This window comes from Novosphingobium sp. FG137, from assembly GCF_057809735.1.
The window spans coordinates 57,672-115,342 of the sequence record NZ_JBMDKN010000004.1; the positions used below are offsets into that span (position 1 = coordinate 57,672).

The 57,671-nt window shown below is 57.4% G+C and carries 48 protein-coding genes and 2 pseudogenes (1 of these 50 only partly in view); 18 read left to right on the forward strand and 32 right to left on the reverse strand.

Features of this window, described 5'->3' with window-relative positions:
• The 4 genes in view from ACODS2_RS12280 to ACODS2_RS12295 are tightly spaced (at most 36 nt apart) and all read right to left on the reverse strand, a layout consistent with a single transcriptional unit that may run on beyond the window.
• On the reverse strand, positions 1 to 514 hold the 5' portion of the coding sequence (locus ACODS2_RS12280; protein ID WP_488999074.1) for a type-F conjugative transfer system secretin TraK. 242 nt of this gene lie to the left of the window's left edge; 514 of the gene's 756 nt are visible here — the first part of the coding sequence; it begins with the start codon at positions 512 to 514; its stop codon lies off the left edge, out of view.
• Entirely contained in the window at positions 514 to 1,122 is a 609-nt protein-coding gene (locus ACODS2_RS12285; protein ID WP_488999075.1) for a type IV conjugative transfer system protein TraE, read from the reverse strand. Before ACODS2_RS12285 ends, ACODS2_RS12280 begins: the two co-directional genes overlap by 1 nt.
• Positions 1,123 to 1,134: 12 nt before the next feature.
• The gene (gene traL / locus ACODS2_RS12290; protein ID WP_488999076.1) at positions 1,135 to 1,422 is read right to left on the reverse strand and encodes a type IV conjugative transfer system protein TraL; all 288 of its coding nucleotides are present in this window, start codon (positions 1,420 to 1,422) and stop codon (positions 1,135 to 1,137) included.
• A 36-nt stretch (positions 1,423 to 1,458) separates the two neighbouring features.
• Positions 1,459 to 1,791 carry a TrbC/VirB2 family protein gene (locus ACODS2_RS12295; protein ID WP_488999077.1) on the reverse strand — a complete coding sequence of 111 codons (333 nt, stop codon included), beginning with the start codon at positions 1,789 to 1,791 and terminating at the stop codon, positions 1,459 to 1,461.
• Positions 1,792 to 2,133: 342 nt separating this feature from the next.
• Between ACODS2_RS12295 and ACODS2_RS12300 the strand changes: the two genes are divergently transcribed.
• The 5 genes from ACODS2_RS12300 (at position 2,134) to ACODS2_RS12320 (ending at position 6,433) form a co-directional block, all read left to right on the forward strand.
• Positions 2,134 to 2,592 (forward strand): helix-turn-helix domain-containing protein, encoded by a 459-nt coding sequence (locus ACODS2_RS12300; protein ID WP_488999078.1) that lies wholly within the window; start codon positions 2,134 to 2,136, stop codon positions 2,590 to 2,592.
• Between the two features lie 103 nt (positions 2,593 to 2,695).
• Entirely contained in the window at positions 2,696 to 2,881 is a 186-nt protein-coding gene (locus tag ACODS2_RS12305) for a helix-turn-helix transcriptional regulator (protein ID WP_488999494.1), read from the forward strand.
• 639 nt (positions 2,882 to 3,520) lie between these two features.
• Positions 3,521 to 4,467 (forward strand): IS630 family transposase gene (locus tag ACODS2_RS12310; RefSeq protein ID WP_488999079.1). Its coding sequence is split into 2 segments (ribosomal slippage): positions 3,521 to 3,857 and positions 3,857 to 4,467, totalling 948 coding nucleotides; the frame shifts between segments, so codons are not numbered across the junction.
• A 241-nt stretch (positions 4,468 to 4,708) separates the two neighbouring features.
• Entirely contained in the window at positions 4,709 to 4,825 is a 117-nt protein-coding gene (locus ACODS2_RS12315) for a transposase domain-containing protein (protein WP_488999495.1), read from the forward strand.
• A 219-nt stretch (positions 4,826 to 5,044) separates the two neighbouring features.
• Positions 5,045 to 6,433, forward strand: coding sequence for an MFS transporter (locus ACODS2_RS12320; protein WP_488999080.1), 1,389 nt, complete (start codon positions 5,045 to 5,047; stop codon positions 6,431 to 6,433).
• A 155-nt stretch (positions 6,434 to 6,588) separates the two neighbouring features.
• Here ACODS2_RS12320 and ACODS2_RS12325 read toward each other — a convergent pair whose 3' ends face one another.
• From ACODS2_RS12325 to ACODS2_RS12365, 9 genes are all read right to left on the reverse strand, one after another.
• Positions 6,589 to 7,821: an NADH:flavin oxidoreductase gene (locus tag ACODS2_RS12325; protein WP_488999081.1), complete on the reverse strand. Its 1,233-nt coding sequence runs from the start codon at positions 7,819 to 7,821 to the stop codon at positions 6,589 to 6,591.
• 10 nt (positions 7,822 to 7,831) lie between these two features.
• On the reverse strand, positions 7,832 to 8,584 hold the full coding sequence (locus ACODS2_RS12330; RefSeq protein ID WP_488999082.1) for an SDR family NAD(P)-dependent oxidoreductase: 753 nt from the start codon (positions 8,582 to 8,584) through the stop codon (positions 7,832 to 7,834).
• A gap of 41 nt (positions 8,585 to 8,625) precedes the next feature.
• Positions 8,626 to 11,001 (reverse strand): pyrroloquinoline quinone-dependent dehydrogenase, encoded by a 2,376-nt coding sequence (locus ACODS2_RS12335; RefSeq protein WP_488999083.1) that lies wholly within the window; start codon positions 10,999 to 11,001, stop codon positions 8,626 to 8,628.
• 26 nt (positions 11,002 to 11,027) lie between these two features.
• On the reverse strand, positions 11,028 to 11,552 hold the full coding sequence (locus ACODS2_RS12340; RefSeq protein WP_488999084.1) for a nuclear transport factor 2 family protein: 525 nt from the start codon (positions 11,550 to 11,552) through the stop codon (positions 11,028 to 11,030).
• 53 nt (positions 11,553 to 11,605) lie between these two features.
• On the reverse strand, positions 11,606 to 12,052 hold the full coding sequence (locus ACODS2_RS12345) for a nuclear transport factor 2 family protein (RefSeq protein ID WP_488999496.1): 447 nt from the start codon (positions 12,050 to 12,052) through the stop codon (positions 11,606 to 11,608).
• A 32-nt stretch (positions 12,053 to 12,084) separates the two neighbouring features.
• Entirely contained in the window at positions 12,085 to 12,960 is an 876-nt protein-coding gene (locus tag ACODS2_RS12350; protein ID WP_488999085.1) for an alpha/beta fold hydrolase, read from the reverse strand.
• Between the two features lie 66 nt (positions 12,961 to 13,026).
• Complete coding sequence (locus tag ACODS2_RS12355) at positions 13,027 to 14,751, reverse strand: FAD-dependent oxidoreductase (protein ID WP_488999086.1); 1,725 nt, start codon at positions 14,749 to 14,751, stop codon at positions 13,027 to 13,029.
• 66 nt (positions 14,752 to 14,817) lie between these two features.
• Complete coding sequence (locus ACODS2_RS12360; RefSeq protein ID WP_488999087.1) at positions 14,818 to 15,798, reverse strand: cyclase family protein; 981 nt, start codon at positions 15,796 to 15,798, stop codon at positions 14,818 to 14,820.
• Positions 15,799 to 16,162: 364 nt separating this feature from the next.
• A complete protein-coding gene (locus ACODS2_RS12365; RefSeq protein ID WP_488999088.1) occupies positions 16,163 to 17,098 on the reverse strand; it encodes an IclR family transcriptional regulator in 936 nt (311 codons plus the stop codon).
• Between the two features lie 31 nt (positions 17,099 to 17,129).
• Between ACODS2_RS12365 and ACODS2_RS12370 the strand changes: the two genes are divergently transcribed.
• Positions 17,130 to 18,014, forward strand: a complete 885-nt coding sequence (locus ACODS2_RS12370) for an acetaldehyde dehydrogenase (acetylating) (protein WP_488999497.1) — start codon at positions 17,130 to 17,132, stop codon at positions 18,012 to 18,014.
• A complete protein-coding gene (gene dmpG / locus ACODS2_RS12375; protein WP_488999089.1) occupies positions 18,014 to 19,057 on the forward strand; it encodes a 4-hydroxy-2-oxovalerate aldolase in 1,044 nt (347 codons plus the stop codon). The genes ACODS2_RS12370 and dmpG overlap by 1 nt, the downstream gene beginning before the upstream one ends.
• 46 nt (positions 19,058 to 19,103) lie before the next feature.
• On the opposite strand, the gene ACODS2_RS12380 is transcribed toward dmpG, so the two are convergent.
• The 4 genes from ACODS2_RS12380 to ACODS2_RS12395 all read right to left on the reverse strand — a co-directional run bounded on the left by ACODS2_RS12380 (position 19,104) and on the right by ACODS2_RS12395 (position 23,654).
• A complete protein-coding gene (locus tag ACODS2_RS12380) occupies positions 19,104 to 19,889 on the reverse strand; it encodes a fumarylacetoacetate hydrolase family protein (protein ID WP_488999090.1) in 786 nt (261 codons plus the stop codon).
• 117 nt (positions 19,890 to 20,006) lie between these two features.
• Positions 20,007 to 21,668, reverse strand: coding sequence for a bifunctional 3-(3-hydroxy-phenyl)propionate/3-hydroxycinnamic acid hydroxylase (locus ACODS2_RS12385; RefSeq protein ID WP_488999091.1), 1,662 nt, complete (start codon positions 21,666 to 21,668; stop codon positions 20,007 to 20,009).
• 136 nt (positions 21,669 to 21,804) lie between these two features.
• Complete coding sequence (locus ACODS2_RS12390) at positions 21,805 to 22,674, reverse strand: alpha/beta fold hydrolase (RefSeq protein WP_488999092.1); 870 nt, start codon at positions 22,672 to 22,674, stop codon at positions 21,805 to 21,807.
• A 41-nt stretch (positions 22,675 to 22,715) separates the two neighbouring features.
• Positions 22,716 to 23,654 carry a 3-carboxyethylcatechol 2,3-dioxygenase gene (locus ACODS2_RS12395; protein ID WP_488999093.1) on the reverse strand — a complete coding sequence of 313 codons (939 nt, stop codon included), beginning with the start codon at positions 23,652 to 23,654 and terminating at the stop codon, positions 22,716 to 22,718.
• Between the two features lie 44 nt (positions 23,655 to 23,698).
• Between ACODS2_RS12395 and ACODS2_RS12400 the strand changes: the two genes are divergently transcribed.
• A complete protein-coding gene (locus ACODS2_RS12400; protein WP_488999094.1) occupies positions 23,699 to 24,610 on the forward strand; it encodes an IclR family transcriptional regulator domain-containing protein in 912 nt (303 codons plus the stop codon).
• 33 nt (positions 24,611 to 24,643) lie between these two features.
• Here ACODS2_RS12400 and ACODS2_RS12405 read toward each other — a convergent pair whose 3' ends face one another.
• The gene (locus ACODS2_RS12405) at positions 24,644 to 25,408 is read right to left on the reverse strand and encodes an SDR family NAD(P)-dependent oxidoreductase (RefSeq protein WP_488999095.1); all 765 of its coding nucleotides are present in this window, start codon (positions 25,406 to 25,408) and stop codon (positions 24,644 to 24,646) included.
• 385 nt (positions 25,409 to 25,793) lie between these two features.
• Between ACODS2_RS12405 and ACODS2_RS12410 the strand changes: the two genes are divergently transcribed.
• The 7 genes from ACODS2_RS12410 (at position 25,794) to ACODS2_RS12440 (ending at position 35,886) form a co-directional block, all read left to right on the forward strand.
• On the forward strand, positions 25,794 to 27,611 hold the full coding sequence (locus tag ACODS2_RS12410) for a flavin-containing monooxygenase (RefSeq protein ID WP_488999096.1): 1,818 nt from the start codon (positions 25,794 to 25,796) through the stop codon (positions 27,609 to 27,611).
• 118 nt (positions 27,612 to 27,729) lie between these two features.
• Entirely contained in the window at positions 27,730 to 29,013 is a 1,284-nt protein-coding gene (locus tag ACODS2_RS12415; protein ID WP_488999097.1) for a cytochrome P450, read from the forward strand.
• Positions 29,014 to 29,096: 83 nt separating this feature from the next.
• Positions 29,097 to 29,921: an acetoacetate decarboxylase family protein gene (locus ACODS2_RS12420; RefSeq protein ID WP_488999098.1), complete on the forward strand. Its 825-nt coding sequence runs from the start codon at positions 29,097 to 29,099 to the stop codon at positions 29,919 to 29,921.
• 174 nt (positions 29,922 to 30,095) lie between these two features.
• Complete coding sequence (locus tag ACODS2_RS12425; protein ID WP_488999099.1) at positions 30,096 to 32,075, forward strand: oxidoreductase; 1,980 nt, start codon at positions 30,096 to 30,098, stop codon at positions 32,073 to 32,075.
• Between the two features lie 76 nt (positions 32,076 to 32,151).
• Positions 32,152 to 33,816 carry an FAD-binding protein gene (locus tag ACODS2_RS12430; protein ID WP_488999100.1) on the forward strand — a complete coding sequence of 555 codons (1,665 nt, stop codon included), beginning with the start codon at positions 32,152 to 32,154 and terminating at the stop codon, positions 33,814 to 33,816.
• Between the two features lie 21 nt (positions 33,817 to 33,837).
• Positions 33,838 to 34,671 (forward strand): SDR family NAD(P)-dependent oxidoreductase, encoded by an 834-nt coding sequence (locus tag ACODS2_RS12435; protein ID WP_488999101.1) that lies wholly within the window; start codon positions 33,838 to 33,840, stop codon positions 34,669 to 34,671.
• 156 nt (positions 34,672 to 34,827) lie between these two features.
• Positions 34,828 to 35,886, forward strand: coding sequence for an NAD(P)-dependent alcohol dehydrogenase (locus tag ACODS2_RS12440; protein ID WP_488999102.1), 1,059 nt, complete (start codon positions 34,828 to 34,830; stop codon positions 35,884 to 35,886).
• 207 nt (positions 35,887 to 36,093) lie between these two features.
• On the opposite strand, the pseudogene ACODS2_RS12445 reads toward ACODS2_RS12440, so the two are convergent.
• From ACODS2_RS12445 to ACODS2_RS12480, 8 genes and pseudogenes are all read right to left on the reverse strand, one after another.
• Positions 36,094 to 36,891, reverse strand: a pseudogene (locus tag ACODS2_RS12445) (SDR family oxidoreductase).
• 116 nt (positions 36,892 to 37,007) lie between these two features.
• A complete protein-coding gene (locus tag ACODS2_RS12450; protein ID WP_488999103.1) occupies positions 37,008 to 38,057 on the reverse strand; it encodes a VOC family protein in 1,050 nt (349 codons plus the stop codon).
• Between the two features lie 178 nt (positions 38,058 to 38,235).
• Entirely contained in the window at positions 38,236 to 38,916 is a 681-nt protein-coding gene (locus tag ACODS2_RS12455) for a nitroreductase (protein WP_488999104.1), read from the reverse strand.
• The gene (locus ACODS2_RS12460; RefSeq protein WP_488999105.1) at positions 38,913 to 40,568 is read right to left on the reverse strand and encodes an AMP-binding protein; all 1,656 of its coding nucleotides are present in this window, start codon (positions 40,566 to 40,568) and stop codon (positions 38,913 to 38,915) included. Before ACODS2_RS12460 ends, ACODS2_RS12455 begins: the two co-directional genes overlap by 4 nt.
• A 39-nt stretch (positions 40,569 to 40,607) precedes the next feature.
• Positions 40,608 to 42,347, reverse strand: coding sequence for a CocE/NonD family hydrolase (locus ACODS2_RS12465; protein WP_488999106.1), 1,740 nt, complete (start codon positions 42,345 to 42,347; stop codon positions 40,608 to 40,610).
• A gap of 163 nt (positions 42,348 to 42,510) precedes the next feature.
• Positions 42,511 to 43,281, reverse strand: coding sequence for an SDR family NAD(P)-dependent oxidoreductase (locus tag ACODS2_RS12470; protein WP_488999107.1), 771 nt, complete (start codon positions 43,279 to 43,281; stop codon positions 42,511 to 42,513).
• Between the two features lie 113 nt (positions 43,282 to 43,394).
• A complete protein-coding gene (locus ACODS2_RS12475; RefSeq protein WP_488999108.1) occupies positions 43,395 to 43,790 on the reverse strand; it encodes an EthD domain-containing protein in 396 nt (131 codons plus the stop codon).
• A gap of 125 nt (positions 43,791 to 43,915) precedes the next feature.
• The gene (locus tag ACODS2_RS12480; protein ID WP_488999109.1) at positions 43,916 to 46,189 is read right to left on the reverse strand and encodes a TonB-dependent receptor; all 2,274 of its coding nucleotides are present in this window, start codon (positions 46,187 to 46,189) and stop codon (positions 43,916 to 43,918) included.
• Positions 46,190 to 46,979: 790 nt separating this feature from the next.
• Here ACODS2_RS12480 and ACODS2_RS12485 point away from each other — a divergent pair.
• Both ACODS2_RS12485 and ACODS2_RS12490 read left to right on the forward strand, forming a co-directional pair.
• A complete protein-coding gene (locus ACODS2_RS12485) occupies positions 46,980 to 47,912 on the forward strand; it encodes an SDR family NAD(P)-dependent oxidoreductase (RefSeq protein ID WP_488999498.1) in 933 nt (310 codons plus the stop codon).
• Between the two features lie 291 nt (positions 47,913 to 48,203).
• Positions 48,204 to 49,883, forward strand: a complete 1,680-nt coding sequence (locus ACODS2_RS12490; RefSeq protein ID WP_488999110.1) for an FAD-binding protein — start codon at positions 48,204 to 48,206, stop codon at positions 49,881 to 49,883.
• A 332-nt stretch (positions 49,884 to 50,215) separates the two neighbouring features.
• Here ACODS2_RS12490 and ACODS2_RS12495 read toward each other — a convergent pair whose 3' ends face one another.
• The 4 genes and pseudogenes from ACODS2_RS12495 to ACODS2_RS12510 all read right to left on the reverse strand — a co-directional run bounded on the left by ACODS2_RS12495 (position 50,216) and on the right by ACODS2_RS12510 (position 53,839).
• A complete protein-coding gene (locus tag ACODS2_RS12495) occupies positions 50,216 to 51,151 on the reverse strand; it encodes a helix-turn-helix transcriptional regulator (protein ID WP_488999111.1) in 936 nt (311 codons plus the stop codon).
• A gap of 196 nt (positions 51,152 to 51,347) precedes the next feature.
• Complete coding sequence (locus tag ACODS2_RS12500; RefSeq protein WP_488999112.1) at positions 51,348 to 52,292, reverse strand: alpha/beta hydrolase; 945 nt, start codon at positions 52,290 to 52,292, stop codon at positions 51,348 to 51,350.
• A gap of 167 nt (positions 52,293 to 52,459) precedes the next feature.
• Positions 52,460 to 52,564: pseudogene (locus ACODS2_RS12505) on the reverse strand (IS6 family transposase); the annotation flags it as partial.
• A gap of 123 nt (positions 52,565 to 52,687) precedes the next feature.
• Positions 52,688 to 53,839, reverse strand: coding sequence for an acyl-CoA dehydrogenase family protein (locus ACODS2_RS12510; protein WP_488999113.1), 1,152 nt, complete (start codon positions 53,837 to 53,839; stop codon positions 52,688 to 52,690).
• A 383-nt stretch (positions 53,840 to 54,222) separates the two neighbouring features.
• Between ACODS2_RS12510 and ACODS2_RS12515 the strand changes: the two genes are divergently transcribed.
• A complete protein-coding gene (locus ACODS2_RS12515) occupies positions 54,223 to 54,981 on the forward strand; it encodes an SDR family oxidoreductase (RefSeq protein ID WP_488999114.1) in 759 nt (252 codons plus the stop codon).
• Between the two features lie 155 nt (positions 54,982 to 55,136).
• Here the strand turns inward: ACODS2_RS12515 and ACODS2_RS12520 are convergent, their stop codons facing one another.
• Together ACODS2_RS12520 and ACODS2_RS12525 are read right to left on the reverse strand one after the other, a co-directional pair.
• Positions 55,137 to 55,610 carry a VOC family protein gene (locus ACODS2_RS12520; RefSeq protein ID WP_488999115.1) on the reverse strand — a complete coding sequence of 158 codons (474 nt, stop codon included), beginning with the start codon at positions 55,608 to 55,610 and terminating at the stop codon, positions 55,137 to 55,139.
• Positions 55,611 to 56,549: 939 nt separating this feature from the next.
• On the reverse strand, positions 56,550 to 57,626 hold the full coding sequence (locus ACODS2_RS12525) for an aldo/keto reductase (RefSeq protein WP_488999116.1): 1,077 nt from the start codon (positions 57,624 to 57,626) through the stop codon (positions 56,550 to 56,552).
• Between the last annotated feature and the right edge of the window lie 45 nt (positions 57,627 to 57,671).

Genomic DNA, 57,671 nt, shown 5'->3' on the forward strand with positions numbered 1-57,671 from the left:
TGGGCTGCCGCACGGTGAAGCCCGGGACCTGCGCGCTGCCGGCCATAGCCTGGACAAGGCGCACCGCACTCGTCTCGATCGGCGTGGCCTTCTCCCAATCGCTTGCCGCGTCCCTGGCGATGGCAGGATTGGTCACGAAGACCTGCTGCGCTTCGATGGGGCGGATCGGGCAGGCGAACTTGTAGACGTAGCCCTTCTTCGTGGTCGCAAAGAAGCTGATCCGCGAGGCCGCATAGACCTCGGGCACCGAGACATAGATGTCGCCGCGCACGGGCTCGTTGGTAACGGCAAAGTCGTTGTAGGGCGTGCCGGTGCCGATCTTGGAGACGCTGGCGAAAGCATCGCCGACCAGCGCAAACCGGGTCAGCTCGTGCGCCGAAACCTCGCAGTCGATCGTGCCGCCATCAGCGGTCTGCTTGAACTGGTCGGCGAAAGCGGGGCTGCTGGCGCATAGCGCAGTCAGAGCGGCAAGGGCCGGCAGCGATCCTGTCAGGCGGGGGATAGATCCACGCATCAGTTGGACTCCGAGGATGTGGGGGTGGGGGCCGTGCCCGCGGGGCGGTCATCGGCCTTGGCGGATGGGACGACGGCAAACCCGGACAGCGCGAGGCGCAGGCCGCGGTAGGTCCAGTTGAAGCGGAAGCGGCGCTCCTCGCTTGCGATGACCTGCTCGCCCACAAAGGTCTTGAGCGTGCCGCTGACCTCCGAGGTCAGAGCGCGTGGATCGACTTCGAGCTTGCTGATCACGAAAGCCTGTGAGACCTCAGAGCCGCGCTGCTCCTCGACGATCCGTATGAGCTCGGCCTTGAGATGCCCGCGCTGCGCAGGGTCGGCGAGCGACAGGATCTGGCCCATCCAGTAGTCGAGGCTTTCGGGGCTGCGGTTGAGCAGGACGAGCGCAACATCGCGGGTCACGAACTCGAGGTACTCGGCCGAGACACCCGCGCTCGAAATGACAAGCGGCGTGCGGGTGGTTGGAATGAGCAGCACTTCACGCTCGCGGGTGGCAATGAGGCTGGCTGAGCCTGCAAAGAGCAGACCGAGACAGGCGCTCGTCATCGCGAAGAGATTGCGCTGGTGCAGCAGCGACTGCGCACGCTCGTGGGCGACATCGGACAGCATGGGGCGCGCTCCTCAGCCTGCCAGCACGCGGCAATGGGAGGGCGGCGTTGCCACAAGACCGGTCAATCCCGGCGGCAGATACCAGTAAGCGGCATGGCGAACCCAAGAGGCGGAGCGCCCGGCCTTGGCTTTTCGCAGAGCGAACCAGGCTCCGACTGCAAGCCCGATGCCGATCAGGATATGCTGCGCGAGGATCCCCCAGGTGAAGGGGACGATGATTCCGGCAAACTCGTCGATGGTCCAGAAGCCGATCAGCTCGGGATCGTCGAGGTGGCGGGGGATCGCATGGCGGTCTGTCATGGTAACGTGCCCTCCCAAGGCGTCACGGATCGGTGATCAGATGACGGCGGTGATCACCGAAGTGACGATCGGAACGCCCGTGCCGACACCGACGCCGACGCCCACCGGCACTGCGATCTGGCCGAGCGTGAAACGGCCCGAAGCAAGGCTGATGAGGCCTGCGGCGAGACTGAGGACTGTGATGATCTTGCCGCCCGAACCCTGGAGGAAGCCTGTGAATTTCGTCAGCGCGGTGGTGAAGGTGGCGTCGGTGCCCGCGTAGGCCGTGCTGGCGACGAGCGTGAGCGCGACGGCCGGAACGATGAGGGCAGCGGACTTGGCAATGTGCGCCCTGGACAGGCGCGGCGAGGGGAGGGCAAGCAAGGTCATGGAGCGTTCTCCGAGCGGGGTTGATGCAGCGGTCATCGCCGCTGCCCCACCGTCTTGGCCGGAGAACTGGGTCTAGGAAAAGGGAAGGCTGATCGAGGAAGTGTTCTTGGACAAATCTGGACAATCGATGGGATAGCAGCTCGGCGAATCTGGCTAAAACCGGCCAGATATCTAGAAAAATATGCCGGAATTGCGAGCCAGAGCGAGCCATTTTGAGAGACGCCGCCCCGAATCGGTTCAATCTAGGATAACCAATATGTTCTAACTATGTTCTTTTTTGTTCCTAGCGAAGTGGACTCGCGCTACATGTCCGAGTCGAACCAACTGGGACCGATTGTGGACATGACCTGCAGCGCACAGACCTTGGGGATCAACGCAAGACTGGCACGGCTTCTGACCGCTACCGTCGACCGCTCGGGCAAATCGCGGCGCGAGGTTGCGCGCGCCGCAGGCATGAACAAGGACACCTTCTTGCGCGTACTTCGCGGGGAGAAAGCCATCACGCTTGATGATGCCGCGCGCGTGCTCGATGCGAGCGGGCTCGCCTCGAATGGCGCCCTGCTGCTTGCCATCCTTGGGCACGAGGATCTTGCGGTCGAATGGCTTGGCGAGGACGTGGGCGCTTTCCTTGATCAGTTCCTTACGGCTTTGCCGGTGACGATGAATGAAACGCTGGGGCCCCGCATTGCCGACCTGAGCCCGCGCTGGGCCATCGGCACATCGCGCCTCGTGGCACGGCTGCTGGCCAAGCATATCGATGATTTTGCCGAACGCGACATCTCTCTCGTGCTCGGAAGGTGAGGGGGCTCGGGGTGGCGTGACCAAGCAAGGAGACAATGAAATGACATCTTCCGTTGTAGCTGGTGCTGCCGAAGCCAATGCTGACTCTGCCTCGTCCGAGACTATGGCGCCAACCCAGATGCGGCTGATCCGCCTCCCGGAGGTCATCGCACGGGTCGGCATCAAGCGTTCCACGATCTACCAGCGCATGGCGGAAGGGCGCTTTCCGAAAGGCAGGTCGATCGGACCTAAGTCCACAGTTTGGGTTGAGTCAGAGATAAACGACTGGATCAAGGCCGTGATCAGCTAGGAACTTGGATTTTCGGACGGTCGTTACACCGGTCTTTGACTGGACCGCATCAGTTATGGGCTGATCCGAAGGCAGAAGTCGGCAGCGCTGCGCTGCGCCGTACAAAGGTGCCTGAAGCGTTCGCTTCCTAGGTCAGCCTGCCGGAAAATGTGACGCAGCATTCGTTGCTCAAAATGAGCAGCATGTAGTCCCGCCGTTCCGACTGGTCGCTTCCCGCATGATCGAGCGCGTCGATTGCGTAGTCATCGGCGCATGCGTGGTGGGCCTCGCTTGGGCGGCGGCGTTGGTGGCGGTGGGGCACCGAGCAAAGCGAAGCCAACAGGACGGAGTGCCGCGTACGGGGACTGGGACGGCCCCACCGCGCGCCCGCTCGCCAACCGCGCTGCGAGATTCTCGCTGGAAATCCGGCCAGCATTGGGAACGAGATATGGGCCGCAAGCTGGCCCCTGCTTCGAACGCTACGGAGCGATGCTGTGCAAGCTGCGGGGATAGAGGCCGTGTTCCTGGTGGCTCGCGTGCAGTAGCCAGCATAGTGGGTTAAAACCTAGAGCGGTTTCCACACGAAGTGACTCGGCAGGGATTCCCTTTGCGGTGGCGTTGTGATTCAGACTTCCTGCTGGTGGCAGGAGGCCAGCATGGATGGCACGAACGCTTTCACAGGATCTTCGGGGCCGAGTTGTCGCAGCGATCGATAGCGGGCTGAGTTGCCATGCGGCAGCGGCACGGTTCGGCGTCAGCGTATCGAGTGCGATCCGCTGGCGGCGACGTGCGCTGGAGCATGGTCAGGCTGTGGCCAAGCCCCGCGGTGGCGACCGGCATTCAGGCAAGATCGAAGCCCACGGCGGCTTCATCCGGGAACTGATCGCCGCGCAGGGAGACATGACCCTGGTCGAGGTTCAAGCCCGGCTGATTGAGCGCGGCGCCTCGGTCGGGATCGGCACAGTGCATCGCTTCTTCGTGCGTCACGGGATCACGCGCAAAAAAAGACCGGGCACGCGATCGAGCAAGACCGTCCCGACGTCCTGAGGCAACGCCAGCGCTGGTTCGATGGACAGATCGACCTCGAACCCGAACGCCTCGTCTTCATTGACGAGACCTGGACCGCCACCAACATGACCCGCAGTCACGGGCGCTGCCGGAGAGGTGAACGGCTGCGGATGGGCTTCCCCCATGGCCACCGCAAGACGACCACGCTGGTCGCGGGACTGCGCATGACTGGCATGGTTGCGCCAATGGTGCTGGACGGACCGATCAACGGCGACTGGTTCGAAGCCTATGTTGCACAAGTCCTGGTGCCCGAGCTGCGCCCCGGCGATGTGGTCATCATGGACAACCTCTCCAGCCACAAGCGGGCCGCCGTGAAGGAAAGGATCGAAGCAGCCGGTGCAACGCTGCGCTTCCTTCCGCCATACAGCCCGGACTTCAACCCGATCGAGAAGGCCTTCTCCCGGCTCAAGGCTATGCTCCGCAAAGTGGGTGAGCGAACCGTCAGCGGCTTGTGGGACCTGATCGGCAGGCTCGTCGACATCTTCCAGCCAGACGAATGCGCCAATTACTTCAAATCCTGCGGCTATGAACCAGAATGAACGGAAACCGCTCTAATGTGTCAGTCGGGAGGCCATTTCGTTCTCATAGAAGGCCAGAGCTTTGGCCACTGACCGCAATTCGGCATATGCGATAGGAACCCCATCTGGACAGGTTGCTTGCTCCCAAGCCCTGTCCGATAATTCCGGTTATGCATCCATTTCTATGGTCGCAAAAAGCGTTCTTCGCGGGACCGACCGAAGGCGGCGACAACTGGGCTATGTTCGCAACGCTCTCTGAAAACTGCAAACTCAACGGCATCACCCGCACACTTGGCTGACCGATACCTTCAAAAAACCTGCCAATGGCCATCCGGCCAACCGCCTGAGAGAACTCATGCCCTGGACCGCCGCGGCCTGACAACACCAGTTACGGAAGAAGACAATCGAAGTCCGATTGAAGGTTGACGAATTCCGCATTCCGTAACCTCGCTGTAGGTTCGCCACATGGGCAACGGCATGGCATCGATGCTGTGATTAAGTTCGCAAAGTGAACACAGCTGGGATCGTCGTTGTAGGGCATAATTCGCCGTGCGAACCACGGGCCGTGGGTCGTTATCGACAGTGAGGCAGCAAAGCGATGGCGACACGCGTGGATCAGCCTGAAGAGGGGGGAGGCGGGGCCCAATCGACTATCAGGAAGTGGCTGATAGTTCTCATCCTCCTCGTCCTGTTTCTGGTGGCCGTGACCGACCGCCAGATAATCGCAATCTTCGCCGTGGCGATCCAGCACGACCTTGGCCTGTCGGACGTTCAGCTCGGTCTGCTACAGGGCTTTGCGTTCTCGATTATCTACGGAACCGCTGGATTTGGAATGGCATGGCTGGCGGACCGCTACTCCCGTCGCCTCGTCCTGTTCTGGGGCATCGTCATTTGGTCGATCAGCTGCTCCCTCGCTGGTTTTGCAAACAGCTTCTCCAGCCTGTTCCTTGCCCGCCTGGGCGTGGGGTTTGGCGAGGGTGGGCTTACGCCAGGCGCGCACTCGGTCATCCGTAGCCTTTTCAAGCCGGAAAAACTAGCCGCGCCGATCGCGGTTTATTCGATGGGCGGAAATCTGGGGACGGGCTTGTCCTTTGCGATTGGCGCGGCATTGATCAACTACTTTCAGCAGGACGGCAATCTGTTCGCACCGCTCTTGGTCGATTATGAGCCATGGCAGGTGGCACTGATGGTGGTCGGACTGCCAGGTCTATTGGTGGCTGGGCTGACATTCATCATTCCACGCAATGCGCCCGAGGCGAACCGGGAAAAAAACGGGTCCGCTCCAAGGGGTATGACCCTTTCCGCGTTCGCGGCCAGTCACAGGCTTTTGCTGGGGTGTCATCTGGCTGGATTCACGCTGATGATCATGAACACCTATTCGCTGCTCGCGTGGACGCCAGCATATCTCGAACGGTCGATGTCGCTTGCACCCTCGGCACTTGGCGGTTGGTTTTTCGTCGGCTTCGGGCTGATGCCGGCCATTGGCGGCCTGTTCTTCGGCCTGTTGGTCGACTGGATGTTCGGTCGGGGGAATCGCAGCATCCATTTCTTATGCATGATAGCTGTCGCCTTGACGGAAGCCGCGCTGATGGTCGCCGCGTTCAACGTCCATGATCTCCAGCACTTCGTGTTACTGCTTTCAGCCCGCGGATTTGTCAGCGGTGCCACTCTAATCTGCGGTGGAGCATCGTTGCAGATGCTGTCGCCACCGAACCTAAGCGCCAGAATGAGCGCAATCTATCTGTTCGCCATCAGTGGCATCGGCGGCGGTTTGGGTCCGTTGATGGTCGGCTTTGTCACCGAGCATCTGCTTGGTGATCACGCGATGGTCGGCACATCCATCATGATGGTCGGGGCAAGCGCCGCGTTATCGGCAGCGGTTCTTTTCGGCATCGGACTGGGCCCTTTGCGTGCGACGTTGGAGGCCAGTTTGAAACTACAGATGCCTTCAAACCGGGTTGCGCAACAAAAATCAGGGCAGGATTGAGCTGGCGGATGCTACCTCTTCAAGATCCGCCCGCACCATGCAGATCTGTGTCATGGTCGCGCAGTAGAACGATAGCCCCGCGCGCGGTTGAGGCGACGACAAATCGATCGGTTGGGGCCGCAGAGGGAGACCAAACCACTCACGTCTTTCTTCGTTCAGACAAGCGTTTTCATAAGCTTCACTGAGTAGCCTGTCAGCTCCTCGAAGCGGCCTGCACGTACCTTGTTTGCCCATTCGGGATCGGCCAGCATGCCCCGGCCAATTGCCACCAGATCAAATTCCCCACGGTCTAATCGCTCGGCAGCCTCCAGAATTGTGGACGGGGTAGGGGCCGAAACCGCCCCGGTCTCGAAGTCTCGCATGAGGTCCGTCGCCAAACCGATAGATCCCACGGTCATTGTTGGATTGCCGGTCAGCTTCTTGACCCAGCCCGCAAGATTAAGCGTGCTACCGTTGAACTCGGGCTCCCAGAACCGACGTTGTGAACAGTCAAAAATATCAACTCCCGCCTCTGCTAACGGCTCGACCCATTCTGCCAGTTCCGTCGGTGTTTGGGCGATGCGCGCATCATAGAGGTTGGTCTTCCATTGCGACATTCGAAAAAATATGACGAGATCTTCCCCGACGGCCTTGCGTACGGCCTTGATCGTCTCGGCCGCGAAGCGGGTTCGATCGCCAATGGTGGTGCCACCGTAACTGTCTGTGCGCTTGTTCGTTGCGTCCCAGAAGAATTGGTCAAAAATATAGCCGTGTGCGCCGTGAAACTCTATCGCATCAAAACCGAGTACCTTTGCATCAACTGCTGACCGCGCAAATGAAGATATGGCGTCGGCAATATCCGCTTCCGTCATTTCACGACCACCGGGCATCCCCGGCCCGTATAAGCCGGAAGGGCTTTCCAGATCGTCTCCCAACGCGGAATCGGGGAAGTTGAAGTCGCGCGCACCTCCGACATGCCAGATCTGTGGGGCTATCGCAGCGCCGGCATGGTGGACGTCGTCGACAACCTTCTGCCAGGGATCGCGCCGGCTACCCTCGAACCAAGGGATGTTCTCCTGGTTTCGCGCGATCTCACGATCCGGAAACAGACCTTCCGAGATGATAAGGCCGACCCCGCCCTCTGCGCGTCTGGCATAATATTCTGCAACTTCAGCAGATGCTGTTCCGTCAGGCGAGAAATAGCGCGTCATTGGCGACATTGCCAGACGATTGCGCAACTTGAGCGACTTGTAATCAAATGGTCGGAATAATGCCTCAATAATGCCTGATGACATAGTCGATTCCATTCTTTTTATATATAATACAATAAATTTTGATTGTAAAAACTGAAATTGTAAATGAAATAAATATAAATTATTTTTACAGCATATGCGAAAAATAGCTTCCATAGCGGCGTAATCAAATTACGCCACCATCCACTGCAATACTTTGACTGCTGATCATGGAGCTCTCGTCACTTGCCAGGAACAGCGCAAGGTTCACAACATCAGCAGCCTCGACAAGACGACCCATGCGCGCCATGCCTGCCATCGCCGTGTACCACGCGTCCACATCGACACCGCCGGTGGCCTGTTGTGCTGAGCGTTCGAGCATCTTGCTCCTGACAGGACCGGGATGGATCGTGTTGCATCGGATCCGCCTTGGCGCCACATCAAGCGCGACAGATCGCATCAGGCCGATCAGCCCGGTCTTCGCTGCCGAATACGCAGAATAGGCTGGAATCGCCATCAGGCCCGCAATGGACGACGTGAAAATCACGGTGCCATGGTCAGCGACGATCGGCAGAAAGTGTTTCACGGTAAGGAAGGCACCCGTGAGGTTGACCGAAAGCACGCGTTCGAACGCGTCCTTGTCCATATCGGTAACAGGAGCGTGTGATTGTTCGATCCCGGCGTTGACGAAGAGGATGTCGATCTGGCCAAGCTGGTTTCGGACGGTCTCAGCAGCTATCCGCACTTCGTCCTCGTTGGTAACGTCGGTTTTTACGAACGGGGGAGGCGGCGTCAGCGAACCGGACAACTCCGCAAGGCCGTTCTCATCCCGGTCGATCATCGCGAGACGGGCGCCTTCGTTTGCAAAGCGACGTGCGGCCGCTTTACCAATGTCGCCGGCGGCGCCGGTGATCACGGCCTTCTTGTCTTGAAGTCTCATCGGAAAATCCTTGTGACTAAGTGTAGTAGCTACGAAGAGAGCTAGTTTTTAAGCCGGTAAGCAACGATGTAGTCGCCCAGTACCGAGCCGAGGATCGGGTTGCCCCCTGCCGCGACGACGACGAATTGTTTGCCACTCTGCGGTGAGATATAGGTCATTGGCGTGGACTGGCCGCCCGCTCGCAGGTCCGATTTCCAAAGAACCTTGCCGGTAGTAGCGTCAAATGCGCGGAACTCGCCATCCTGTGTCGCCCCACTGAAGAGAAGCCCGCTTGCTGTGGCAAGCGTCCCACCACCATTCGGCGTTCCGATCGTCAACGGCAGCATGGACCGGGTGCCGAGCGGGCCACTGGCGCGTGCGCTGCCGAATGGCTGGGACCACATAAGCTTGCCGCTGGGTAGATCGACCGCCGCCAGCATGCCGAACGGAGGCTGATTGCAGGGGATGCCCAGAGGCGACAGGAAGACCTTGATAATCGTGACATAGGGCGTGTTGATTTGCGGGGCGTTGAGTGCGCCGTGCTTCTTGCCGAACACCAGCTGTTCGCGTCGGGCTTCCGCCCGGGTGACAATGACATTGTAGTTGGGAACCCGGTTCGAATTTACGAACAGAATATGGCGGACGGGATCAACCGACGCGCTGCCCCAGTCGATGCCGCCGTTGAAGCCTGGATAGGCGATTGAGGGCTTGAAGCCGGGCGGGGTGGCAGTGCCCTCGTAGCGTGCCTCGCGGAACTTGATGCGACACCATAGCTGGTCAAGCGGGGTGGCCCCCCACATGCTCTTCTCGGTCAGATCGGGTCCACGGAAAGAAGGCATAGCGACGGAGAAGGGCTGGGTTGGCGAAAGACGCTCACCGGGAACAATACCGCCTTGTGGGACAGCGCGCTCCTCAACTGTCTTGATCGGCTTGCCCGTTTCGCGATCGAGCACAAATATCTCGCCTCGTTTGGTCGGCTGGATCAAGGCATGGCGCATCCCACCCGCTGTAGGTATATCAACCAACGTTGGCTGCGATGCAGTATCCCAGTCCCACAGATCGTGATGCACCGTTTGAAAGGTCCAACGAGTGCGGCCCGTTGCGGCGTCGATCGCGGTAACGGCAGACCCGTATTTTTCGTCGAAGGGACGGCGAAAGCCGCCGAAGTAGTCTACGGCTGGATTGCCGGATGGCACGTACACCAACCCGAGGGCCTCGTCGGCGCTCATGGGCGCCCACACATTTGGTGTTGACGGCGTATAGCTCTCTCCCGGGGGAGGCAGGGTCTGACGATCGGGCCGGCCAACGTCCCATGCCCAGGCAAGATTGCCGGTCACGGCATCGAACGCGCGGACGACACCGGCCGGTTCGCCCCATTTCATCCCGTCGCTGACCCAGCCACCCAAAACGATCTTGCCTGCAACGATTGTCGGAGCGGAGGTTACAGCATAGAAACTGGTATTTTGTGGCGCGAGGCCGGGCAGCAGCGACACCTGACCGTGCTCTCCGAAACCGTCACATGGACGGCCTGTCGCGGCATCGAGCGCAATCAGGCGCGAGTCGGTGGTGTTGGTGATGATGCGCTCGACACAGGGGCCCTGTGCGTTCGGAACTTTGTAGTAGGCGACGCCACGGCAAACTGTGTACGGTACTTTGTCGATATCGACATGGGCATTGAACCGCCAGCGTAGACGCCCGGTTTCGGCATCCAGCGCGACCACGTCGTTATAGGCGTTGCATGCATAGAGGCTGTCGCCAATCTTCAGCGGTGTCGCCTCCAACCCAAGCGTGGGGCCGATGTGAACGCGCCACGCCTCGGTCAGATTGCTCACGTTGGCCGGTGTGATCTCGTCGAGCGGGCTGAAGCGTTTCCCGCCGGCATCACGACCGTAATGCTGCCAGTCGCCGTCTCCATCGGCCCGGACATTCCGGCTGACGCCACTGACAGGACCCGCGAACATACCCGTTTGATAGACCGGATCGGCCGGATCGGATGGTCGCACGGCCAGGGTAAGCGCGCTGAGCGCAAGCGTGCCGATCAACGCGGCCGTCAGAAATTTTCTGCCAGACCGGGGCGCGGTGCTGTCGCCGCTACGGGACAATTGCCGCCGCAGTGCCGGTAGAAGTAGCGGCAGCCCCAGCACCATGGGTGCGAACAGTCGCGGCAGCAGCGCCCAACCGTTCAGTCCGGATTCCCAAAACGCCCAAGGCAGGGTGAGCAGCAAAAGCAGGGCATAGGCATAGGCACCCTCGATCCTGCGAGCCGCGATGCCGATCGCGCTGCCTAGCGTACAAAGGCCCGCCAGAACATAGTAGGGCGATCCCCCGATCGATAGCAGATAACCGCCACCGACAATAAGCGGCAAAGAAACCAGTAAAAGCACGGCGGCGTAAAATCGTGCCGCGATAGCGCGCGGTTGTCTGGTGTCGTTTGCCACCGATATTTTCCTTGTTGGTCTGGATGTCAGTGCGAAAACAAGGCGTAGGAGGGATCGTTGTGATCGCGCGTGCCCTGCTGCAGTTTCTTGACGAGATCGCCTTCCATCTGCGCCGTTACTTCGTCGATGCGATCCCAGTCACCAGTGGTCACACGATTCACAATCTTCCACGCGCCGTCGCGACATTCAAAGCGGTCGAGATATCGGCCGCAGCCCACCAGATCGAACAGCTTGCCATCTTGTTCGTAGCGCATGAGCACCTGCACGGCAGTTTCGACGTTTGCCTTGTCTCCGTCGAATTCGATCAATGTGTTAGTAATATAGTGCTGGCTCCACACGAAATTGGCGAGCATGGGCATGACCCACTCGATAAATCCGGCGACGGGGCCGGAATAGCTGCCGTGATCATCGCAACCATCGGGATGATAAGCAGACAGTATCAATGCTGCTTCACCACGGTCTACCCCCCGGCAAAAACGGACCAGTGCATCATTGATATCTGCTCGGGCCTTAAGTTCGCGTAGAAACGCGAGTTGTTCGTTGTCTGTCATATTATCATCCTCTTTTGTATTTTTGATGCTTCGCAATTTTTGCGCGAAGTCAGTCAAATTACCGCACGGGGCTGCAGTTCAACAGCGAGATGCAGCCGGGTGAGCCGGACACGATCAAACAACCAATACCCGTCAATTTTACGGTAGGTCTCGTGGTAATGTCCTGCACCGGCGATATGGCTGGCGTTGCCGATGCCAGTCACTCCCGGTGGGAAAAATAGCTGATCCTGCATCGCCCAGATGCCCGTGGCGTCCACATCGCTCTGAAAGCCGATTTCGGGTGAATGCACGTGGTGCACAGAGATGCCACCAGCGAGCGCGCTATCCACGCCAGGAAGAAACGTCGCAATCGGCACCCAGTCCGGATTGTTCTCCGGAAAGCACACCATAGCCTGATCCGCGAACAGACTGGCAAACGCGGACCAGTCCTTTGTATCGACGTATCGGCAATAGCGCGCCTTCAGGACCCGGATTTGCTCCAGAGCATTCAGCCGCCACACAATGTCCAAGTGGTCCGCCCCCGACATGACGCTCAGGCCTTCGCTGGGGGCGAAGGCAGCGGCTCGCCCTTCAAGAAGGCGAGAAGGACTGCATTGACCTGATCGGGCTGTTCGAGCTGAGCGCAATGTCCTGCATTCGCAATCGTGATAGCACGTGATTGCGGCATCGCGTCGGTGAGCTCTTCCCACCACCCGAAGGGTTTAATTTTGTCGTTTTCGCCTGCGATAATCAGGCTTTCAGTCGAAATACGCGCATAATCGATGCCGCCGGACGGGGCGCGTACATCCTGCACTTCCACTGGCCTGCGAAACCGGGCGGCGGCGACCGCTTCCCATGCACCAGGAGCGAGGCTGTTGTTGCGCCGACGATCGACATAGGCGCTGTCGGCAGCCCAACGCTCGTCATGAAACAGAGCTTCGACGATCTTGCGCATTGCACCGATTGAACCGTCATATGCGAACAGTGCCTCGACATGCTCGGAATCCATCAGCAAAGCACCGCCGCCCGCGATACTGACGATCTTGCTCGGCTGAAGAAGGGGCCTCTCGGAGGCGGCGTCGAACAGCAGGAACATGCCGCCCATCGAATTACCAATGCATGGCGCGCCAACCGCGCCCGTCATTTCGGCAAAGCGCGCGATATGGCGGATACGCCGCGTGCGGCCATCCACAAAATCTACTACTTTAGCTGATTGGCCGAAACCAAGGATGTCGGGTGCAAGGACACGGTAATGGCGTGCCAGCGAGGGTATGGTCGCTTCCCAGCATACCTCTGCCTCGCCACCAAATTCACCGCCGTGCAACAGCAATACCGGATCCCCGGTACCCGCTTCGAGATAGCTGGTTTCCAGGCCATCGACCAGAATTTGCTTGCGCGTGAAGCCCGGCGGCGATTGGTCATTTGTCATGGTCGTTGGACCTTTTCGAATTAAAATTCTGGAAACCGGATGTCTGGCCGGGGATCCTTGCTTGTCTCAAGCAGGCCCGTCTGCGGGCGTTTCGGTTGTGGATCCCAGTGCGTGCATTACCGCCAGATAGGCGAAAGTGATGGCAGGACCGACCGTGATCCCTCCGCTCGGATAATAGCCACCCATGATCGAGTTGCGGTCGTTACCGCACGCATAGAGCCCGTCTATCGCTGTTCCGTCTGCGTCGAGCACGCGCGAATATACGTCTGCAGCCAGACCATAGGTCGTTCCCAGATCCCCGGCGAAGACCCGGATCGCGTAAAATGGCCCAGTGACGATTGGCGCGAGGCACGGATTGGGTTTGTTCGCCGCATCGCCCAGATACATGTTGTAAGCGCTGTCGCCTTTGCCGAACTTCGTGTCTTTGCCTTGCTTTGCATCGCGATTGTATTCGGTGACTGTCTGGCTCAGGGCGTCCGGATCGAGGCCAAGCTTGATAGCCAGCTTTTCGATTGTCTCGGCCTGAATAAGATAGCCATCGCGAACGGCGCGGCGTCGATCGGCTGGAAGCGGGGGAATGGCGCCGAACGGATATTTGCGGATATATGTCGTGTCGCAAACCAGATGAACGGGTTGCTGGTCTTCGTTCTTCAATCGGCCGAGCATCGCGCGGACAAAATCGTGATAGTTTTCGGCTTCGTTGGTAAAGCGCTCACCGAACTTGTTCACCGCGATCAACCCTGGCTTCGCCCGGTCGGCCATCAAATGGGGAAACCGCGCCGTGCTGCCGTCGCTGCGTTTTGCTACCGAAACCGGCGTCCAAAAGGCTCCCTCAACATTGTCCGTATCGAATTTCGCTCCAACAGCCGTTGCCACGGCAATTCCGTCGCCGGTGCTGTTCTCACTCGTTGCCGAATAACCGAACTCCGCATCTTCCATGTGTTCTTCGCGCAAGGCCTTTGCCCATGGAAAACCACCCGTCGCCAATACCACGCCTCGGCTCGTCGTCAGCGTCTCCCGGCGCCCGTCACGTTCGACTATCGCGCCGGTGACCCGCCCCGACTTGCGCACAAGCTCAACGATCGGTGTGTTAAGATATACCGGAATCTGGCGTTCCAGCACTGACTTATAGAGGTTGGCGACCAGCGCATTGCCACCAGTCAGCCGTGTCCCGCGGCCATATTTACGATAGAACACCCGGTCGCCCAGATCGCGCAGAATTATTCGGCCAGCATGCAATGCTGACCTCAACGAGCGGCGCGCATTGAGCAAGTGATACACATCCATCACGTCGAGCATCTGCCGACCGAACAGGCACAGTTCGGGCAGTGGCGGACGGATATCGCCAAACCTGTCGCCAAGCATCCGACCGTCGCAGTTCAGCGGAGTCATGGCGCGTCCCAGCTTCGATGCGCCGGGCACGTCAGGGAAATAGTCGGGTGAGTTGATTTTACGAACGTAGAACAGCGGTCGCGTGACGCTTTCGAGGTAAGCGAAGGCTTCAGGGGCGCGTTCAAGATATTCGCGCCGGGCTGGTCGCTCATGCTTGTCGTCAATCGTGCTGTCGAGATATTGCTCGGCAAGATCGATAGTGTCGCTCGCTCCGTTATCGATGTTCTGGCGACTGTTCGGCACCCAGGAGACACCCCCTGAATACGAGGTCGTGCCACCTATCATCCCGGTCTTTTCGACAATCGCGACCCGTAGACCCTTGGCATGCGCAATGATTGCAGCGGAGAGCCCTGCGGCGCCTGAGCCAGCGACGATCAGATCATAGGATTCACTTGGCATAGATCACCCTATTTGCACGATTGGCCGTCATAGATCGGTTGCAACCTTCGGTCCGTCGGCGTGCCATCACTTGATCACCAGCACGTTGACAGGTGCACCGGTGCCCTCGCTCACCTTGAGCGGAGCAGCAGTATACAGGAAATCCCATTGGCCATCCGCGTGGCAGTCTGCATTCAGCTCTTCGAAATTGCATACCTCGTTGAAGGTAATGCCCAGGTTGCGCATCAAGGCGCAGTGCAGCGGAATCTGCACACCGATTGCTGGGTCCAGATTGGTTTCGTTCGATATGGTATCCGTCGAGAGGCAGGGAATTTCCATCTTGTGAAACCAGTCAACCAGTTCCGGAGAATAGGTTAGGCCGGGCTCCAGAAAATCCTTGTAGAAGACGTCTGGCCCCTGAATTCGAAGGAGTTGGAGAAAGCCGAGGCGAAGACAGAGGATATCGTGCTTCTCGATCGTAACGCCTTGCTCATCGGCGCAGCCCATCAGGTCCGCGAGGTTGAGCAGCTCCCCTTTGTCAAGATAAGGCTTGCCCTTGTACGCTGCCATGTCGAGCAGTACACCACGCCCAACCACACCGCGTTGCGCAATCGGCAACACCGACGCTCGCTTCATCCCTCCGTTGGAATTGGCAGCAGGATAGCCGTTCCACATTTTGTCGTCATACCAGACGTGCCCCAGCGCATCGAACTGGGTCGATCCTTGTAGAAACATTTCGATGCGATCATCGGTAAATTCCGCGCCGCCAGGAAGCGCTGGCAGATCGCCTCGGGCATAGCTGGCCTTGTCTATCACCGACTCACGCTTGGCTGGCGTACGCCCCGGCCACAACGGATCGCCATCGGGATTTCCGATGATTTCGCCACAAGTGAACACCTTGCCTTGACGCACGGAGCGTACGCCGCGAAGCACTTCGAGGTTCGTCAGGAAATTGAGCGACCCCACCTCGTCATCGGCGCCCCAACGGCCCCAGTTGGAAGGCGATTTTGCCAGCAATTCGCCAACTGCTACGTTCTGTTTGGAATCAGCGGCATGGTTGTCACACATCTGCTTGGCGTCCTGTCAAAATTAACAAAGATGAGTGGTGGTTTGCGGTGGGTCAGTGCGCTGTACTGGAGCCTCAATCGCAGCCCATGCCGATAGCGTGGAACGGAGATTTACGTTGGATACAGCGGCTACGCACGCTCGGGCTCTGCCTACTGATGTCACGCGCCTCTCCCTTCGTCGCATTCGTCGTGAAATACGCCATTTTCTGGCTTTAGATTCGCACCGGACTGTGGCCGGGATGCCCGTCAGTTGCGATAGAAGGGGGGGCTATGGGCTGCAACACGGATCGGGTCATTGTTCGCGATGAGAACAGGTCGCCTGCGGCGAAATGTTGTTGCTATCAATGCGGCTAATGAACAGGATTTTAATCCGAACGGAACAGCTGTCCAGCAATTGCATCGGCGGTGGCTCGCAGATGCGGTAGAAAATTTTCAACTTGCGTTGGTACTCCCTTCGTCGGGAAAGTGCTAATCGAGATTGCCGCGATAACCTTGCCAGTGGGATTGGTCAAAGGCACGGCAATGCAGCGGAGACCAGGCAAGAACTCCTCGTCGTCACATGCCCAGCGACGAACGCGGACTAGTTCGATCTCGTCACGAAACTGATCCGGATTGACGATTGTGGCGGGCGTGAGTGAAATGAAATTCCCGTCTGCAATGTACGCGTCGAGCTGATCCGGAGTAAGATCGGAGAGTAGCACTTTGCCCAGCGCAGAGCAGTAGCCCTCTAGTTGCGTCCCCTCTGCTGAATGCAATCGCGCTTTTCCAAATTTTTGCTTGACCAGATAGGTGACCATCGGGTCGTTCCATACCCCGAGATGAACATGGTTGCGGACCTGCTGCGCAAGGTGGCGGAGGTGGCGGCGTGCGACGGGGGCGAGGATTTCGTCGAACGTAACGTTTTCTGCCAGCGTTTTGGCAGCGGTGCCGAGACGATATTCCCCGCGCCCGATGTGCATCAGGAAGCGGCGAGCGATGAGGGTTTGCATTATCCGATGCGCGGTCGCCGCCGGAAGGCCGCAGATGAGCTGAATTTGCGGCATCGAAATACTGCCTGCGGCAGCTACTGCTTCGAGCACGTCGATTGTTTTTTCGGCCAATTTAGAATCCGACACGGCCAGGGCACTCCATTGCTTCAACGCTCCTACACTTATTTCCATCAGCCGGAAATAGCAGCGCCTTGATGCATTGAGTTTGCCGACAAAATGATCGTAACGAGCGGATTGCACGAGCCAGCGGAGTTTTCTGAAGGCCGTCAAATTCGCAAGGGAGCGAGATGTGGGCAAGGTTAAAGCCGTCATTATAGGATCAGGCAATATCGGCACTGACCTCATGATGAAGATGATTAAATATCCGCAGAATATGGAGCTGGCTATCGTGGTCGGGATCGACCCGGCGTCCGAAGGGCTGGCGATGGCACGCGAGCACGGCATTGCCACGACGCACGAAGGGCTCGAGGGCTTGCGCGCGCACCCGCTTTATCCGGAAATCGGCATCGCGTTCGACGCTACCAGCGCCTACGCGCACAAAGTGCATGACGAGGCCTTGCGTGCGGACGGCATCCAGGTCGTCGATCTTACCCCCGCCGCAATTGGGCCGTTCATCGTGCCCCCGGTCAACATGGAAGCCAACCTTGGCGCCTCCAATGTCAACATGGTGACCTGTGGCGGGCAGGCGACGATCCCAATGGTGGCCGCAGTCAGCCGCGTTGGCAAAGTCCACTACGCTGAAATTGTCGCTTCGGTCTCGTCGCGGTCGGCCGGCCCGGGCACCCGTGCCAATATCGATGAATTCACCCGCACTACCGCACGCGCGATCGAACAGGTCGGCGGCGCGGCCAAAGGCAAAGCGATCATCATCCTCAACCCTGCTGAGCCGCCGATGATCATGCGCGACACGGTGTTCACGCTGTCCGAAGGCGGGGATGAAGATGCCATCCGGGCCTCGGTAAAGGCGATGGTGGCCGAGGTGCAAAAATACGTGCCCGGCTACCGCCTGAAGCAAGAGGTCCAGTTCGAACGGTATGGTGACAATAACCCACTCAAAATTCCGGGTCTGGGCGAATTTACCGGAATTAAGTCGATGATCATGCTCGAGGTCGAAGGCGCCGGTGACTACCTGCCGCCCTACTCGGGCAATCTCGACATCATGACTGCTGCTGCCAAGGCCACCGGGGAACTACTGGCCGCACGCCGCATGGCTAAGGAGACAGTATAATGGCTAGGTTCAATCCAGAAGCGGGCGAGAAGCTCTACATTCAAGATGTAACGTTGCGCGATGGCATGCATGCCATCAAGCATATGTATGGCCTTGATCATGTTGTGGCGATTGCCAGGGCGCTCGACAAGGCGGGGGTCGATGCGATTGAAGTGGCTCATGGCGACGGGTTGTCGGGCACCAGCTTCAACTACGGCTTTGGCGCCCATACCGATTGGGAGTGGCTTGAGGCGGTTGCCGAAGTTCTCGAACACAGCGTGCTGACCACGCTGATCTTGCCCGGGTTGGGCACTGTCGAAGAACTGCGCCGGGCCTATGACCTCGGCGTGCGATCCGTGCGCGTGGCGACGCACTGCACAGAGGCAGATGTGGCGAAACAGCATATCGGGTTCGCCCGCGATCTCGGCATGGACGTCTCAGGCTTTCTTATGATGAGCCACATGATCGAGCCTGAAGAGCTGGCAAAACAAGCGTTGAAGATGGAGAGTTACGGTGCGCATTGCATCTACGTCACCGATAGTGGCGGCGCGCTCGACATGGACGGGGTACGTGCCAGGCTTGAAGCCTATGACCGTCTTCTCTGGCCTGACACGCAGCGCGGCATGCATGCGCATCACAACCTGTCGCTAGGGGTGGCCAATTCGATCGTTGCTGCGCAATGTGGTGCAGTGCGGATCGATGCCAGCCTTGCCGGGATGGGCGCGGGCGCCGGGAATGCCCCGCTGGAGGTTTTTATTGCAGCTGCGGATCGCAAGGGCTGGAACCACAGATGCGACGTGATGGCGCTGATGGACGCCGCCGAGGACCTTGTACGCCCGTTGCAGGACCGACCGGTGCGCGTGGACCGCGAGACGTTGGCGTTGGGCTACGCAGGAGTCTATTCCAGTTTCCTGCGTCATGCTGAGAAAGCCGCCGAGACTTATGGGCTGGACACTCGTGCGATCCTCGTCGAGCTCGGCCGCCGCAAGATGGTTGGCGGGCAAGAGGACATGATCGTCGATGTCGCACTCGACATGATCAAGGAGCGACAACTCGCTGATTGATGAAAACGTAAATCGAGAGGGCGCGTTTCAAACGCGCCCTCTCATTTCAAGCAAAGCGAATGGACGCAGTACCAAGGCCATCGATCCGGGTTTCGAACAGATCTCCGGCTACCGCGGGTGCCAGTGGGACGAGTGAGCCGGATAGAATGATTTCGCCCGACCGTAGCGGAACGCCATAAGCGCCCAGCGTGTTGGCGAGCCATGCGACCGCAGTGAGGGGGGAACCCTGTACGGCTGAACCCAGCCCTTCGGAAATCAGTTCGCCATTTTTGTAGACCTGACACCGTAAGCCGGGCAGATCGAGCGTTCTGGGGTCGACGCGATCTTCGCCCAGAACAAAGATTCCACATGATGCATTGTCGGCCACGGTATCGATGATTTGGATGTTCCAGTTCTCGATCCGGCTGTCGACGATCTCAAAGCATGCACACACGGCTTCAGTTGCGGCCAAAACGTCTGCGTCGGACACGCCAGGCCCGATGAGGTCGTCCTTGAGGATGAAGGCAATCTCGGCTTCAGCACGTGGGGCTATCAGATTGCCAGCGATCGGGTAGGGTACCCTCCCGTCTACCTGCATTCGATCAGTCAGGAAGCCAAAGTCAGGCCTGTCCACACCAAGCATATCCTGAACTGCTTTCGAGGTAACGCCAATTTTCTTTCCGACGACTGTTTCCCCTTCGGCCTCGCGTCGGGCCAGTATCCCGAGTGAGATTGCATAGGCATCGTCGATAGTCAGGGCCGCACGTTCGCGAAGCGGGGGTACGGCATGTGAGCCGCGTAACGCTCGGAAAAGCTCGTCCGCAAATTTGGCTCTGACTGATTCCTGGCTCATGCAGCCCTCCAATGCAGCGCCAAAACATGGCGCAGTGTCAACATAATGCTGCTGGTGTGATCAATCCAGTTGCACCGCCACTCGCGCAAGGCGATCAGGATGCTCGACCTGCAAACGTTAGGTCCGCGCCGGCTCCGCGAGTGTTGCGGCAAAATGACCGCCGATCATCGCGGCTACCTTGCGGCTCGCCTCTTCTACCCTCTGTGGCGGCACAATTGCCGCAACGAAACGGTCGGGACGAACAAGCACCACTGACCCGTCGGCGTCCTGGTTGGCGAACCAATCGTGCAGGGCGTCTTGCAAGTCACCGACCAGAATGGTCCCCGGCAGAATGGTGCCGCGGAAACTTTTCATCTGTGTGGGTGGCACCAGCGCGATGAACCGAGCGCCGATATCGGACCAATATGAGCGTACTTCTGGCGACATATGGACTTGCGGATCTGTGCCCCAAGACAGGATTGCGAACCGCATGCCAATAACATCGTCCAGCTTTTCTACCTTGTCATCGCGCGTGACGACGTCAGGCTGCGGGAATAGCCGCCCAGTCGCCCGACCAGCCGGCTTGCCAGCGGCGGTCGTAAGCACGATCCCGCTGGTGAAACGCGGCATCGGTTTGAAGCGCATCTGTACGATATACTGTTTGACAGCCGGTATCGCAGACAGCGCCAGCGCAATCCGGTCGCGCAGCCAGGCCACCAACTTGTTCGTCGGGGCGAAAATACGCCCTGCGGTGACCGAAAGGTCGATCATCGCCTTGGCGTGTTCGCGTCGCTCTGCTTCGTAGCTGTCAAGGATATCTGGCGAAGCCTCACCACGCACCACCATGCTTAGCTTCCAAGCCAGATTGGTCGCGTCGCGTATGCCGCTGTTATACCCCTGGCCTTGCCAGACAGGCATCAAATGCGCGGCGTCACCAGCAATCAACGTTCTCCCGACTCTCAATTTTTGCGCAAGACGAGCATGATGCGCATAGACCCGGCTTCGCAAAATGTTTGCCTTTTCAGGATGAGGCAACACTCGGGCCAATAGTTTCTGTACACCCGCCGGTGAGCACAATTCCTCCTCCGACTCGTCGCCGAAAACCATGAACTCGAGCCGACGCATACCGTGAGGCAGCGCGATCGATACGTATGGTCGTGACGGGACGCAATGCAGGTAGGAGTCAGGCAGTCCAATAGGATCGTCTGTAATATCGATCACCACCCACCGGGTCGTATCGGTAATGCCATCGAATGCGATGTCCAGCCCCTTGCGGACGTTGCTGCGCCCGCCATCGCAGCCGATCAACCAATTTGCCCTTATGGAACGGCTGCCATCTGCAAGCTTAACGGTAATATCTACATGATCCGAAGACTGTACAAATGAAGTGAGCTCGGTGCCAAACACGGTCGTTACCGTCTCGAAACGCCGGAGCCCTTCGAAAAGAATTTCGTCCACCATCGGCTGGATGAACGAACTGCGACGCGGCCAACCGAACTCGCGAGTTTTTGGATCAATGAGTGCGAAAGTCTTCCCATCCATCGTCATGAAGCGCATTTTTTGGCCAGGCGTGGTATTTTCCGCGATAGAATCGCCCAAGCCGATCGATTGAAAACTGCGCAAACATTCATCGTCCATACCGACGCCACGCGGATAATCGATCAGCTGATCGCGCTGCTCGATAACCAAAGTACGGACCCCCATGGCGCCCAGATAGTTGGCGATCGTCAGGCCCACTGGCCCGGCACCGACGATCGCAACATCGACGTTCTCAGGAAGCGAGATTTGCCCAGGTGTCATCGATCAGTTGCTTTTCATTCAAGAGGAAGATTTCAGAGTGACCAGTCGGACCAAAGCATCCCAGAACCAAGCATATTGGCACGGGTAGCCATTTCGTCGCATTATAGGCTGGAACAGGGAGGCATCCCGCGCCCAGTCATGCAAGCCCGAGCAAAAAGTCGAGGTGAAGCTTGTTGAACTTTTCCGGATCTTCAAACTGCGGCCAATGCCCGCACCCGTTCATCACCTCGTAGCGAGAATCGGGCAGGAGATCGGCGATGCGCTTGCCCTCTTCGGGCGTGGCCGTCGGATCATGCGAAGTCCAAAGTACGAGCGTAGGCGCGGCGATCCGTCCGGTGTCTTCGTCTGAAAACATATTGCGCCGACGGATATCCATTTCCTGCATGCACAGGACCTTTTCCATGACTTCGACGAAACCTGGCTGGGAGTAAATTGCACGGCGGGTTTCGACGAGATCGTCATTGACCTTGGAGGTGTCGTGCATCAGGAATTCAAGCCGGCTCCGGATCCTGGCTGGATTGGGATCTCGGACGGCTTCCATGGAAAGCCGCTTGATCCGTTCCATCACTTCGGCATGGGCCGTCCAGCCGCCAGAGGTGTTCAAGACCAGCCGGTCGATTTTGTCGGGATGGTTGAGCGCCACCCAGGCAGCAACCCATCCGCCCAGCGATTCACCCGAGATATGCGCGGTGTTGCGACCCAAGGCTTTCATCACTGCCAGCACATGCGCACCGTAATCAGCGACTTCATAATTGCACGCTGGCTTGTCGCTCCAGCCATGGCCAATCAAATCGATCGCCACGGTCCAGAAATGTTCGCCATGTGCTGCGAAGTTCCGGCTATATGCCTCGGCATGCCCGCCGGTCCCGTGCAATAGCAGCAGCAGCGGCTTGTCGGACGATCCTGATGAAATGAACCGGGTTTTGATACCATCAGCGTCAAGAAAACCTTGCGAAAAAGGCACTTTAAGCAGGTCGGACCAGACCGATTGATAGAATTCCGACATATAAATTTACTCCGATCCGGACTGTTAGAGACGAAACGATGTCAAAGCGCTTTGGGAACTGCGCTGAGAATCCCCATCCCCGTGATCCATTCATCAATGATTTCGCAGTAGATTTCCTGTGCAGTATAGCCAGTACCGAGCGCCCCGAGTGCTGCGACCCAAGTCCGCGTTTCATGACCTCCACGACCGCCCACGGAACTGATGTCGTCCTGCGAGCAATCGTCCAAGACTGTTAGGTCCTCGGCTAGGAACGCATCCATCAGCTTACGATCCCACTCTGCGTTCGGTGGCAACAAGCGTGATTTGCCTAATGCCATGGCATTTCCCTCAGCCAAGGCGCGGCTCTGTCGTGCAAAGCGCTGAGTGTGGTCCAATGCCAATCCGGAAATCAGCCGCTGGCGTACTTCGATTGTTGCGTTGGACAGCTCAGCCATGGGCGGGTCGTGTGACAGGCCGCCGGAACCAATGATGAGAATGCGCTCCGGTGCCTTCCGTGCCCAGTCCCCGACTGCGCGGCCAAGTGCTCGGGCCCTTGCAAATGTCGGAAGCGGAGGCGCGGCACAATTGACAAAGATCGGGATTATGCGCCCCAAAGGATGCAATTCCGAGAGCTGTTCGAGTGGTTGGACAGCTCCATGATCGATCTGCATATCGTGCGAAATCGCGATGTCGACGCCAGAATCCAGTACTGATCGTGCCAAATCGCTGGCGCGATCTCCCGCGATGCACAGTTTGCCTGCTGCGGTCCCATAGTCACCGATCGAGTTGCCCTCGATGCCGATGCAGAAGGAAGGCAAGAGTCCATAGAAAAAGCCGTTGATATGGTCCGGATAGAAAATGATAGTAAGATCAGGTTCTTGGTCTGCCACGAATTTGGCGGCCGACGCCAGCGCAGCGTCGAACCGCGCTTCAATTTCGAAATCTGGACGGGTACGATCTTTTAGTGGGCTATGTGACAGGCACACCGAACCGACTATCATGCATCTCTCCCGCCCTGTTACCCTGCTTGCCCTCGATCACGGGAATGCAGCTGGTTCGCGTCCTGTTGAGTGCTGAAAAGCTTGACGGTATGCAACGCCGTTTGCTTCAATGTTCGTATGGTGAACGCAAAAGGTGGATTTTGATGCCGGTCGATCATAAGCCCTACAAGGATATCAAGTCGCTCGAACGCGGGTTGAAGATCATCGAGGCTCTGAGCGAACTCGGTTGGTCCAAGGTTGGACCGCTCAGCATTGCGGCCCAGATCGATCGGTCATCGACCTATCGGCTCGTCAACACGCTCATTCAATTGGGATATGTGACGCGCAGGAATGAAGACGGATCTGTCGCGCTCGCGCCGAAATTTGCCTATCTTGCCGACGCCTTGAAAGATGACGATATCGTTACCCAATTCGCGTGGCCGCCACTGTTCGAACTGAGCAAGGACATTCTGTGGCCGAGCGACTTTGCAACGCTGGAAAGCGGGAAGCTTCTCATCCGCCTGACGACGCACAGGATTAGTCCGATGTCGATCCACAGGGGCATGGCGGGCAAAGAGAGATTCCTGGTGCGATCGGCGCTTGGTCAGGCGATATTGTCCGCCATGTCCGCTACCGAACTGGAGGCGTCTCTGACAATCATACAGCAGCTCGGCGGGATCAACGCCGAAGATGTACGCGATCACGACGCTGTCAGGCGGCTCGCTGAACGGGTCCGGGAACAGGGATATGCAAGCTCCACGGGTCTAACTGAGAGCAAGATCAGCGCAATCGCGCTACCCGTCGCGGCGCCAGACGGCCGTGCTGTGGGTGCGGTCAACATTGTCTTTTTTCGGAGTGTCATGACGACCGCCCAAGCCGCCGACCGTTATCTTGAAAAACTTCAAGCATGCGTTCAGCAGATCGAGCAGTCTCTCATGAGCTTCGCAGAAAGAGACGCTTTCTCCCGAGGGCTTTGACCTTTTCATTCCAGATACGCTTGGCGCAAACCTCTACCGAGCGGTCAAACCGCCATCGACGACGATCGCCTGGCCAGTTATGAAGGAGGCTTGGTCCGACGCCAAAAAGGCAATTACGGCAGCAATCTCCTCTGGCTGGCCCCATCGGCCCATTGGTACACGCAGCTTGTCCTTTATCAACGCGTCGCTCTCTGCCTGATCAACCGCGAACCCGGACGTCATCGGTGTCGCAATATAACCAGGGCAGACGACATTAACCCGGATGCAATCCTTGGCGTATTTTAGAGCTGCATCCTTGGTGGCTCCGACGACGCCATGTTTGGATGGGCCATACCCTGTGGGGCCGATCGAACCCGTGACACCGGCTATCGACGCGATATTGATAATTGCTCCGCCGCCAGCTTTTTGTAGCAGCGGCAAACCAGCTCGCATTGCGCGCCAGGTTCCCAAAAGGAACATTTCGACGTTACGCTCAAAATCGTCATATTTGTCGGATGAGGTTTTCCCCGCAGAGTTGATGATGATGTCAAGGCTGCCGAAGCGATCAGCCGTTCCATCGATACTTGTCCGAACGGAATTGTCGTCCAAGACATTGACGTGACTGAACGCCGCAGTTCCTCCGCTTGCGCGAATGAGGCCCAGCACTGCACCGGCCTTCTCTTCATCTACATCTGCTATAACGACTTTAGCACCGCTGGCAGCGATCAAGAGGGCGGCGGCGCGGCCGATGCCGCTTGAACCGCCAGATATCCAGCAGACCTTGCCATTGAGACTGGCATATCTGACCGTTTCCAACATCTTAGTTCTCCTACTTAGGATTTTAAATTTCTTGTGGTGGCCATGTGCCGGAGGGAAGGAGGCAAACGATACGCCTCGCATCACCCAAATGCCGCACGAATCCCATCCCATCGCGGACCAGCGCCACGGTTGCGTGATGCGAATGAATGCCCGGCGGTGTGGGGAAGTGCAACGCTTGCAAGATCCTCAGCGTGACGATCCTTACGATTGTTCGCACAGAGAACGTTCCAGACATTATCATTGCGGCAATGTGAGTGGCGTTTATCGATAGGGAAGAGCCGGGTGATCATCAGCCTGCGGTATTCGCTGGCCAGGCGGGCATGGCGAAAAGACCGGATCAATCCGGTGCCAAGGCTCGATTGCTATTTATGGATAGGATGTCTCAATGAACGACGACCAAGTCAAAGCTGCAGTTTCAGCCTGGGGTTCTGCGTTTGAGAATGCCATGGCCGCTGGCGACCGGGCGCAGCTGGAAGTCTTGTTCGGCGATCCTTCCTACTTTCGGGATAATGGTGCCCTGACATGGGACTACCGTCAGTTTCACGGGCGCGAATCTGTTGTGACCACGTTGCTCGGTCTGGCCAACGAGCTCAATCCGCATAATTTCCACCTCTCCGCAAAGTGGCCGGAACCCCGGGTTATGGGAGAGGGCGACGCTGCGATCATCGAGGGGTTTCTCGATTTCGAGACAAGGCACGGCAAATGCGTGCTGGTGATCAATGCTTTGGCTAGCAGCAGCGAAGAGAATTCCGCAATCGTCGCGCGTGCGATCTTCACGCGCCTGGAGTGGTTGAATACCATTGCGGCGCCCGATCCTCATCCACGCGGACGGGGCTATACGCCAAGCGTGCCGGGGCAAACCTGGAAAGAGCACCGGGCCGCAGCGCAAAGTTATGAGGTCAGTGATCCTGACGTTATCGTTGTCGGTGCGGGGCAGGCCGGGCTTGTGACCGCGGCCTATCTCCGGCGCTTTGGCGTCGATGTGCTGAACATCGATCGCTATGATCGCGTCGGAGACAGCTGGGGCCGCCGCTATGACAGCCTTGCGCTCCACAATCCTATTGAGATGAACGGTTTTCCGTTTCTTCCGTTCCCCCCCCATTATCCTGAATATCTCTCGAAGGATTTGATGTGCGAGTGGCTCGATATCTACGCGCGCTACATGGATCTGAATGTCTGGACCGCCACCGAGTTCAGTCATGCAACGTATGACGAAGCGAATAATCGCTGGACGGCCATAGTGCGCCGCCGCGATGGCACCGAGCGCGCGTTGCATCCGCGGCACATCGTGATGGCCACCGGCGGCATTGGGGGGAAGCCTGCAATTCCTGACCTGCCAGGTCTTGGATCCTTTGCAGGCAAGGTTATGCACTCGTCGCAATTCACCGAAGGTGCGGACTATGGCGTCAAGCGCGCAATTATCGTCGGAGTCGCCACGAGCGCCCACGATATCGCCCGCAATCTGGTGGAAAATGGCGTCGAGGTCACGATGCTGCAGCGCAGCCCCGTCGTTGTCACCAATGTCGAGACTGCCAACCTTGCTTATGCCGGCTACATTGATCCGTCGCAGACGACCGAACTTGTCGATATCCGTTACGGCATTGGGCTGATCAATCCGTTGCGAGAGAAGGCGAGCCAAGCCTATCACAAGATGGCGAAGGAAATGGACCGGGATCTGCTGGACCGGCTTGAAGCCGCAGGGCTGCAACTCGGAGACGGGGTGAATGGCCAGGGATTCCTTGATCTCTTCCTGCGCACGGGTGGCGGCTATTATCTCAATACCGGAACGTCCGAATTTATCGCTGACGGCAGAATCAAGATTCAGCCTTACAGTCAGGTCGCAGAGTTCGTGCCCACCGGAGTCAAGCTTGACGACGGCTCAATTATTGAAGCCGACATCATTGTTCTTGCGACCGGCTATCAAAGCCGCAAGGCCGAGGTCGTCGATGCTTTCGGCGAAGATGTGGCCGAACGTGTGGGAGAGATTGCGCGGCTCGACAGCGAGGGCGAGTGGGCAAATGTTTGGAGCCAAACGCGACAGCGCGGCCTGTGGTTCAACGGTGGCGGGATCAATCAGATGCGGCCAGGATCTGAACGCCTGGCATTGCTCATAAAGGCCGATCTGGATGGCCTGATTCCCGATGAATGTCGGCGGGGCGCGAGCATCCCCGCAGCGCAGCCGATAGACGCTGTGACGGTTTGATCGTGAAGATCCCCGCGATCACAATGCGTTGGTTCCATGCAGGCAATGGTGGGGCGGCAAGTCATGATTGGTGCAAAACATCGACTGGTGCCGAAAATTTGGCGGATGGAGAATTCAAATGACCTCTCAGGATATCGTCGCGCCGGAAACACAGGCCGCAGTCGTAGAACTCGACGGTTGCCCGATAACTTTTACTGATCCTGAGGTGCGACGTTGCCCGTTTCCCGCCTATCATAAGCTCCGCGATGAGCAGCCCGTGTACAAGGATCCGGTTAGCGGCAATTTCATCCTGACCAGTTATCGCGACGTCCGCAAGACGGCGATGGATACCAAGGTGATGTCCTGCAAGACGGGCGTCGTCCAGACGCGCAAATCGGAGATCGCCGACCAGATAAACGCAATGTTCGAGGAAAATGGGTTTTTGCCCATGGACACCCTCGTCACCAACGATCCACCGGATCACAAAATCTATCGCTCGCTGGTCGACAAGGCTTTCTCGCGCGGGAAGGTTGAAGGGTTGGAGCCTCAGATTGAAAATGCGGTTGCGGAGTTGATCGACAGCTTTATCGATAAAGACGAGATCGAATTTTTTGATGCATTCGCCATGCGTCTTCCGATCATCGTCTTCACCGAGATTCTCGGGGTGACAGACAGAGATGTCTACAAGTTCAAGCGGTGGAGCGACATGTCGCTCGAGACTTCGAATCCTGCTCTTTCGCCGGAACGAGAGATAGTGCTCGTCGAAGCGGTCATCGAACTTCAGCAGTATCTCGCGAAAAATGTTGAGCGCGTGCGAGCTGCTCCAGATGACAGCTTGCTGAGCACCTTGGTTCATGCCGAAATCGACGGCCGCACTTTGAATATGCGCGAGTTGATCAGCATCCTGTGGCTGCTGTTCATTGCAGGCGGTGAAACCACTGCGAGCGCGATTGCAGCCGGAATGGAATTCCTTATTGAACGCCCGGAACTCGTCGACCAGATTCGTACCGATCCAAACAAGATGGACGCTTTCATCGAAGAAGTTTTGCGGATCAAGGCGCCGGCTACGACGATGTTCCGACGTGCGACTGCCGATACCGAGATCGGCGGTGTCTTCATTCCGGAAAACGCGATCATCGAAACGCGGTTTGGCGCTGCCAATCTTGATCCAGATGTTTTTCCAAACCCCGAAACAGTGGATCTTGAGCGTCAGAATTCCAAAGCGCATTTAACGTTCGGCAGCGGTATCCACATGTGCATCGGCAACCAGTTGGCACGTGGTGAATTGCGGGCATCCTTCCGCCAATTGGTGGAACGTCTGCACAACTTCCGCGCAGCGCGTGGCGAGCAGAGCTACGCTTACACCACCACCTATGTGGCATACGGTCTGACAGAGCTTTGGATGAATTTTGATCGGCGTTGACGCGGCGCTGAGATGGTCAATTTGAAACGTCGGCCCAGTTTGTTTGTGTGCCGTCGAATAAGATGAACGAATGGAGAGACGGCATGACCGATGGAAAATATCTTGGCGGCATTCTGAACATGACAGGGGCTGCCCCCGGTGAGGGCTTCCAATATGAGGGGCCCACCATGCCGACTTACCCGATCTACATGGTCATGTTTCTGAGCACCCATGACGCGATTGAGCGGTTGATCCTTCAGCCACCCCTCAAGGCAGATCGCTCACAGCCACCCATCGTAAAAATGTGGTACTTCGTGAACCCGCAAAACCGGGCCATCGACGGACAGGTGACGCCGTACGTAGGCGTCCAGTTCGCTGCGCCTTGTGTTCATGGCGACCGGGTGGGTCAGTCAGGCTGGGAATATGTCGACGCTGTTCGTGGCGACAAGACTGAAATGGACATCATGGGGCCGTGGTCCGTCTATTTTGGGATGCTCAAGAAGACAGGGAATATCAACTTTGTCCCGGTGACGCCCGATGAATTTGAGATTACTGTTGATCGGCGCGGTACGCGGCTGGTCACCATGGGCATTCGTATCGGCGCTGAACTGACTGGCGCAGAGCTGGAAGCTGTCCGCGCTCAGGCAGTCTGGCCCGAGTGCATGACGGTTCGTGCCATCCCAAGCCCGGATTATTCGGGTTATACGCAGCACGCTGTTTGCGCGACCTCGACGGCTGAGGGCAACAACATTGACCGGGCATGGTTGGCGACCAATGCCTCGGTCAAATTCGGCCATCTCGACATGGACCCTTTGGACGAGCTTCCCGTTCTGGAAATCGTGGGAGCCTACGCAGGGGTCAACACCACTGAAAAGATCGTGTTCACGGAAATGCGCGTGATCGATGATCTTCTGGCATCAGGCATCTAGCTCGGATCTGCGTCAAGCGCGGTCGGTTCGCATCAATGGCTGTGTCAGTGTTTTGCAAACCAGCACAAGCGAGTTGCAATCGACCGCGCCTACAAGGGACCGGGAACCTCACATCGACTGATGACCGCACCTTGAACAGTGACGGAACTCCCCCGACCCGAACTGGAGAGGCAAATGGCCTTTACGCACGTAGATAGACCTTTGACGGTCGGTGGGCTGACGCTGAAAAATCGCATATTCCGCTCTGGTCATGCAACCGGTCTGGGACTGGGCGGTCCCAGTGATGATTTTATTGCCTATCATGCTGCACGTGCGCGGGGCGGGGTCGCACTCTCGATACTTGAAATCTTGTCTGTGCATGACAGTAGTCCGGGGTTCATGCCGACATACAATGCGCCAGGAATGGCCGATGGATATCGGCGTCTGGTCGATGCTGTCGCTCCGCATGGTATGGCTCTGTTCCAGCAGCTCTGGCACGGAGGCCATAACTCCGTAATGTATGACGGTCGCGCCACTTGGTCGGCCTCAGATATTCCGAGCCCATATTGGGGCGGCGCTCCGCCTATACCTATGACCAAATCCATGATTGATGAGGTGGTGGCTGGCTTTGCCAAGGGCGCAAGGATGCTGGAGCAGTGCGGCATGCAAGGTGCTGAGGTTCACGCGGGCCACAATTACCTTGCGCAACAATTTCTCCAGCCCGCCACCAATCGGCGGGAAGATGACTATGGCGGCAGCCTTGAGAATCGTGCCCGTTTCCTGATCGAAGTTTTGACGGCAATCCGTGCCGAAACATCTTCGGCGTTCGTGCTTGGCGTTCGGATGGGGGATTCCAAGACCAACGAAGAGTCGGATGCGGAGGAGGTGGGAGAGGTTATCGCCATGCTCCAAAGCCGTGGCCTGATCGATTTCCTGGATGCCTCGCATGCGGGCTATTACGCGATGGGGAAATGCATCGCCGGTATGGACCGGGTGGTGGGTTACCAGTTGGATGAGAACGCGCCAATCCGTCATGCAGCCACTGTTCCTGTGATGGCGATCGGGCGGTTCCGCACACTTGAAGAGGCGGATCAGGTCATCCGGGCCGGGGAGGCCGATATGATTGGCATGACCCGCGCAACCATAGCCGACCCCGACATCGTTAATAAATCCCTCGCTGGTCGTGCAGAGGAAGTGCGCCCTTGCATTGGATGCTTGCAGGATTGCCTTGGCAAACTGATGACGGCCCATCGGATAGGCTGCGTCGTCAATCCGGCAGTGAGCTTCGAAAGTGAACTCGCCGAAGATGTGCTGTCTCCGGCTGCTACGCGCCGTCGCATTGTCGTGGTGGGTGGAGGGCCTTCGGGTATGGAGGCGGCCCGCGTTGCCGCGCTACGCGGGCACGATGTTGTGCTGTTCGAAGCTGAGCCAAAACTGGGCGGCGCGCTGAAAGTAGCCGCCCGTGCGCCTGCACGTGATGGAATTGCGGACCTCGTCTATTGGATGGAGTCAGAGATTTATCGCTTGGGCGTCGATGTCCGCCTCAGTTCTTATGTCGATGAGGCAGATATCGCTGCGGAACAGCCGGATGCGGTTATCATCGCTGCCGGGTCGATTGCGCGGTTGGATGGTGTCTTGGCTCCATTTCCCGGATCGCCGATCCAGGGCATGGGTCACCGAAGCGTGACATCTTCTGTCGACATCATGAGCGCGCCTCCGCCGCCTGTTGGCACCGAAGTGGTCGTGGTCGATGACATAGGGCATTACGAAGCCATCGCTGTCTCTGAATGGCTGATATCGCACGGCTGCAATGTCACGATGTTGACCCGCCACGTAGCTTTTGCTCCCTATCTCGAAAACACATTCCAGAATGACGCACATCTGGGCCGTCTTACCAAAACGGGCCATTTCCGGTTCGTCGCACGCACCAGGACGCTGGAGATCAGCGATATGGGCGTTTCGACCATCCCCACTTTTCAAGACGTCGGCGGTAACGGTGGAGAAGTGTTTCAAGCTGATCGCGTCGTCATCATAACCGCGAACGCTTCCAACCGTGCGCTGGCACCGCTGCTTCAGGATATGGGTATAGAGGCGCAACTGTCGGGAGATGCGCTTTCTCCCCGCTTCCTGGGGGCAGCGATACGAGATGGCCGGAAGATTGCCGCGACCATTTGATTGATGAAGCGTCCGCCAATTTTGCCACCGGTTTCAGGAAGCTGGAGCAGAGGGCGTGATCTCAGGATTAGTTAGAATGATACAAGTGTGGGATTTAGAGGTCGACTTTTTGGTGGCTGGCACAGGGGCGGCAGGTTTGAGCTCCGCTATCGCGGCCGCTGATTCAGGCGCTAACGTTCTGATTGTCGAGAGTACGGACAAATGGGGCGGGACAACCTTTTTGTCTGGTGGCGGTTGCTGGCTACCGGATAATCCAGTGATGCAGCGTGAGCATGCAGGGGACTCCAAGGAACGAGCCTTGGAGTACATGCATGCGGTTATCGACGACGTAGGGCCAGCTTCCTCTGAGGCGCGGAAGCTCGCGTTTCTTGACGGTGTCAGTGACGTCGTTCTGACGCTAGAAAAATATGGCATGAAATGGATACGTAGCGCAGGCTACCCTGACTATTTCTCGCACAAAGCAGGCGGGAGGCGGGGGCGCGCGTTGGAGGTGAAGGCCTTCAACGTTAATAAGCTTGACGATTGGTTCAAGCACACTCGATCTGACGAAATTATACCCTTGCCGCTCAATACCGACGATTTCGCCGAGCTGGCTCGCGGCATTTTCAACCGGCGCGGCTTTGCTCGCATGGTCCGTGTTGGCTGGCGCACGGCTAGCGGTGTTCTAACCGGAAGAAAATTGCGCGGAATGGGGGTGGCACTGTCAAGCGCTCTGATGAACATCGTGCGCACAAAAGAGGTGCCCGTCTGGCTATCGTCGCCGCTTGCGAAGTTAATTGTCGAGAATGGCTCTGTCGTTGGTGTAATTGTCACGAAGGATGGAAAGAATATCCGCGTACGAACCAACAAGGGCGTATTCCTCGGCACTGGCGGCTTCGGGCGAAACGCCGAATGGCGCAAAAAATATCATGGGCATCCGGGTTGGTCGGCTACTGCACCTGGAGATACCGGGACCGGGATCCAGATTGGCATCGAAGCCGGAGCCGATACGGCTATGATGGATATGGTATGGGGAGCGCCAGTAATCCCAACTTTGGGCGACGACAGTCGCGGCACCTTGCTCATTTGGGAGCGATCGATGCCGCACAGCCTGATGGTGGATTTGCACGGCAATCGCTTCATCAATGAAGCGCTGCCTTATGTGGAATTTATTCAGGGTGTGCTGGACCACAACCGTGAAGTCCCAAGCATACCATGCTGGATTGTGAGCGATCATCGGCATACGAAAAAATATCTGAATTTGGCTTCCACCGTGGGCATCGGCAAGCTCAAGAAGGCCGGAACGATCGTTGAAGCTCCGACATTGCCTGAACTTTCCCGGATGATCGGCGTTCCTGAGGCCAATCTGGCTGCAACGGTAGAACGCTTCAATCAGTTTGCCCAGGCAGGCGTCGACAAGGATTTTGGTCGCGGCGAAAACGAGTATGAAAATTACTATGGTGATCCCTCTTATCCCAATCCCAATTTGGGTGAGGTTTCCGTCGGTCCGTTCCGTGCAATGAAGATGATGCCTGGCGACATTGGAACCAAGGGAGGGCTTCTGACCGATGAATTCGCCCGCGTGTTGGACAAACAAGGACACCCGATCAGAGGTCTCTATGCGGGCGGCAACGCGACCGCTTCGGTCATGGGGCAAACTTACCCCGGACCTGGCAGCACTATTGGCCCGGCGATGGTCTTTGGCTTTATTGCAGCGAGGCATGCCCTGCGACGAAACGCACGGCCGGAGACAACATATTGACAGTGGCAATGTCGCGCGACCGTGCGCGATAATGTTTCACATCAGAAAGAGGACGACGGAAAAATGACGGGCCGGCTTAACAACAAAGTGGCGATCGTAACCGGCGCAGCTGATGGCATGGGGAATGCGATTGCGCGCTTGTTCCTGAAAGAGGGCGCATCGGTCGTCGCGACAGACATTGACGGTGCGAAGTTGAATGCCGCGATGGGCAGCGATGCTCAGGTCCGGACAGTGGCCATCGATATCACCGCAGCGGATGCTCCAACGAAGATTGTTGAGACCGCGGTGGAAGCGTTCGGCGGAATCGACATCCTGGTCAATGCCGCCGGTATCTTCCAGATGGTCGACGTCACCGACATCCAGCTGGACATGTGGGACCGGACCATGGCGGTCAACGTGACTGCACCGATGCGCCTAACGCTTGCGGCCATTCCGGCGTTGAAGCGATCTGGCCAAGGCCGCATCATCAACATCGCATCGATCAACTCGAAACTCGCGCGTCGCGGTGCGTCCATCTACACCACCAGCAAACATGCCATTGCCGGGTTCACGATCAGCCTTGCGGTAGAGCTCGGTGAATTCGGGATCACCGCGAACTGGATCAATCCAGGTACAATCCTGACGGGCATAACCCGCCCCTATATGGAGGATCCCGTCTGGGCGCACTATATGGAGAACCAGAACGTCCTTGGGCGCATCGGGCAACCCGAAGAAATTGCACATGCAGCGCTTTATCTCGCGGACTCGATGGCGGGTTTCACGACCGGGCATGGCCTCACGGTTGACGGCGGGTACACCGCCCGCTTTGATGATGCTGGACTTGTAGGGAATGCAGGCGCAGCCGCCGAGGATTGAAGCAGACTAACCAGACAGCCACCGGCCAAGTGCTTTGGCAGGTGGCATTTTTCCATTGTTTCGGCGTGTCGCAGCAGATGTGAACGAGCGTACTAGCCAGAGAGATGGGGATGATGCGCACACGCCAATCGTGCCTCAATCGGTAGGATACAATAGATGAAGACGATTGGTTATGCTGCGCAGTCCGCGACAAGCGGCCTGGCCCCCTGGGAATTCGAGCGCCGGGAATTGCGCGACAAAGACGTTTCCGTCGAAATCCTCTATTGTGGTGTCTGCCATTCAGACCTTCACGCAACCCGTGACGACTGGAAGGAGTGGGCTCCAACCGACTATCCGTGCGTGCCGGGACACGAGATCATCGGACGCGTGGCCAACCTGGGGGCCAACGCAGGCCGATATGCTGTTGGCGACCTGGTCGCGGTTGGTACCCTTGTCGACAGTTGCGGGCATTGCGATCAGTGCCATCGCGGCGAACAGCAGATGTGCCGCAGTTATCCGACCACCACTTATGGCGGTCGTGACCGAGCCGATGGCACGACAACCTATGGTGGATATTCGAATCACATCGTTGTGCATGAGGACTTCGTGCTGCGCGTTCCAAAAGGACTCGACGCAGCCCGTGCTGGTCCGCTGCTTTGCGCAGGCATCACCGTATATTCGCCGCTCCGCACATGGAATGTCGGGCCGGGCAGCCGCGTCGGCGTAATCGGGATTGGCGGACTGGGGCACATCGCTGTTCGTCTCGCCGCAGCGATGGGGGCGACCGTAACCGTCATCAGTCGAACCCAGAGCAAGGCTGCGGAAGCGGAATCGCTGGGTGCCAACAAGGTGCTTGTGTCGACAGACCAGCAAGCAATGGAGGCGGCCGCATCTTCGTTCGATGTCATCATCGACACCATCCCGGTGAAGCACGACATCTCGGCGTATGCATGGTTGCTCGATGTCGAAGGCGCCCTGGTGATTGTTGGCAATCTCGGGGCCATGGAGGGCTTTGACACGCTGCCACTTATAACGGGCAGGCGGGTGATCACGGGGTCTCCATCCGGCGGCATTGCCCAAACGCAGGAGATGCTCGATTTCTGCGCGCGGATGGATATCTTACCGGAGACCGAGACGATTGCCGTTGACCAGATCAACGTTGCGTTCGAGCGGATGGAGCGAGGCGATGTGCGGTATCGCTTCGTCATCGACATGGCATCGCTGAAACCTACGTGAGCTACGCGCTTTCGGGCATACGGTGAGAGGACTTTTGGCTCACCATCGTCCGCTTTCGATGATTTATCCACCTGCGCCGATATTTCATACATGCAACCAAGCTTAGTTCTTCGTAATTATTAAAGGCGTACGTCGACAACATGCTCTCTGATTGTTGATGGCATTGTTGTCTCGACAAAAATTGGATGTTCTGCTTCCAATCAGGTTCTAAAAAGTGAACTTGTGACGACCGCCGTCAACAGCGATCCATTCGCCGGTTATGTAGCCGGCGTGCTGCGAACATAGAAATGCGACCAGTGATCCGATCTCGTTTGGGCGACCGAGCCGGTTCATGGGGACTTCACCCAAACCTTCGATCCATTCATCGGCCTTCTCGGCCGCGATGCCAAGTTCATTGCGCAAATAACTCTCAAGTGTCGGAGTGGCAAACCAAGCAGGGGCAGCGGTGTTAACTGTAATCCCGTAAGGCGCGACTTCATTGGCGATTGTGCGCAAGAAGGCCGCGGTTGAGGGTCGAGCGGTGTTGTGAGTGATATGAGGCACTCGAAAATCGGCTTCCTTGCCAACTACCGAGCCGATGTGGCAAATTCGTCCCTACCGTTTACGCTTCATCTCCGGCAGCACCGCGCGCATCAGATAGATTTGTGCCATTGTAAATGTTTGAAATGCCTGTGCAAAGTCATCGTTGCTTGAGTCATCAAAGTTGCCAAGGTGCATGTCGTTTGTTTGGCTGACAACGATCTCGGCTGAAACACCATCAAAGGCTTCGCGTAGCTCCGCAACGGCACGCTTCACAGATTCGTCGTTGGTCAGGTCCGCCGAGATTCCGACGGCCGTTCCGCCGGCATCGCGTATTTCCGATACTGCTTGGTCGATCGCGTCTTGGCTTTGGGCGACAACACCGACCCGGCATCCTGCTTCCGCAAGAAAACGACCTGCCGACTTGCCCATGCCCTTGCTCCCGCCGGCGACAAAAGCAACCTTGTTTTTGATCCCCAGGTCCATGACATAACTCCCAGCATTATCGTTTTGGAAATGGAACGCTCATCAGGGCTGGCCCCAATCCAGCAACCTTTGAAAAGGCGCGGTGAGTGGAGACAGGCCGTGACCCTGCGCCGAGCCTACTTGTCCCCTTGTCGTGGATCACTTGGCAAAAGCGCGGATGTGAACCCCCAACGCATCCCGAGGCAATCTTTAGGATCGGTGACAACCATCGTGCTCGATCGGTATTCGAATCCGATGCCTTCAGCGATCAGATGTGATGCTGCTTTTTCGAGATCCGCGACATGAAATGTAATGGCGTGATAAACATCCTCCTGAGTTTGACCTCCGAGGTTCGCCGGTGCTGGCTGCCACTCTCGATGCAGAGAACTTTCCGGATCCGAAACCTCAGCATACTCAAGCACAGAGCCCGCGATTAAAACGAAGGTGCTGCTCGTTTTCAACCATGCATCGCTTCCGTGATGAATGATTTCGCCGCCCAGCACATCAACAGCGCAGCGAAGCGACCGTTCGAGGTTTTTAGTCAATATCGTGTGGTGCGAACAGCGCGCGAGGCCGAGCGGATCGTCGCTCTGGACCTCTGGATGCGTCCAATCCGCACGGAAGGGCGGATAAGCTTCCTTGGCATTATGCTCACGAATCTCCGGGGTCATTTGCGCTAGCTCCATCCCGAGCCCCGCGTCTCGCGGATCGAGCCAGATGAGGATCAGCTCAGGCACGATCGGGCTGGTTCCGTTTGGAACAGTGTCGGCCGTGAGCTCACGCCCTAATTGATCGACGACCCGAAGCCCATGCCGACGAGCCCTTGTGTAAACTGCGTTGGCGTCTCTAAGGTGCCAGCCGATCTCGGACAGGCGATCCAATGGCACTACAGCCTGTTCTACGCCGGGCAGTTTGTAGAGATCAGGCTGGATCACATCCATCTGACAGTCGGAAAGCCACATGTAGTACGAATAGTCGCTCGGATACTCGTCGCTCGCGCCCATGCCCTTCATCAACTCGGCTTGGAACAGCCCCCGCTTGCGGAAGACCCGCTCCATCCATCGCGCCATCCTGTTACGATCCGACGTCAGAAACGTGGGATGGAACATGAACTCTATTGAATCGCTATGAGCACTTTTCTCAAGCGCGTCATCGCAACTTGCCGAATTGATCTCGAGATCGTCCATGCATCTCCTCTAAGCCACTATTTGCGTCAGCCTTCAGGGTACGATGCCTTTGCGCAAGGCCGAACGCTCATTTGTTCGCATTGTGAAACCGGTGCGATCAGACGACACGGCCTTCGACCGGAATGTTCAAATTCGACTTTTGGCGATTTTGCGCCGATCATGTTTTCTGCAGGACGCTCTAGCAGTGCCATGTAGTAAATTCGTCGACACTGGCGCGGTCGCTTACGAGCGTGTTTTCGATTGCTGAGTGATCAGCATATCCGAGCGCCATTCCGGACAACAGGATCAGGCTGTCGGGGATCGCGAGTTCGCGATGGACCACCGCACCAAAGTCACACCAAGCTTGCTGCGGGCAGGTCTCAAGGCCATAGGAACGCGCGATCAACATAACGTTCTGCATGAACATGCCGCAATCGAGCCAGGCGCCTATTGTCATGTCCCGCTCCATGGCGAAGAACAGGCCAACCGGAGCACCGAAGAACTCGAAATTGCGCAGCATCGCAGACTTCCGGGCCGCCATATCGTGGCGATCGATTCCGTAGAGCGCATATAAATCATAGCCCACTTTGCGGCGGCGTGAGAGATAGGGTTCCTTCAGCCGCTCCGGCAGATAGTGATATTCTAGGCTGGTCTCGTCGGCTTCCGCCTTAGCCAGGACCGCGCGCGATAGTCGTTCTTGCGCCGCCTCACTTACGACATGCACGAACCATGGCTGAATATTGGTGCCCGATGCGGCACGCGATGCGGCCTGCAGGATAGCGCGGACGGTTTGCTCAGGCACAGGAGTCGGCAAGAAGCGGCGTACCGATCTCCGTCCTGTGACGGCCTCGATCGCTGAGAGTTCGGGCGATGTGTTCAACGCACGCCCTCCAGTTCCCGGACTCGCTGTTGCTTAAGGACGAACCGCTGGATTTTGCCACTCGGCGTCTTGGGTAGAACCTCGGCGAAGTGCACAACGCGTGGATAAGCGTGAGCGGCATAGCGGGTCTTCACCCACGACTGGATGTCGTGCTCAAGCTCGGGTGAGGGAGAATGCCCATCGCGCAGCACGACATAGGCCTCGATCACCTCGCCGCGGACCTCGTCAGGGATGGCAATCACCGCCGACTCCGCCACCGCCGGGTGGGTCGCCATCGCCGATTCCACCTCGAAGGGACCGATCCGGTAGCCGGCCATGATGATCACATCGTCGTCGCGCGCCGAGAAGGTAAAATAGCCATCGTCGTCGACCATCCCGGTATCGCCGGTCAGATACCAGCGACCGCCGCCGGCGAACTTCTCAGCGGTTTTGCCGACGGCGCCGTCATAGCCCTGGAACCAGGCAAGTGGGCTTTCCGCGAGCTCGATGGCAACCCGGCCAAGCTCGTTCGGTCCCGCCTCCTGGTCACGTTCGCCATGGAGAATGACAGCTTTCCAGCCCGGCATCGCCTGCCCCATCGAACCCGGCTTGACCGGGCGGCGTAACGCCTCGTGATGGTGGTTGTTTATCAGCATGCCGGCTTCGGTCTGGCCGTAATGATCAAAGACCGTCACGCCGAGCGCCTGTTCGGTCCAGTCGTTCACTTCAGGAGTCAGTGGTTCCCCAGCGCTCGACGCACGTTGAATGTGCAGCGGGGCAGCCGGTGCCAGTTCCGAACTGCGCAATGCCCGATAGACGGTCGGCGCCGCGGCGAAATTGGTCACCGCCTCGCCTGACAGCACGGACATCGTCGTCGCCGGCGAGAAGCCGCCTTCGAATAGGATGCTGGGTGTGCCGGTGCTGAAAGTCGCTATGATACCGAAGTAAAGACCATAGGCCCAGCCCGGGTCGGCAGCGCACCAGAAAACGTCGTCTGGTTTTAGCCCGTGGCCGAACTCGGCATATGCGTGGAAAGCGGCGAGGGCGCGGATGGGAACAACTACGCCCTTGGGGCTTCCGGTCGTGCCGGACGTATAGATGTGAATAAAGGGCGCATCGCCGCCCATCACGGCCGCTGCCATGCCTGGCTCAGCTTGCTTCATCAGCGCGTCGAACGACAAAGCTCGTTCGTCAGCCGTTCCGGTCGTGATCACGCGCCATGGGGGATTGGCAGGGATGTCGTCGTGGGGCGCGAGCTTGCCCCGCTGCGCAGCATCGCAGACCACGGCCCTGGCGCGGCTTCCCAAGAGACGCAGCGCGATCGCCGGGGGCGCGAAAGCAGTGAACAGCGGCACATGCACTGCACCGAGGCGCCAGATGCCCATCAGCGTAATGAGATACCGCCGACTCTTGCCCATCAACGTCGCCACCCGGTCGCCGGGGCCTACGCCAAGCGCGCTCAGGACAGCGGCAAACTTTTCCGACTCTTGCTGCAGGTTGCCGTAGCTTAGATCCTGCCGCGCAAGATCAGGAGCAATGATCCGGTACGCACGCCCGGCCGGATCATGCTGGTCGCACAGCAACGCTGCCACGCACGCATCTTCCGCGCCATAAAGTGCAAGCAGTTCTTCGACACGCTGCGATGGCGGCACGGATTCGTCAGCCGTGTGCATTTCAATCTCCATCTCGCAAAGTCTCGATGCGCGGCGCGCCTATCGTTCGATAATTGGCAGAATCAACCTGCTCGGGTGGAGAGAGCCGTGGTGGACGCTGTTCACTGCAACAACCATGTCCTTCTCCGCCTCGCGGGCGATAAACCCTCCGGTGTTGCTGTTGCGATCATAGCGCGGGAAATTGCTACATGAGATATCGACGCGGATGCGATGTCCGGCAAGGAAGACGTTGGAAGTGACGGCCATGTCGATCTCAACCTCGTAGATGTGCCCCGGATCTATCAGTTTTGGCGCTGAGAGGCTCTCGCGGTATCGCATCCGGATGATGCCATCGCACAAATTGATGGCCCGGCCGCTAGGGAACACGTCTACCAGCTTTGCCGTGAAATCGGTGTCGACGGCTGAAGATGAGACAAACAGCTTCATCCTGACGAAGCCGGTGACCTCCACATCCTGCTCGAGCACAGGCGTGGCGAAGCAGAGGATATCGTCGCGACTATCCACCCGCCGCTGATCCACCGGACCGATGAAGCCGAAGCCGTCGGGCAGGTGTGCACCGCCGGTGGTCGGCACGGGCCGTGCAGGGTCATAGAGCAAGGTGTCGTGGCGATCGTCGACGGAGGCTTCCCGTTTCAATGTCCCCGCGCCGTCTGATGTGTTCGCAGGCCCGGTCCCGCCGATGTGGTATTCCACATAGCGGGTGTCGGGCAGGGGCCATTCCTGCTCGTCGCGCCATTGATCGATTCCCATCACGAATATCCGCACGCGCGCATCATTGGCGTTTGCTGAGACATCTCCTCGAAGCCAACGATCGAAATGGCGGACATGCTGACCGGTAAGGTCGGCCACCGCGGCATCAGCACCAGCGCCAAAGTCTCGATCTGGATAGCGACCCGTGGAATTGATATGGTCCCACGGGCCGATCAGCAGTCGCGCGCCCTCCCGCGCCTCTTCAGTTCCGGCACCTGCGCGGAACTTCACGTAATCCTTGACGCTGCTGTTGACGAATAGATCGTACCAGCCGGCGATGCACAACGCTGGTGCGGTCATCTGCGGGATTGCAGGCCTGAAGTCCTGCTTCTGCCAGAACGCATCGTAGTCAGGATGAGCGAAAATCTCGTCGAGCCACCTACCTGGCTTTAGTACGGGATTCTCCGCCACCGGCGTAAAATTGTGGGCCGCGAGGCCTGCGCTGAATGACTCGGCCATCGCGACCAATTCCGCCAGTTCGCCGCGGCCGGCCGCTAACTCCCGCTGCGTATCGGACATATACATCATGGTATGCCACCAGTTTACAACGCTGAGTGACAGCGCTCCGCCCGGCGAATACCAAAGCCCTTCATACCACTCCATCGCGGCAACCGTGGGGGCGATCGCCCTCAGAGCTACCGGTGCCTGGCTCGAGGCAGCCCACTGCGTCATGCCGAGATATGAAACACCGTAAGTTCCCACCGTACCATCCGACCATGGCTGACACGCAATCCATTCAATCGTCTCGCGGCCATCCGCCGGCTCATTCACCTTCGGCGTGAATGCGCCATCAGACTGAAACGTGCCCCGAACATCCTGAATGACGACTGCGTATCCCGCGCGTACGAAAGCAAGCAAGGAAGGAGCTAGACGCCCGTCGCCGCTCACCCACGCCGAAATATCTTTGCCATAAGGAAGACGCACGAGGAGCGTAGGCGCCTGGCCTTCGGCAGGTCGCCAGATGTTGGCACACAGGCTAACTCCGGCAGTCATTGTGACGAGACAGTCCGGCTCATAGATGTACTGCATATCTGCCCTAACGAACATTGGCCACGAAGGCAGCGCAGTTACGCGTCCGAGTGGCTCTTCTCGAAAAATTCTCGCTCCCCACGCTTGGGGACGTAAAAGTCAGTCGATGGATCAGAAGCACAAAGTGCTGCAGCCCCAATTAGAAAAAAATGAAGCATTGGCTTCAAACCATTGAAAAACCACCATCCACCGGCATCGATATACCAGTTACAAGAGAGGCAGCATCGGACAAAAGCCAGACAGCTGCTTCCGCAAGTTCTACAGGCATCCCGACGCGGCCGATTGGCTGCATTGAGTTGGTCCACTCGATCAGCTCTGGGTTTTCGGCAAACGACGCCTCCATCATTTGCGTACGCACCACACCAGGTAAGACCGCATTGACGCGGATATTTTTCCGGGCATAGTCCAGCGCAGCGGTCTTCGTTAGACCGATCACAGCGTGTTTCGCCGCGACATAATCCGCCGCCGCTTCAACAGCCAGGATGCCGGCCATGGACGATGTGTTCACGATCGATCCGCCGCCGCCCACGAGCATTGCCTGCAACTCATACTTCATGCACAGGAACGTGCCCACCACGTTTACTGTCATACTGCGTATGAAGGCCGATACCGGTAATTCCGCGAAGTGGACAGTTTCGACGCCGGGTTGATGGGAATAAGCAGGGATGGCGGCGTTGTTGAATGCACCGTCAAGGCGACCATAAGTGCCCACGGCGGCTTCGACCATCGCTTGAACCTGGGCTTCATCGGCTATGTTTGTCTCGACGAACTGTGCCTTACCACCCTGCGCAATCACCTGATCGCGCACAGCCTCTCCTGCTGACCGATTTAGATCGGCGATGGTTACGTTTGCGCCCTTGGAAGCTGCCAACAGCACCGTGGCGGCTCCGATCCCGGAACCTCCACCTGTCACGATGATTGATTTGTTCTGCATGACTCGTGGTCCTTCCGGTGATAAAGGATACGGGCTGAATTCATCAAGGGGCGCAAATCGGCTTCCGCATCGCCCAGTGCCAGGCAACTTGGCAGGAACTTGGTCGCCCGTCCTCAAACGAGCATTCCGGTGCCTTCAACGACGTGGCACAGACCCATTCTGCATCCAGCCCGATCCAGAAAGCGCTTCTCGTCTTCACTCAGTGCCTTTGAAACTTCGGGCCTTTTCAGGATCTCGGCCATTTCGGCAATTGCTGCCGCGTCGCGAAATTCATAAACGCTAATCGCATCATAAGCGCATCCGACGTCTTCGTCGCCCATGCGGCCCGTGGTCCAGTCATCTTCGGTAAAGTCCGCCATCACGCCTGGATAGTGCCGACTAAATCCAACCAGCAGGTGGCCGATAAATTTCTGTCCGAGCGGAACATGGAAATTCTCGTAATGGTCCATGAATTGCTCGGGCGTGATGTCTTGCCGTCGCCTCAGCAAGACCATGAACTTTGTTTTCAACGCCTCTCTCCCCATGGCCAGTACGACGACGCTGCATCTTGCGTTTGTGATTTGGGCGCGGGAACACGATCATGCCTCCCCACGCCCAAATCCTACCAGCTATATTTCTACTTATTCTGAAGAATTCAGAACTTTACAGCAAGCTCGCCACCAAAGGTGCGGGGAGCACCCGGAAGAGCGGAAGCACCACGAGCACCGTCAGCTTGCGCCTCAGAGACGTAGTATTTTGTCTTGGTGATGTTCTTTGCCCAGAATCTGATGGTGTAGCGATTTTCTGCGCCAGGCGGCGTCCATTTCAAGCCAGCGTCAAAAAGCGAATACGAGGGTTGCCGTATACGATTATCGGCGTCCCACGCGAAGCCGTCATTGTAAGACCAGTTCAGGTCCAAACCGAAACCGCCGGCGGCAGTATCGACGTCATAGCTTCCGCCAAGATTAAAGGTCCATTTCGGCACGCGGATCATGTCGTTACCGGAGGCATCGTAGGGCAAGAAGCCGTTGAGGTATCCACCAATATGGCCGTCGGTAGGATCAACCCCGGGATTGGGCTTGATTGTCTGAGCGTTCTTGAAGCTTGTGTATTTCGAATTGAGGTAGCCTGCACCCGCTCTGAAATTCAATTCACGGGTAGGTGCGAATTCTGCTTCGAGTTCAGCACCCCAAATGCGGGCCTTGGCGGCATTGATGAGAAGTATCGATGGACCATTATAGGCTTGAAACTGAGCATTCTTGAAGCCGTAGTAAAAGCCGGATCCGTTCAGTCTCAACTTGCGGTCAAAAAGAGTTGATTTAAAACCCAGCTCACTGGCGTCGAGTGTCTCCGGTTGCGCGACGGGCAGAGCAAACGGCAGTGTATTGTATACACCTGCCTTGTACCCGCGGCTCTGGGTAGCATAGATCATCAGATCGCTGCTGAACCTGTGATCCAGCGTAACCTTGTAGGTAACCTTGTTGAATGTATCCTTGCCTGACACGATCGCGCCCGGAACAATAACTGGGCCATTGATAAGGGCAACATCATCCCGACCTTCGCCGCTCAGATGGTCACTTGTATACCGGGCTCCAACAGTCAGATGCGTGTCTCGAAGCACTTCAAACGTGCTCTGCGCATAGATCGAGTAGGATTTTACTTTTGTGAGACCGTACCTTTGAAAGTCGATGCCTGGGCCGATTGCGAGGCCAGTAAAGCTCGATGGTTGGTAACCACCAAAAGAGTCAAGATAAAACGCCCCCACAAGCCAATCGAACGACGATCCCTTATTAGATGCGAGCTGGACTTCCTGCGAGAACTGCCTGCTCTTACCGTAAAGTGTGGCGGCGAACCCATCCTGCTTTGAGAAGTCGGCATCAAAAACCTCGAATTCGGTATTCTTGCGGTATGCCGTGATGCTCGTGAGTGTGGCAAAGCCCAAATTTTGCTCGATCTTGGCCGAAACGCCCCAATTTTTGTTGATATTGACTGGGTGAGTATTGGCTTCAATATCATAGAAACCCAGCCCTGTAATTTTCCCAAACGGAGGGAGAGAATAGCCAGGAACCGCCGGATCAAAAGTATATTGCGAATGGGGGATGATATCGCCGTTTGAGTGGTTGAAGTCACCAATCAGCAATACGGTCGTATCTGCGGAGGGAGTCCATTTCAGCTTGGCTCGAACCACTTCGCTGCGAACTTTGCCCCACTCGCGATTGCTGCCGCGGTTAAAGCCCCAGCCTTTGCCTTGGTCCGAAACCATGGCGGAAACGCTCATCGCAAGATTTGGCGCAAGGCCGGTGGTCACATAGACGCTGCCGTTCACGGTCTGGTAGTTGCCGTAGCCGATCTTCCCTTCGAATGCGCTGGTTTCGCTCGGATCGCGGGTGATGATATGGATAAGACCACCGCTGGCATTTCGGCCGAACAGAGTGCCCTGCGGTCCCTTCAGGACCTCAACGCGCTCGATGTTGTTCAATTGCAGCAGAGTTTGCGGGACGCGCGTGAGATACACCCCATCAAGATAAAATGCCACGCTGCCTTCGTTGCCCAGACCGGATCCTGCGCTGCCGATGCCGCGAAGGAATGGCTGCACGGCGCCGGACGTCGTTGCAAGGGTAAGCGATGGGACCATGCGGCCAAGGTCAGTTACATTGGTCAGGTTCGCGCGCGCCAGGGTGGTGTTGTCCATCGCGCTGATCGCGACAGGGACATTCTGCAAATTCTGCGACCGCTTTTGCGCTGTCACGACGATTTCAGCAACACCGACGTTGGCTTCGGCCTGCGGCGCTTCGACACCCGGCTGAGGCGCTGGCGACGACTGAGCCATCGCGCTCGTTGAGATGGACGCGAGAGCAAGCGTCGATACGTTTGCGATGAGCCGATGAATGCGGCGACGACGTACGCCATCAGAATAATTTGTAACCATGCTACCTCTCCCTCTGTTCGTTTGCATTTTTTTGACGCGCGATCAGAAATGTCACTGGCGGTGCATCCCTCATCGGATTTCACTAAATCGCGCCGCGACCAGGTTTTCGACCTGACGGTGCCAATGTTCGTGGATGCGTTTCACACATCCGGGACGCCGGTCGCAACGCCCTCGACGACTTTGTTCGCTATGTGAACGTGCGGGTCTGCGGGAGCCGCAGCGCAGGCAAATTGCCTTGAACGATCCGAACCGAGCTGCGGCCCATTTTGCGGCTGCTAATCCAGGCAACGACAATCTGCTGCTTCAAGTCGATGGGGCAGGGGCGCTGGGTCTCTCGCCGCACGCAGTTCAGGCACCCTCATCTTATCAGAATGCGCCACGTGTTCATATGTACTCGTCACGCTGAAAAAATTCGCTCGAAACTTTATCCCGCGATGCCAGAACAAAATGATTCAAGTTGCCTGTCTTCTTCGGAAAACACCCGCTGTTTGTCTGCCCATTCACCGACCAGATGGGAGGCCATTTCGTTTTCAAGCGCGCCATGCGCCCCACGGCCTTTGCCTGGACGGTGAGCTGCCGCAAGATCGTACGCGCAGCATTTTCAGGTCTGTTCGCAGTGTGACCTTGCCCCCGTCTAGTGTCTCAACAATGGGTCGGGCAGTGCTGAATGATCGAATTCAACCGATTCTGCGCGGATAATCCAACTATCAATGATTGCCATCCTCACAGGCGTGCATGAATTTCGTGGGCAGATCGGAGAGCGGCCGACTTAATGAAAGTAAGCACCACCATGAACGAGTTGAGGCTGGATGGAAGGGTCGCGCTAGTTACCGGCAGCGGGCGTGGACTGGGACGAAGTTACGCTATGTTACTGGCTCGGCGGGGAGCCTGCGTTGTGGTGAACGATCCGGGTGTGGGCTTGCAGGGGGAGGGCGGTGATCGCCGCTATGCGCAAGATGTCGCGGATGAGATCAGCGCTGCTGGTGGCCGGGCCGTTATGAATTGTGAAACTGTGGCGACCGAGGCGGGGGCACTGTCGATGGTTCGCCAAGCGATCGATTGCTTCGGGCGCCTGGACATCGTCATCAACAATGCAGGCAATTTTATGCCAGCGCGACCGTTTGAAGAAACCACCACTGACTCCTTCTTCCGCGTCTGGCAGGTTCATGTGCTCGGCACAGTTAATGTCATTCGTGCCGCATGGCCGCATTTGAAGGCTCAGGGCGGTGGGCGCATTGTTAACATCGGTTCCCACTGTGGCTACATAGGTTGGCGCGGGGGTTTGGAATATGCGACCGCGAAGGGGGCAATCCATGGCTTGACCCGGTCTCTTGCGAAAGAGGGCGCCGATTTAGGTATCTTGGTCAACACACTGGCGCCTGGAGCGGTGACGAGACCCGTTGAAGCCCTTGGCTTCCCAGATTCTCTGCGTTTGGGAGCGTTTTCTCCGGACCTTGTGCCACCAACTCTGCTTTGGCTGGTGCACGAGGACTGCAAGGTTCACGGGGAATCTTTCGGCGTCATGGCCGGGAGCACCACGAGGATCTGCATAGCCGAAAGCCAAGGGTATACCAGCCAATCTCCAACGCCCGAAACCATCCGGGACAATTTTTCCCAGATTATGGCCACGGATGTCTTCGCGTCATCAAGCCTGGTTTTTGGAGATGATGCTGAAGCGCGCGGTGCAGAATTTATCAGGTTGTATGGAGAGCACCAAGTTTGATTGATGATCGATCTGGCCAACGTGGTCCTAGCATGGCGTAGGCCCGACACGCCTCTTTGGCAGATAACCGAAGGGGAAAACGGACCGGCAAACCTGACACGGCGTTGCCAGGAAAGGGGAGCGCCATTGTCGACGACGCTACGGCCGATCCAAAAATCGGGGAGGGCAGCTCGTGGATATACCATTAAATTTAGCCACTACAGATTCGAAGGCAATCGCCCTTCTAGGGATGTTACCTGTCTCTGCTTTGTCTCGGTCTGATAACGAAACTCCCGATCTGGAAGAGGGTGAATGACCTTGGATCAGCAAATGGCACACTCAACTCGCACGCAGCCCATGCTTCATGTTCACGCTGCAGACGACGTGGCTTGGGACCGGGAAGCGGATTTGGTGGTCGTGGGTTTCGGCGGTGCTGGCGCCGCAGCCGCACTTGACGGAGCCGAACGCGGGGCAAAGGTTCTAATTCTTGATCGTTTCGATGGCGGCGGTGCAACGCATTTTTCAGGCGGCATCTACTACGCCGCGGAGACAGAGCCCCAGAAAAATGCTGGAATCGAGGACTCCATTGAAGAGATGTTTAAATATCTTCAGGCAGAAGGCACGCCAACGGAAGACGAAACACTGCGAAAATTCTGCGAGGATAGCCCAGACAATTTTCGGTGGCTCAGCCGGCATGTCCCCTACAGCGGCGAACTGTATTCGCAAAAGGCGACTTATCCACCCGAAGGTAAGTTCCTCTACTACAGCGGGAACGAGAAAGCGGACACATTTGCGAAAGTCGCCAAGCCGGCGCCGCGTGGACACCGGGCGGTTGGAGCGGGCTGGACCGGTTATGTATTTTACGCGGGGATCCGCAAGGCGGCACTTGATGCTGGAGCGAAGTTTCTCCCGCATTGTCCGGTAAGGCGATTGATCGCCGATGCTAGCGGGCGGATAGTAGGTGTCGAAGTTCACCGCATACCGGCTGCCAAAGTCGCAGAACATCGCGCCTTTTATGAACGTGTAAATCCGCACATACCAATGCGGGGTGCAAAATCGGAAAAAGCAATCAAGGAATGTGCCGCGTTCGAGTCGGCGAATTTTGAGATTGTCCGAGTCCGCGCGAGGCGCGGCGTGATCCTGTCGACGGGTGGATATATCAACAATCTGGAGATGCTTACTCGGTTTCGACCCGAGTTGGGCAAAAGTTACCGTGAAATCATGCGATTGGGCTCGATGGGCTGCGATGGCAGCGGCATCGCACTGGGGATCAGTGCCGGCGGCGAGCCTGATTTGATGGGGAACATGTTCGTCGGCAAGACCTTGTCGCCGCCTGAGGCTTTGGTGAAAGGCATCCTGATCAATGCGAATGGCACCCGATTTGTAAATGAAGACGCATACGTCTCATTGGTCGGCAATGCAGTGGCAGAGCAGCCGCGCGAAGGCTTCGCTTATCTCATCTTGGATAGCCCGGCGTTCTGGAATGCTTTCCGCACGGCTGCTACCTACGGCCGGGGAATGTTCCTTTTCTTCGGCTTACCATTACTTTTGAATGTGTTTATGGGTGGCACGAAGCGAGCTAGTTCGCTTGCCAAGTTAGCTCGAAAACTTGGCGTAAATGCAGAGAACCTTGAGGACGCAGTTATTAAGTATAATCTGGATGCGGATATGAAAAATTCCGATTCACTAGGAAAGCTAGCCGCCAATATTGCCCCAATTCGGCAGGGTCGCTTTTACGCGATGAACATGTCCATTCGCAACAAATTCGGATTGACCCAGGTGTTCAGTCTTGGTGGATTACGAGTGAATGAGATTACGGGCCAAGTTCGGCGCGCTGACGGCAGTTCAGTCGAAGGACTTTATGCCGCAGGACGGACAGCAATCGGTCTGTGCTCGAAAAGCTACATGAGCGGCATGTCGCTCGCCGATCTCGTTTTTTCAGGACGCCGCGCCGCGGCACACGCTTCTAGCCAATCTACAGCCGCATTGTAGCGCCCGATACTTTGGCAGAAACGCGCTTTAATAGTTGGAGCGAACCCGCTTAAGCCCCAAGAGTGAGGGAACCATTCGGAAGTGCCATCATTATGAGAAGGCTTGGTAGCTTTATCTACCTTCAACCAGCATACCACACCATGTTGTCCACGTCGAAGCGCCCCAAATAGCAGGCCGCAACACACAGAAAGGTCAACGATCGTCAAGGATATTACAAAAGATCGCCTGCAGCACTCGGCTGCCCTAGGCATGGCCAAGTGTAAGAGAATTTATTGATCGATTTCATTTTGCGATATCATCCATTTTTTGGATCGGGTTTGATGTATTAAGGGTCAATTTCTTTTTGCTTGTCGATATTCACTTGGTGATAAGTGCATGTATCTATTGAATGTATATGAGAACGTACTCTGATCGCTAAATCCGAGACGATAGGAGATTTCCTTGAGGGGGAGATCAGTTGCTTCTAGCATAGACTTCGCCCGACGGATGCGAATTTCGGAGATGAAATTGTGTAAGGTTTTTCCGGTTGTATGCTTGAACAACCTCCGTAGATGTGCTGAGCTTATTTTAAGGAGCTTTGCAATATCATCTACTTTCGGAAATTCGTTCTCGCATGATTCTACATATTCCTGAATCAGGTTTACATCCCTAAAAGAGATTTGACCGCTGCAAGATTGCAACCGGAACCTGTCGGGGTCGCTATTGAAGTGCCTCGCGAGATCTATTCCAATCTGTGCTGCCAGCGCTTCAGCCAAGACCGGTGTTGCAAAGCCCGGCGTCATGACTTCCGCGCCGATCCGGCGGATGGACTGCTCTATTCGCCAGTCCTTCATGTCGAGCAATTCCTTTCGCTTGCTCGCGTTCAAGGTACTCAGAATAGACGTGCCGCAGAGCTGATCGAACCATTCTCGCGAAAAACGGAACAGGATTGAGTTCGTCCGTTCCGGGCGGAGCGCCGGATGCGACTTGACGTCCATGCCCGCTAAGAAAAATTCGAGCTGGCCGAAACCCGCTTTCGACCGAGTGTCTGATGCGGGTGTTATCGAGACAATTTCAGGGTGAGTTCGATAACAAAGGATATAGTCCGAATAGCACTCGTCTATCCGCTCACCTGAATTCCACCGGTAGTCGACCACCTGTACCTTGGAGCCTTCGAGCGCCAATTCGTTTATGACGCTTATCACCTTAGCCGCCATTACGGTCGCACCCTTTCTCCCTGGTCCGGCAAAGTCAGAGGCTGTGAATCCCAAGGCCGATTGGTCTTCCACTTCGAGCCCGTACCGATCGCAAGATCTACTACACGGCCCCTTACCCGTTCAAGGCTTTTCATGTGGGCAGGATGTTGCCAGTCCGCGCGGGCGATAAACTGAGGTCGGTCCGCCCCGATGGAAAACAGCGGCATGGTCGCCGTCGGCATCACTGATGAGCGCCAACCTTGCCTTTGAACGTGTTCATGTGCGATCCTCAGGCGCCGAATTTTGAACGCGGCACCGCGCCGCCAGCCCGGCTGCCAACCGGCAAGCTTTCATTGAGAAAGTCGAGCGCTGCGGCCATGGCCTCGTCTTGTCCCGCCTCGGCGTAGAACCCGAGCTGATCGTAAGGCAGCAACACCAGCTTCTTGGGCTCGGCGGCGGCGGCGTAGGCGTCCATCACCTGCTCGACCGAATGAAGGACTTCATAGCCGGTGTTCATAATCATGCAGAGCGGTCGCGGAGAGATTTGGCGTATCGCAGACATTGGGTTGAATTGAATAATTTTTTCCATCGACTCAAGCGAGATGTCGTCGCGCCAGGTCGGCGGGTTCATGCCAACGAAGGCAAGCACATCCCGGTTGGTCGGCATGGCGCAGACTCCCGGCGTGCCGAAATGCGCCACGACGGGGATGCGAGCACTTTGCTCGCCGCGCAGGCGCCTTGCCCGGTCCTCATCGAGCGCGTCGAGTAGCTCTTCCCATTGCTCGGGCGAGCGAAGCCACTGCATCCAACGGCGGCAATCGACGATTGGAACTTGCGCGATCACCACACGTGCGCGACGATCGCGAGCGCCCGCACCAAGCACCATGCCACCACCAAAGCTTGTGCCCCACAGGCCAATGCGGTCGTGTTCAACCTCATCGCGGGTCTGTAGATAGCTGATGCCGGCGCTGAAATCCTCCATTTGCCGTTCAGGGAAGAGCTCGCCGCGTACGATGCCGCCGCTCCGCCCGAAGCTGCGATAATCGATCGCAAGAACGACATAGCCAGCTTGCGAAAAATACTCCCCCTGCGGCGCCAGCACCTCGCGCACCGCGCTGAAACCGTGACCTACCACTAGGGCAGGTCGCCTTTCCCCCGGTTTACGATTTGGCGGAAGATAGAGGTCTGCGCACACATCGACGCCCTCCACCGTAAACTTCACTTCCTCAGCCATCAGCGTTCCCTCACGTGGGTAGAGTTTACAGACCGGCCCGGTCCCCGAGGCGTACCGTCCGCTTCTGAGAGTTCACAGTCGATCGACACCGTCGGGGCGAAAAAACCTCAACCCGCCATGTGCTCAACGGCCGCCTCCAACGCAAACAGCGGCCCGAACCGGTTTCACCAGATCCGCACCGTTTCGGGGCAAATGCCTACACCGCGCTCGAACAACAAGTCCTCGACTTTGCGCAGCGAGAGCGGAAACCGAACGTATAGCATGGCCGCCATCTGGATATGCTATCGGGCCACCGGGCTGCGGCGAGATTGCTGTGACAAGACCGGTGCCGTTGTCCGGTGGGCCTGCGGTGTAACCGTTTGCCCACCGGAATAATTGTCTCGTGTGTGGCAATGTCAGAACGATCCGAGCCGAGCCCCCGGCATACCCATGAGTGTGGAGACAGTCGACCAATGCATATCGCTGGTGCATTCCCCGATTGTGAGCCCCATCGCGTCGCGCAGGTAACGTTCAATACCAGTCTCGACGGCATAGCCACTGCCGCCGAAAAGTTGCATGCATTCGCGAGCAACATCGACAGCCATTTCGGTTGCGAGCGGCTTCACCATATGTTCCAGCATCTTGTCTTGCCGACCTTCCTCAAGCAAGCGCGCCGCGTTGTATAGGATGTTCCGAACGGCCTCAATCTGTGCCTTCATCTTAGCGAACTTGACCTGGATCGCGCCCAACGTGAGAATAGATTTGCCAGCATTGGTGCGCATCTTGGCGTATTCAAATGCCTTGTCAAAGACGCCTTCGGCGATGCCGAGCGACATGGCCGAGACGTCAAGCACGTTGATGGTTGAATGCCCGTTGGCCTGGACCAGTTGCCGATTCTTGACCCAACCGTCCATCTCAAGGCTATCAGCTACCGGGACCCTGACGTCCGTCATCGTGATGGCGCCAAATGTCGTTCCCAAACCCATCTTGCGATCTTCGCCAACCACAAGGCCGGCCGTGCCTACGTCAACCGGAAAGGCCCACGTTGTGCCCTGGTACAAACCAAAAATGATAATCAGATCAGCATAAGGCGCGCCTGTGCACCAGTTCCGTGTCCCATTGAGCACGAAATAATCACCGTCACGCTCGGCCAGATCATCCCATTCGCTGAAGTTGGCCAATCCTCGCGGATCGGTGCCAGCCCCTGCCATGGTAGCCTCTCCATCCAGCACCTTTTCAAACCATTTTTCTTTGGCTTTTGGCATAGCCAGAAGCATTGTAGGCAGCACGCCATTGAGCATGATGTGCAGCGCGAGAGCCGGGCTTTCCTTGGATAGCTCTTCGTAAACGATCAATAGAGTTGTACGGGGAGCTTCCATTCCGCCAGCGCTCTCGGGCACTGCAATCCGGAAGAAGCCGAGGTCGGCCATCCGTTTGCCCATCTCCTTGATGAAGTTATGACTGTTGGGGCCATATAGCTCCAGCGCGCGTGGCCTGACCTCATTTTGTGTGAAGCGCTGCGCTACATCACGAATGGATTCTTGCTCTTCTGTCAGAAAGTACGACATTTTGTTCCTCTCATGCATGAACGTGCTTTGATTTTGAGCTTTTACGGTGGATCGCACCGCATCGCATGCAGACCGCATAAGTCTGCGGCGCTCTGACTGGGCCGCCAAATTCGTGCAGGAACGGGAGGTAAGCAATCACTGGAAATTGGATTATCCGAGCATTCTCGGCCGGATGCGATCATCTAGGGCTCTGCGACGCGTCGGTGGGTTGAGTACGGGATGCATGTCTGTTTGAACGATGAATGTGATTTTCGACTTCAGGTGAAATTTCGGCAGAGCGCGGGACCGAGGATTATGGGTTGTCCACGCATCCGGCGTTCGAAAATTGGGTTCGCAGTCGTTTGCTAAAGAGCCAAATCAAAGGCGTTAGACCGGAGAGAGACATGCAGATTGAATTTTCCAACAAAGTTGCGCTCGTCACCGGTGGGGGGCTGGGCATCGGTCGCGCTACCGCGCTTGCCTTTGCCAGAGCAGGTGCGAGCGTAATTGTGTCTGACCTCGACAAGGCGCATGGGGAAGAGACCGTATCGGCAATCTTGGCCACAAACGGAAAAGCCGCCTTCGTGCAATGTGATGTCTCCGACGAAGAAGATGTGCAGCGCCTGATGAATTCAACAATCGACATTTTCGGGCGGCTCGATTGCGCGTTCAACAATGCCGGAATCTCATCTACACCGGAAAAAATCGAAAATGAAACGCGCGGGTCGTACGACAGGACTATGGCAGTAAATCTGGCTGGCGTATGGCTTTGCATGAAATATGAAATCCCGCTGCTGCTCGCCCAAGGCGGTGGTGCGATTGTCAATACTGCGTCTGCGGCGGGGCTTTCCGGAACCGAACAGATGGCGATCTATACGGCAAGCAAGCATGGCGTGATTGGACTGACTCGGTCCGTCGCTTTGGACTATGCCAAGCAGGGAATTCGGATCAATGCGGTATGTCCCGGCGCGATCCGGACCGCCCTGTTCGAGCATGTGTGCAGCGAAAATCCTGGCATGCTCGAGGCGGCAATCGCCAACCACCCAATCGGCCGTATCGGTGAGCCTGAGGAAGTTGCTCAGGCCGTGATTTGGCTGGCGTCCGACGCGGCGTCCAACGTTATCGGCGTCGCACTACCCGTCGATGGTGGTTATCTCGTGTGATAGTGGCGACGCCCGCTAGTGCGGAAAATCCGACAATCATGAAGTAGGGCAAAGCAGTGCTTGAGGCTGTTTGCTTCCAGCCCCGCCGACATAATCCTTGATATTGTCCGGTCGAGATCATCGCATCAACTGGGCTCGATCGGTGCGTCGCCCGCTTAAGCGAAGCTGATCTCAGAGGGATAGTCCATGAGTTCGATACGGTTACCGTCGGGATCGAGGCAGAAGAGCAAGTTTCCACCATATGCTTCGTCCCACACTGCGGTAGAATGGACGATTGTGCCGCCAAAGGCTTCAAGTTTCGCAGCCTTTTCCTTGGCATCGTCAACCCGGAACGATAAATGTGTAAAGCCGGTTCGGTTCATCGCTCGCGGTCGGTCTGTTTCCTTGACGGTTGCAGGCGTCGCGAACTGAATGAGTTCGATCACCATGTCACCCAGCCTCATGAATTGGCATTGCATCACAAGGTCTCCCTCGACGCCGACGAGGTTCTGTACGGTATTCTCGATATTGACTTGAGCTCCGGGCTGAAATCCCAAGCCTTCACCATAGAACTGCATTGCGCACGCCAAGTCTGTGACGCAGATTCCGACGTGCGAAAACTTATAGTCGGCCGCTTCATTAGACATCATTTTTTCTCCACAATGCCGGCTCAATGAGCTTTGATTTCGGTGCCGGAATGATCCGGTTGAAGCTGAGTAACCTCGGGGCTTGGTCTGCCATGGGGTAGGGAGCGCTGCCAGATGAGCAGCGTACGCGACTGCCATTTCCCAAACTTGGGGTGAGGGGGGCTCCCCAGGCTTAGTTCAGCACACCCAAAGAGGCGCCCGCCATGTTTCCGATCAAATTCAAGTCCCTGGGCCGTGGCTGACCAGCCGGGGTGTCCGCGCAGAGCGCACTCTCTGGAACTAATAGCGCATCACAGAATTGTTGGGTGCCCACAGTGCGCAGCGCGACAGGATGGTCATTCTGCCCCCTTTTTCGGTGCTTGGACGACCTGGGCGCTTGCCTAAAATTTGCACACGGGATCGAGGCTCTCAACCTGTCGGCATCTGTCCCGGCAATCGGAACTTCGACTTCGAGATCCCATCCACTAGCCATATTGCCATACTACCATGGTCCGGGGCCTCACGGCCGCGGTTTGCAAAACCTCTATGCGGTCGCGCTCGCATCAGTCCGGCAAGTTTGCCGAATTTGAAATCCTGCCAGCAGCCGATTGCGTCTTCACTTATGAGCGAGTAACGCGCCGGTAAAGCGGTCGATCTTGAACAAGATCGCGATTGCTAGGAATCCTCAAGAAATGATCTGATTGGCCATTGGCCATTGGCCATTGGCCATTGGCCATTGGCCGTGACGTGACCCCCTGATTTTCCTCCACGCATGATTAGAGTCCGGCCCATTGGAAGGACGGACAGATGAAGCGAACGAGGTTCACGGAAGAGCAGATCATTTGCGTGCTGAAGGAAGCGGACACGGAGCCGTCTTGTCGCTGATCGTCGTATTCACCGGCTTGCCCGAATCGCCCCCTGTAGGCCCATCCGCCTCAAGCGATGCTGTAAAGCAGCCGCACTTCATTCACCCCAACCAGCAACCCGATGGCCGCCAAAGACCATGCGGCGAATGGACGGTTGCGCCAATGAGGAACTGAATCCCAGTGTTGGCGCGCTGGCAGTGTCGAGCCGTTGAAGCTGATCGCCGGTCAATCGAATCTCGGTTGCCGCAATGTTGCTTTCCAGCTGCGAAAGCTTGCTAGCACCGATGAGCGTGGACGCCACGCCGGGGCGTCCAATTGCCCAAGCTAGCGCCACCTGCGCGGCCGGCCGGTTAAGCTCGGCAGCGACCACTTTCAGGACATCAAGTATGTCCCAGTTGCGATCAACGAATTTGCTGTTGCCGAACGGGTTGGCACCGCTCAGCCGCCCAAGATCGGCGGTCTTCCCGCGTTCATATTTTCCAGTAAGAAAACCACCCGCGAGCGGGCTCCAGGGCATGACCCCCATCGAGCCTTCGCGGGCCGCAGGAAAGTGTTCGGCCTCCACATCGCGCGCGACGAGTGAATATTCGAGCTGCATAGCGATCGGACCGGGGACGCCGCGTTCGCTGGCAATCGTCGCCGCCTTCATCGCCAACCAGGCAGGCATGTCCGAAAAGCCGTAATAACGGATCTTGCCCGCACGAACGAGATCACCGAGCGTCTGGACAATCTCCTCGACTGGCGTGACTCCGTCCCAGATATGCATCCAGTAGAGATCGACGTAGTCGGTGCCGAGGCGCTTAAGTGAGGCGTCGAGCGCGCGGTGGATATTTTTCGCGCCTGCACCGCCGGCATGGGGATAGCCGCCACCTGCCTGCTTGGAGGCCAACGGACTTGCTGAGCCGTTGAACCCGAACTTGGTCGCCAGCACGATCTCGTCGCGGCTTCCGGTATCTGCGATGAACTTCCCCACGAGCGTTTCGCTCTCGCCGCCTGTGTAGATGTCAGCAGTGTCGATGAAATTGCCGCCCGCGGCGCGATACGCATCAAAAATTGCGCGCGATGTCGCTTCGTCTGCACCCCACTCGCCCGGCCCGAAGGTCATTGTTCCGAGCGCGAGAGGGCTGACGACGAGACCCGATCGGCCGAGTGTGCGGAAGTCGTGGAGAGACATCGGATTACTTTCCTAGCGTTCGATACGAAAGTCATGCTAGGTCAA

What these genes read in the sequence shown, in the direction of transcription:
- ACODS2_RS12485 (WP_488999498.1), top strand. Translation starts at nt 46,980, where the DNA reads ATGAACGAGTTGAGGCTGGATGGAAGGGTCGCGCTAGTTACCGGCAGC.
- ACODS2_RS12500 (WP_488999112.1), bottom strand. Translation starts at nt 52,292, where the DNA reads ATGGCTGAGGAAGTGAAGTTTACGGTGGAGGGCGTCGATGTGTGCGCA.
- ACODS2_RS12525 (WP_488999116.1), bottom strand. Translation starts at nt 57,626, where the DNA reads ATGTCTCTCCACGACTTCCGCACACTCGGCCGATCGGGTCTCGTCGTC.
- ACODS2_RS12330 (WP_488999082.1), bottom strand. Translation starts at nt 8,584, where the DNA reads ATGAGACTTCAAGACAAGAAGGCCGTGATCACCGGCGCCGCCGGCGAC.
- ACODS2_RS12440 (WP_488999102.1), top strand. Translation starts at nt 34,828, where the DNA reads ATGAAGACGATTGGTTATGCTGCGCAGTCCGCGACAAGCGGCCTGGCC.
- ACODS2_RS12490 (WP_488999110.1), top strand. Translation starts at nt 48,204, where the DNA reads ATGACCTTGGATCAGCAAATGGCACACTCAACTCGCACGCAGCCCATG.
- ACODS2_RS12510 (WP_488999113.1), bottom strand. Translation starts at nt 53,839, where the DNA reads ATGTCGTACTTTCTGACAGAAGAGCAAGAATCCATTCGTGATGTAGCG.
- ACODS2_RS12385 (WP_488999091.1), bottom strand. Translation starts at nt 21,668, where the DNA reads ATGACACCTGGGCAAATCTCGCTTCCTGAGAACGTCGATGTTGCGATC.
- ACODS2_RS12430 (WP_488999100.1), top strand. Translation starts at nt 32,152, where the DNA reads ATGATACAAGTGTGGGATTTAGAGGTCGACTTTTTGGTGGCTGGCACA.
- ACODS2_RS12360 (WP_488999087.1), bottom strand. Translation starts at nt 15,798, where the DNA reads ATGTGTGACAACCATGCCGCTGATTCCAAACAGAACGTAGCAGTTGGC.
- ACODS2_RS12380 (WP_488999090.1), bottom strand. Translation starts at nt 19,889, where the DNA reads ATGAGCCAGGAATCAGTCAGAGCCAAATTTGCGGACGAGCTTTTCCGA.
- dmpG (WP_488999089.1), top strand. Translation starts at nt 18,014, where the DNA reads ATGGCTAGGTTCAATCCAGAAGCGGGCGAGAAGCTCTACATTCAAGAT.
- ACODS2_RS12390 (WP_488999092.1), bottom strand. Translation starts at nt 22,674, where the DNA reads ATGTCGGAATTCTATCAATCGGTCTGGTCCGACCTGCTTAAAGTGCCT.
- ACODS2_RS12420 (WP_488999098.1), top strand. Translation starts at nt 29,097, where the DNA reads ATGACCGATGGAAAATATCTTGGCGGCATTCTGAACATGACAGGGGCT.
- ACODS2_RS12325 (WP_488999081.1), bottom strand. Translation starts at nt 7,821, where the DNA reads ATGGAAGCTATTTTTCGCATATGCTGTAAAAATAATTTATATTTATTT.
- ACODS2_RS12400 (WP_488999094.1), top strand. Translation starts at nt 23,699, where the DNA reads ATGCAGCTGGTTCGCGTCCTGTTGAGTGCTGAAAAGCTTGACGGTATG.
- ACODS2_RS12295 (WP_488999077.1), bottom strand. Translation starts at nt 1,791, where the DNA reads ATGACCTTGCTTGCCCTCCCCTCGCCGCGCCTGTCCAGGGCGCACATT.
- ACODS2_RS12395 (WP_488999093.1), bottom strand. Translation starts at nt 23,654, where the DNA reads ATGATAGTCGGTTCGGTGTGCCTGTCACATAGCCCACTAAAAGATCGT.
- ACODS2_RS12470 (WP_488999107.1), bottom strand. Translation starts at nt 43,281, where the DNA reads ATGCAGAACAAATCAATCATCGTGACAGGTGGAGGTTCCGGGATCGGA.
- ACODS2_RS12425 (WP_488999099.1), top strand. Translation starts at nt 30,096, where the DNA reads ATGGCCTTTACGCACGTAGATAGACCTTTGACGGTCGGTGGGCTGACG.
- ACODS2_RS12465 (WP_488999106.1), bottom strand. Translation starts at nt 42,347, where the DNA reads ATGCAGTACATCTATGAGCCGGACTGTCTCGTCACAATGACTGCCGGA.
- ACODS2_RS12410 (WP_488999096.1), top strand. Translation starts at nt 25,794, where the DNA reads ATGAACGACGACCAAGTCAAAGCTGCAGTTTCAGCCTGGGGTTCTGCG.
- ACODS2_RS12370 (WP_488999497.1), top strand. Translation starts at nt 17,130, where the DNA reads ATGATGAAGATGATTAAATATCCGCAGAATATGGAGCTGGCTATCGTG.
- traL (WP_488999076.1), bottom strand. Translation starts at nt 1,422, where the DNA reads ATGACAGACCGCCATGCGATCCCCCGCCACCTCGACGATCCCGAGCTG.
- ACODS2_RS12350 (WP_488999085.1), bottom strand. Translation starts at nt 12,960, where the DNA reads ATGACAAATGACCAATCGCCGCCGGGCTTCACGCGCAAGCAAATTCTG.
- ACODS2_RS12305 (WP_488999494.1), top strand. Translation starts at nt 2,696, where the DNA reads ATGGCGCCAACCCAGATGCGGCTGATCCGCCTCCCGGAGGTCATCGCA.
- ACODS2_RS12460 (WP_488999105.1), bottom strand. Translation starts at nt 40,568, where the DNA reads ATGCACACGGCTGACGAATCCGTGCCGCCATCGCAGCGTGTCGAAGAA.
- ACODS2_RS12340 (WP_488999084.1), bottom strand. Translation starts at nt 11,552, where the DNA reads ATGACAGACAACGAACAACTCGCGTTTCTACGCGAACTTAAGGCCCGA.
- ACODS2_RS12285 (WP_488999075.1), bottom strand. Translation starts at nt 1,122, where the DNA reads ATGCTGTCCGATGTCGCCCACGAGCGTGCGCAGTCGCTGCTGCACCAG.
- ACODS2_RS12480 (WP_488999109.1), bottom strand. Translation starts at nt 46,189, where the DNA reads ATGGTTACAAATTATTCTGATGGCGTACGTCGTCGCCGCATTCATCGG.
- ACODS2_RS12405 (WP_488999095.1), bottom strand. Translation starts at nt 25,408, where the DNA reads ATGTTGGAAACGGTCAGATATGCCAGTCTCAATGGCAAGGTCTGCTGG.
- ACODS2_RS12515 (WP_488999114.1), top strand. Translation starts at nt 54,223, where the DNA reads ATGCAGATTGAATTTTCCAACAAAGTTGCGCTCGTCACCGGTGGGGGG.
- ACODS2_RS12415 (WP_488999097.1), top strand. Translation starts at nt 27,730, where the DNA reads ATGACCTCTCAGGATATCGTCGCGCCGGAAACACAGGCCGCAGTCGTA.
- ACODS2_RS12300 (WP_488999078.1), top strand. Translation starts at nt 2,134, where the DNA reads ATGACCTGCAGCGCACAGACCTTGGGGATCAACGCAAGACTGGCACGG.
- ACODS2_RS12320 (WP_488999080.1), top strand. Translation starts at nt 5,045, where the DNA reads ATGGCGACACGCGTGGATCAGCCTGAAGAGGGGGGAGGCGGGGCCCAA.
- ACODS2_RS12355 (WP_488999086.1), bottom strand. Translation starts at nt 14,751, where the DNA reads ATGCCAAGTGAATCCTATGATCTGATCGTCGCTGGCTCAGGCGCCGCA.
- ACODS2_RS12520 (WP_488999115.1), bottom strand. Translation starts at nt 55,610, where the DNA reads ATGATGTCTAATGAAGCGGCCGACTATAAGTTTTCGCACGTCGGAATC.
- ACODS2_RS12365 (WP_488999088.1), bottom strand. Translation starts at nt 17,098, where the DNA reads ATGACGGCTTTAACCTTGCCCACATCTCGCTCCCTTGCGAATTTGACG.
- ACODS2_RS12450 (WP_488999103.1), bottom strand. Translation starts at nt 38,057, where the DNA reads ATGGACGATCTCGAGATCAATTCGGCAAGTTGCGATGACGCGCTTGAG.